Genomic DNA, 55,643 nt, shown 5'->3' with positions numbered 1-55,643 from the left:
ATGGTTCACGAACTGCACGAAACAAATCCAAAAACGTTCATTCCTAATTTAGAAACAGCCCTTAGTTTTTACCGAAATGATTATCAATCAATTGTAAGTGAGATCATATTAAAAAGTATTGAGACGGGCGCCGCGTTTGACTTTGAAGCTGTAATAGTTACCAAAAAAAAGAAAGAACGATGGATTCGGGCTATTGGAAATATTGAAATGATTCACGGGAAATGCCGACGAATATATGGCAGTTTTCAGGATATTCATAGTTCCAAGTTGCTAGCGCTTCAGATGCGCGAGATATTGGAAAGTATATCCGACGCTTTTTATGCAGTGGATAAAAATTGGAAATTTACTTATTTTAATAAAGAAGCTGAGAACCTGCTCTTAAAAAAGGCTGATGATGTTTTGGGCAAAAATATTTGGGAGCTATTCCCAGAAAGTACAGATACCATCATTCGGAAAATTTATCAAAAAGTTGCCCGTTCAAAAAAGAAAGAATCCTTCGAATACTGTTATCCGGGGGATGGAAAATGGTATGAAATAAATGCTTATCCATCGCAGGGTGGCATATCAGCATACTTTAAGAATATAGATGAACGAAAGCAGGTCGCAGAACAACTCGACAAAGCCTATCAGGAAAAAATTAAGGCAATGATATATCAATTTACACTATAATGTTAGATTTACTACCTGAGCAGCTTTAAGAATCACCACTAATTACTATGTAAGATGTATATTCAGGACTCCCAAGGCGAAATGATTGAGCTTAACGGTCTACCCGATGAATGTCCTTTTTGCCATAACAAGATTACGCCTATATCACTGTCAAATCGTAGGCATTTTAGAAAGATTTGGGTTTTTATGCAGTGTCCGTCTGAAAATTGCCATGAAACGTTTATAGCTTATTATGAATATGTTACAGCAAGCGAGTGTTGGCTTTTTACGAGGAAAACCTCAATTGGCAATGTAATTACGAAAAAATTTAATGAGCAGATTAACGGTATATCTCCTTCATTTTCAACTATTTACAATGAGGCTTATTTTGCAGAGCAGCACGATTTGCTAGAAATTTGCGGTGTAGGGTACCGAAAAGCTCTTGAATTCTTGATAAAGGACTATGCTAAAATTAATCATCCGGGAAAAGAGCTAATTATTGAGGGGAAGCTGTTGGCTCAATGTATTGGTGAGTTTGTGGCAGATGAGAAGATCAAGGCAGTAGCAAAGCGAGCCGTATGGCTTGGCAATGATGAAACGCACTATGTCAAGAAATGGCAAGGCAAAAATTTAGAAGATTTGAAAAAGCTTATCGATTTGACTGTCCATTGGATTGAAATGGAAGAATTAACCAAAAGCTTTCAACTTGACATGCCAGATTGATATGCCTTGAAACACTCAATCTTAGCAAAGCCCTCCTGATAGTTCGGGTAGGGCTTTTTGTTAATGAAGTGAATTAAGACAGTCCAGCGCAACGATTACAGAGTGGCTTATCACCAGTACCAGACCGAAGATTTTCTCTTTCAATGTTGTTACCCTCTGTACACCTATCGTTGTTGTGATGCACATACTGCTTAGTGGAATGAAAAGGTGCTACTTTAGCCATGACACGAGAAAGTTTAAGTGAGCCAGAAAAGTGCAAACTTTTGTTCTTATATCACAACTGACTATTAAGCGGTAACGCATGAAAAAAGACCACTGCTAACAACGGTGGTCTTTACTTTTCGGATTTGTCCATATTTATAGAAAACGAATATTGTATATGGATACTTCGAATACTAAAAATGATAGAAAATTGTACTATGAGAACCTTATAGCTCAGATTAAGGAGAACCTTCCATCTTCGATTGAAGAACGGCAACACTTTTTGGATTCATTAAAAACCCTTATTAGTGAGGACGAATCTAAAATATCATTTGAAGATAAAATCGATATACTTCACATATTGTCTATGTATTGTGGAACATATTGGATTACTCTTTTGCCTTGTCACGAAGCTTTTGAACCTTAAGGTCTTGCTCTTTGTAAAAATCCAAAAGTTGTTTTAAAGGATATGTTCTGGTAGCCTTTGATTTGAATTTTCTAAGAACTGCTGTATCGACACTACTTTTAGATGTTCCGATGAATTTATAATGATCATATCCAAATCCATTCCCTCGTTGTAAGCTTATATTTCGGTCGAAATAATTTTCGGCTTCTTTCTCCAAATCAGTTGGTTCTCTTTCCTCCATTAGGTTACCTAGATTGAAATTGGTCAATGAATTTCCTCAAAAATTCTATTTCTTCTTTCTGCTGCTGAATAATCTGCTCATATAGCTTGCGTTCTTGTTCGGATAGGCCATTGTTCACCACATATCCATTCCCGGTCTGATTATGCATGACATTGAAGATCATCTTTTCATTGAAGTTGATGATGTCTTCTACGCTGACTTTCAGCACTTCAGCGATCTTTTCCAGTTTCTGATAGGAAAGATCAGATTCGTTCCTTTCGAGCTTGCCATACCCGGCCTGAGTCATTTCCAGCTTTTGAGCCATGTAGTCCTGAGTGTAATTTTTAAGCTCACGAATCTTTTTGATTTTTTCCCCTATCTCCATTAAATCATTTTTTTTGCCCTAAGTTCTAAATAAATCCGGATAGTTCTAAAATGAAACTTTGATGAGGGTTAAGATTTCTAGCTTTACGGCATCATAAACGCCCTTTATGCAAGTATGAACCGGATATTTTACCTCTTAGCAACCCTTTCCTTTGGTTTACAATTCTCATGTTCCAGTAATTCAAAAACTGCTGGTAATGATTCGATGTTTTCTAGCGTACCTGATACAGTTAGACCAACTTCAAAATCATATGATTACTTTGATGCTGATGGAGTATTCGTTGAAGGTGGGGCGGCAGACTACTTGATCAAAAAGCCTTACAACGATGCAGGTTTTGTATTTGTTAGTGAAGACGTGAGGTGGCATATCAAGGTATCTGAGAAATACCAAGAGCAAATGCATAAGTATCCGTCCCTGGAATCATTTAAGGCTGATGCAAACAACGCTAGAAATTTGTACTTAGCTGTCGATAGCTGTGAAGCGAGTAGAACAAATATTATAAAGCTATGTGACTGTTCACGACTAATTATCAAATAGATGAACATGACTTACACAGCTTTACAAGTCCTTCTGCGGTGGTTTGACCTTCATTAAAGCAATTAATTTTCCGTCAAACTCTGCTCTCAGCATTACTTCTGGTTCAGATTTTTCCTTGCCTATCACTTTTACCTTTCTCTTCTTTACCGTCTCTTTATCAGCTACTTTCATGAAATAAGCTCTTTATAGGTCAAACGACCTGTCATATTACCCAAAGCTACATTAAATCGTTGGGATGTGGTATATTTTCGGGTGTTATATCTGTAAGCAAACTCGTCAACGTATGACTGGAGATGTCCAACACTCACCCAATGGTATATGCCGTCAATACCTCGTTTTAAGTGGCTCCAGAAATTTTCTACCCCGTTCGTATGAGCCATACCGTTTACAAATTGCTTTGTTCCGTGGTTTACCCTTTCGTGGTTGAACTTCTGATTTAGCTTATCATACGCTTTCCATTCATCAGTCATGACAACTGCATTACATTTTACACTGGATTCTATTACCGGCTCAATAGTTGCCTGTTTTGTATCTGGGACTACCTGAGTGATTATGAAACCGCCTCTCTGTAACATACCTAAGACAGGCTTTTTGGTCTTAGTACTTCGACCTTGCGTTCCCTCAACCTTTTTCCATTCGTGTTTATTCTTTTCCTGACCGCCAATATAGGTCTCATCGACCTCAACCGTATCTTCTAATGCTTGCTTAAAATCTGGATGGTCGAAAGCATATCTCAATCGATGCAATAAGAACCAAGCGGTCTTTTGAGTAACGTCTATGTCCTTTGCAAGTTGATGGGACGAAATACCCTTTTTATGGCTAGAAAAGATATATAAAGCCATAAACCACTTGATCAAAGGGATTTTGGTATCTTCAAAAATAGTCCCAACTTTAACGTTGAAGTATTTCCCGGTATTCTTGCATTTATACCGATTGCCAGAACAATTATAAACCTTTGAATTTTCGTCAAACGGAGATACCACTGTTCCGTTCCAACGAAGCCTTTCAAGATGGTTTATACAATCCTGTTCCGTAGGAAAGGCTTTCACCAAATCAAGTATACTTTTGAATTCACCTATCATAATATCAATGAGTTAACTGATATAAAGATAAGAAGAAATTTACACTAAACCTAATCTTCTGAGAAGTATTTTACACTTAATTTTCCTAAATATGAGCCCTTTTTTTGAGACAACAACTGGTAAATTAATAAGATACATCACGTTTATACCAATACACATATTTGCTATGGTCATAATTTTCATGATAAATGCATATCTGTTCAATCTAGCCGGTAACTGGTTTGGTGGATTGATCATTCCCGGAATTACTGGAGCTTCATTTGGATCTGTTATCAGTTCAGAGGTATATCCCGGAAAAAATAAGAAACGACTTATAGCATTCTATTTAGGCTTTTTTATTGTCATGAATCTCATTAGCTTCTATTTGTTCATGAAGTCCGATGAACCAATTTCAAAACAGTTTGAAACGGTAACCGCTACTATCGGCATTTTTGGCGGGTATTTACTTGCTTACAAATTTGTTGGAAGTGTAAATTGATATATCATTGCCAAAATTAATATACTGGAAAGCATTGGAGATGCTTTCTTCACGGTAAACAAAGATTGGGTACTAACCTATTTAAATAAGGAAACCGAAAAGGTTTTACACAGGAAAAGGGACACTCTCATTGGTAAAAACCTTTGGGACGAATATCCTGACGCAATAGAGACTGACTTTTATCGCCAGTATCACAAAGCCGCAAAAACTCAGGAAAATTTGACTTTTGAAGAGTTTTATTCAGCATTGAAGGTATGGCTCGAAGTGACGGTTTACCCTTCAAATGCCGGACTTTCCGTCTATTTTAAGGACATTACACGGAGAAAGGAGTCGGATCTACGCTTGCTTCACTCCAATGAACGCTTTGAAAAAGTCGCCGAGGCAACCCATGATGCGATATGGGATTGGAATATTTTAGAGGATACACTTTATTGGGGAGCTGGTTTCGGTAATCTGTTTGGATACCAGGTTGAAAAGATCACGCCAACATTAAAGTCCTGGACAAATCACATCCATCCTGAGGATCGGAAACAGGTGTTACAAAGTATTTATGGAGCCATTGAGAATCCTAACCAATCCAACTGGATCTCCGAGTACCGTTATCAAAAAAATGACAGCACTATTGCCAATGTAATTGATAGGGGCATTATAATCAGAGATGAAAAAGGAAATCCTATTCGTATGTTAGGAGCTATGAATGATATCTCAGAGCGAAAAAAATTTGAGATAAGCAGACTGGAATATATTCGACAAATTGAAACACAGAATGAAAAACTAAAAAGTATTGCCTGGACTCAGTCACATATTGTACGGGCGCCCCTGGCGAGAATGCTCGCAATTATGAATGCTATTGATGATAACAATAGAGATCTGGATGACACTTTAATGTGGTTAAAACATTTAAGAGATTCCGCTAACGAGTTGGATGAAATTATAAAGGACGTAGTTGAAAACGCGCAACATTTAACTTGAAAAAATGAATATAACTGTTGTTATTGTCGATGACGACCCAATTGTTAGATTGGTCATCCAAAGAATGATACATAACATTGATAGTTCAGTTAGTTGCCGTCAATGCGATAATGGAGAGGTAGGTTTATCGGTGATAGAAAAACTACAAAATGTAGCCGATAATGTTATTGTACTTTTGGACATCAATATGCCCGTTTTAAATGGATGGGAATTTTTAGACAGATTGCAACAAATAAATATTGTTGCAAGTGATAAATTCCAACTATATATGATCACATCCTCCACAGATACAAGCGACAAGATTAAAGCTCGGTCTTATCCGGTGATTAAGAAGCTCTATCCTAAACCGCTTTCAAACCAAGATTTAAAGGAAATTCTATTTTAAAGGAAAGGCTCTAGATGTTGATACCGTTAACCCGATTGGGGAATACGGTATCATTGACCATGTACAGCTGGATGTTTGTTACTTCTGAATTCTATGTATTAATTCCGGAAAACGGATTATGGCAGTGATCCAAACAAAAGTTTCGATAACTGCCGGGAATAAAATGCCCTGCTGGTGTTGTAAATGAGTAGCGATCGCGCCGCCTAGATAGGACGACAAAAGTAGTGTTCCCAATACCCCTGTTCTGGGATTTAGAAACAGTGCTACCGATAATATTTCTACTATGCCCAGCAATGAATAGGTTCCGGTCGAGAGACCGAAAGATGCACCCATTTGTAGCGCATGGCTACTTCCTATTATTTTATCGACCGCAGACGCGCTAAGCATCAATCCAATGATTCCGCTCAAAATCCAAGCCAGAATATTTCTTGTCTTCGTTGTCATTTTCCTGACTGTCAAAACCGGTTCACAATGCCATCCCACCATCAATAAAAAATTCCCCTCCTGTAACAAATGAGGATACACTATCATCTGAAAGGTAGGCGACCATTTTAGCTACATCCTCGGGTACACCCATTTTCCTGAGTGGTACCTGGCCGATGATCTGCGTTTTCATTCCATTTAATGTCGCTTCGTCCATACCGAACTTGCCCTGCATCTCCGTCTCAGTCGGTCCGGGATTTACGGTATTCACCCGGATCTTTCTTGGAGCCAGTTCTTTTGCTGCGATTTTCGCCAAATGACCAACTGCAGATTTACTTGCAGAATAAACAGAACTGTTCTCCATCGCCAACGCAGTATTGCCTGAGGTTAAGAAGATCACAGAAGCGCCGTCAATCAGAATAGGCAAAAATTTTTGAAGCGTAAAAAAGCTGCCTTTGAAGTTCACATCGACCATCGTATCAAATTGATCTTCTGAAGTGAATTGAATTGGCGCAAAAAAGGCTACACCCGCATTTATAAACAAAACATCTACTTTACCGAAGGCATCGCTTATTTCTGCCACCAGCCTGTCAATATGCTGCATATTGGCCTGATCGGTAAGCTTGCCGACTACACCAAGTTCCTTCGAAGCCTTGTCCAAAGCAGCTTCCCTTTTTCCTGTAATAATCACGGTTGCCCCCTGTGCCTTGAATTCTTTGGCAGTGGCATATCCAATCCCGCTATTTCCACCGGTGATAACCACCACTTTACTTTTAAACCTTTCCATTTTTTAAGTTTGATTACGACACAAAGGTTGCTGTTAATACGGTATATTTGTAACCAATTACAGAAAGGTAAGTAGTTACAAATAGAATAGTATGAAGGATGAAATGTCAGATGTGGCTTGTGAAAATGTGCATTCAGCCATTCAGGATACTTTGTATGTAGTCAATGGAAAGTGGAAATTGTTAATCCTGTCTATATTGGTCAATGACGGCACCAAGCGGTTCGGCGAGCTGGCCAGAGCATCAGGAATTTCTCCCAGAATACTATCCAAGGAATTGCAAGAACTTGAAATGAATCAATTGGTCACCAGGAAAGTTTGCAATACAAAACCTGTTACAGTTGAATACTCTTCGACACCATATTCAGAAACACTTAAGGAGGTGATAGATGCAATGATTCGTTGGGGCCAAAATCACAAAAAGAAAATTGTCAGTAGCTGACAAGTGAGTCGGAAGAGCTACTGCTGACCTAGGAATTCAATTTGCTTAGTCTCAGAAAACGCTCCTTTGTGGGACACTCTCCCTGATCATGGCTGCCTGAATCAGTCGCAACGATCAAAACTTATGACACCTTTCCTCCGATAAACAATGATATCACAAAGACAACATGCAAACCTTTGTCAGAAAGTCAGGATGTGAATGAGGATTAGGGCTTAACCTCTGATACAAGTTTTCATAAGTAGCATCTTTAAGCAACCAGGACAGAGTTTTATCCGGCAACAGACCGAGTTTCCTAACAATTTAATAAAGTTATTATAGATCAACATATAGCTGTAACTTACAGGGTACTTTTCAACAATTTCCTATGGATAAATCTAGTGCTTTGATACCGAATCGCAGTAATTTATTCGAACGTTCTGAGATTTTAAAGGCTCGGTTCCAGATTGCTTTTGAAAAACATAAAGTACTTACTGAACAACTGCAAACGTTAATTTTTCGAGCGGACACACTTGCGAGGACTTTCCGGAAACTAAGACGGGAGATGTAGCTCAAGATCACTTTATACATTCACTATACTATTTAAAAAATGACGACGGCCAAGTCACAACCTTCATAGAATTAGCAATTTAATGGCCGAATCAGGCTAAATTGTAGTGTTAGTAGTTATAGAGGCCGTACTTTGGAGAACATCCTTGCAGACCCAAAAAGCATCTATATCGTTGATGATGATGAAGATGACATCTTCCTCATACGACAAGCCATATCCGAATTAAAACTCGATGTAGCGGTTTTCCAGGCTTCGAACGGAAGGGACCTACTCGATATTTTAGATAAGAACAAGCAAAATGCTTTAATCCTGATCGATATGAATATGCCGATTATGAACGGGATCGAAACGCTCAATGCTATCTATGCTGATCCCGATTTTCAACACTTCCGTTCCATTCTCGTCTCTACAAGCGATGCAGAAAAATTAAGGGAGCTTGCTTTGCGTTCAGGAGCGTCAGAATTCCTCTCCAAGCCGGTGTATTACCAGGGATATATTAAGATGGTTGCTGAAATCTTTTTCAAATACTTCTAAACGCAAGCCTCTACAGTCTCTTAAAGAGACTGCTTGTCCGACCATTTTACGAGACCGTCTCAAAATTATTTGGAGCAGCGCACTGTTTCCAATAATCGACGATCAGCCTGATTGTCTTTACATCTTCCATTTTTGACGGTTTTATAAAAAAACCTTGCGCAGAAGTGCTATAAGCATCGATAACAGCCTTTTGATTAATTGCGGTCGTAAAATAGATATAAGGAATGCATTTAAGGCTGAGCGCTGCATCAGTGTGCAATTTTCGCCTTAATTCAAGTCCGTCTAACTTGGGAAGATTGATGTCTGAGAGAATCAGAAAAGGAAGGTCTGTGGTTTTATGTAGATATTCCAATGCTGATAGACCGTCAGGGAAGTATAGCCGACTATTAACGTAACCGAGTTCATTGAAGACTTCTCCTATATAAATTGATCATCATCATCGTCTTCAATGATGATAATAGTGCCATTTTGTTCATAATTTCAATTTTTCTCATTCTGGAAAAGAATTAGGCCAAGAATTGGCTTGAAAGTCATTTGTAGGTATTTGGTGACAAAAGATTTTCTAACACTGATTATACCAGAAAATAAATGGTCATTGTTCGTAAAGGATGGCATGGAATTTTGCAGGAGCGCGTTCCAACAATTTACTCAGCATTGAGACGCTTCATATCCCGAGAAATCTTAATATACTTCTGGTAGATGACAATCTTGATCTGGTATTGATCACTGAGAGATTGTTGGAGCGGCATGGCTTCACAGTCGTCACGCGTCATAACGGTAAAGACTGTGTTGAAGCGGCAGAACAGCTTAGGCCAGATGTTATACTCACGGATGTAAACATGCCAGTGATGGATGGGATTACAGCGTGCAACTTGATTAGGCAGCACTCGTGGGGCCAACAAATCGCAATTATTGCCTTACCGGTAACTTTCAATTCTCCATCGCAAACCGGCTACAAAAATCTTGTTTTGATGCGCTCTTGCAAAAGCCCGCAAAATTTCAAGAAATTATTGAAACGGTTTGGCAGACGGTCAGCATAAAGGGCAATAGTGATCTCATATAACCATCCTTCGTGAGACACTCCCCTCATCATGGCTGCCTGAATCGGTCGCAACAATCAGACCTTTTATTATACCTGTCCTCCAAAACCATACCTTTCGCCATCGTGGTGGATAATCAGCTAAAATTTCTTTATAAAGAATTGCTTCCAACTTTATCTTTCTCCGAAATCGTCTTGTGAACAATATTGAGATTCTATCCCTGTAATGCAATGTTCTATTCTTGTCGAAATGTTCGAAAACACGGTTTCCCTAGTGAGTCATATCGCATGAAAGTTTACCTTCCTAACGTCCTATATCTTTAAAGGCTCATGTCCGAAATTTCTTTCTTTAAGTAATTCGCAACTTCGGTCCTACCGCCTATCAATGACCTCAAGTTCCAGGCACCAATCGTTATTTCCGCATTTGTCGTAGGTATCCATAAACTTCAAACCACAACAATGAGAACCAACGCATTTAATTTCGAAAAAAACCCAGCTCGTCGGTTGGGAGGATGGGCTATGGCTCTATCAATTTGCAGCTCGCTCGTCTCCTGCGGCGGAAGCGGCAAACCCTCAAATGCCGATTCCACTGGCCTACAAAAAGACACAATGGCAGCCGTGAGCAGTATAAAGCCTGATAGTGCTGCACCGAGTTGGGCGCCGGATATCAAAGATGAAATGCTGGCGGTCATCGAAAAACTGGCCAGCTACAAAGATACCCCAATACCCAAACTGACGGCCCAGCAAGCCAGGAAAAACCACACCCCCACCGACGCAGTAATGGATTTGGTTAAGGAAAACAGCATTCCTATGCCTGCGCCAATGGTGGATACTTCCGGACAGGAAATCGCTGTCAAAGGAGGTAAGGTGCACCTTCGGATTTATACGCCTAAGATGGGGGCCGCACCATTTCCTGTTATAGTCTATTATCACGGAGGCGGCTTTGTGATCGCTGACCTGGATGTTTACGATGCATCGGCCAGAGGTCTTTCCGAGCAAACTGGCGCCATTGTCGTTTCGGTGGCATACCGCCTGGCGCCCGAGCATAAGTTCCCGGCCGCCCATGATGATGCTTTTGCTGCTTACCAATGGACCGTACAGAATGCTGCATCTATTAAGGGCGATCCGAAAAAAATTGCTGTGGCCGGTGAAAGTGCTGGTGGTAACCTGGCGGCCAACGTCAGTATCATGGCCCGCGATAAGGGAGTCCAGTTGCCTGTGCACCAGCTTCTGGTTTACCCGGTAGCCGGATCAGACATGAACACTGAGTCCTATAAGAAGAATGCTGCTGCCAAGCCCCTTGACAAACCAATGATGGGCTGGTTTGTAAAAAATTATCTTAGCAATATGGCCCAGGCCGAAGATCCCAGGATCAATTTGGTCGGCGCTAATTTGAAAGGACTTCCAGCTACAACCATTATCACAGCCGAGATTGACCCTTTGATGAGTGATGGCAAACTGCTGGCAGAAAAATTGAAAGCAGCAGACGTGAAGGTTGATTCCAAAAACTATGATGGGGTTACCCATGAATTTTTTGGGATGGCAATCGTTGTCCCGCAGGCGAAAGACGCACAGGCTTATGCATCAAGTGCATTGAAAACGGCATTTAAGAAATAGACATTGTTCTTATAGGACTTAAACAAAATACCTGCTGGATAACGGTAGGTATTTTTGTTTGTACCAGTTGGTCATACCTTGGTATACTTTTAACAGTTTAGCGCTGACACTCTTTAGGAGAATGTTGTTGTCCTTAATCCGCTATAAATGATTATAAACGAAGATTCTACAAATCAAGGTCACATATCAGAAGAACAGTTATTTTCACAAATATCAGCTGCCGCGTTTGCTTCCGATCAGAAAGGGCAATTTCCACATTTTGAGTTTGATTTATTAAGGGCTTCCGGACTTTTAACAACCACTCTTCCCGGGCAAAATTTGTCTTTGGATTTACCTAACACGCCAGGACTTTTACAGCTTTTGAAACGGGTAGGAAGAGCTAGTTTGCCTGTTGGGCGTATTTATGAAGGACATATTAATGCATTGCTGCTGATATCATTATACGCAAACGCCCATCAGGCTCAGCGCTGGTATGAAGACGCGCACACTCATTTGTTTGGTGTCTGGAATACGCAGGATCTGGATGGTTTGGAAATTCAAGATCTGGGTTGTAAGCGTTACCGTTTAAGCGGATCTAAAACATTTTGTTCAGGGGCGAGCTGGATCGGTAGGCCATTAGTCACAGGTAAGCTGATTTCATCTGACAAGTCCGGGTGGCAAATGTGCATTATCCCAACAGAAAAATTAGAACCCATTCTAGCGGATAGCAGTTTTTGGAACCCGCTCGGCATGCAGGCATCAGTAAGTTTCAGGATGAATTTTACAGGAATCGAAATTGATGAAGAGGATTTATTGGGATCACCGGACGATTATTATAGACAGCCCCATTTTGGCGCCGGTGCCTTGCGCTTTGCCGCCGTACAACTGGGTGGCGCAGAAGCGATCCTTGAAGAAACTCATCGCTTTCTGAATGACGCCAAGCGAACCGAAGACCCATTCCAACAATTCAGAGTAGCAGAAATAAGCTGTCTGACCGAGACCGGAAATCTTTGGATCAATCAGGCAGCTAAGCATTATGACCAATGGTTGCATATGCCTGGCGAAACGGAAAAATTACTAGCTTATGCAAATATGGTGCGGACAAAGATTGAGGACATTTGTTTGCGCTCAATGCAGCTGGCGGAGAGGTCGGTTGGATCAAGAGGTCTTATGCGACCGGGTGTTTTGGAGCGCATGCACCGTGACCTGACCACTTACTTACGCCAGCCGGCTACTGATGCCGTGCAAGCGTCTGTTGGGAAATATGTGCTTAACCAGATAAATACGAATGGACTATGGATTTAATTAGCCAAGATGACTTCATAAGGCACAGCCGACTACTTGGTCCGGACCAACTCGGTATGCTAGGTAGGACTCTGATTGTTGCACCCCATCAGGATGACGAATCGCTTGGTTGTGGTGGGACGATTTATTTATTGACCCAGTTAAAAATCCCGATCCATGTAGTCTTCATCAGTGACGGAAGCATGTCTCACCCTAATTCAAAGAAATTTCCATCCGACATGTTAGTTGCGCTCAGAGAAGAGGAGGCAGTAAAGGCATTGAGCATTTTAGGTGTAGAGCAAAAGGACATTACTTTTTTGAGGCTAAAAGACAGTTTGCTACCCTGCACTGAAACTCCTGGTTTTGACACGGCAGTCGTTGCATTTAGCAAGGTACTTTCTGATTTTAATACTGAATCGATCATTTGCCCCTGGCAGCGCGATCCGCACAAGGATCACCGTGCAACCTGGCAGATTGTGGATGAGGCGGTAAAAAAATGTACGCTTTCCATCCGTCAGTTTGAATATTTTGTCTGGCTGTGGGAAAGGGCGAGCCCAGGCGATCTGCCTGCTGCCAACGAGGGAGTAATCTGGAAAGTCAATATTGAAATGGCAAAGGATCAAAAGAAAAAAGCAGTGCAGGCGCATGTATCGCAAACAACATTACTGATAGATGATGACCCTGAGGGGTTTATATTATCTGCGGAAGTACTGGCCCACTTTAATACAGATTACGAAATATTATTGGAAAGAAAATAACACAATGGCTGACCAAAAAGACTCATTACCCGAAGATTATTTTAACAACGTATATCAAAACAGCAATGATCCCTGGAATTTTGAATCCAGTGAATATGAGCTTGGCAAATACAAGGAAACAGTTAAATACCTCAGCAGGGATTTTTTTAAAAATGCATTCGAAATTGGCTGTTCGATTGGTGTGCTGACACATATGTTTGCTGACAGATGCGGTGCTCTGTTATCCGTGGATGCAGCCGAAGCGCCGCTTGTAAAAGCACGGAGTAGGCTGAGAGGGTTCGAGCATGTGCGAATCGAAAAGATGTCCGTACCGCAGCAATTTCCTGAGGAGCAATTTGATCTTATCCTGATGTCCGAAGTAGGCTATTATTTGTCCATGCCTGACCTGCTGAAATTGCAGCAGGAGATGCTTAACCATCTTGAAAAGGGCGGACAGTTACTTTTAGTGCACTGGACGCCCGAAGTTCATGATTATCCCTTAACCGGTGATCAGGTCCATGAGGCATTTTTGGCGATTAGTGGTGAGGGGGGGCCGCTCAAACTCTTACATAGCTCACGGGCTGAAAATTATCGTTTAGATTCCTTTGAGAAGAGATAAAATCTGCGTTTTTTATAAATTTTCTTAATTGTAAAATGGCCTGTTTAATGGGCTGAAATGTTACGGTGCGGTGCAGACTTTTTGCTGTTGTCTCTGAGAATGCATGCCAAAACTGACCGAAATGTTTCGCTTCGACAATTTTGGCTTTTATCAATTCGCAATCCATATCGAACATGATTGCGAATTGTTCTAAATCGTGCGCATCTATTTTTTGATTTTGTTGATACGAAGACCAGGATTTTCGCAAAAAATTCCTGACCCGAAACATATCGAGCAGAACCTGCACATCCTCGACCATTTGTGTTTGATATATTTTTTCCTCATTCTGCCACCGCCTGAGCTGCTCAGAAAATCCAACAGCAACGCGCCCGTCTTTGCGCGAAGATGTATAAACTTTTACACTAAAAGAGTTCCGGATTTTGGCATCATGATCAACAAGCGCTTTGTGGAATGCAACATCTTCGAGAAATGGAACGACCGGTAATCTTCCTGCCTGTTGATACATGTCTGCCGTGACAGCCATGTTTGCACCGAAATACTGGTGATGACATGGATACGGATTATGGATTTGTGGATCAAGGATGCATTCAGCCTGTGCCAGCAAGCAACGGTATGTTACATCTCTCAGGTGGTAAGCTCTGCCATTCCCGCTCTCCCGCCTGGTTAGTATCCTCCCTCCTACCGCATCATTTCCCTTGTCTATCTCAGCTATTATTTGAGAAATCCACTGGCTGTCTACAAGCGTATCGCCATCTGTTGAAGCGATTATTCTTTTTTGGGAGAATGATCTCGTAAGCCTCTTGTATGCCTCGTCCATCAATAAACGTCTGACCGTCCCGATGTGCGCCTGGCTCTCGTCCAGATGTATGTTTGCTACCGAAAGGTTGAAGTCTGGGAAATCGGCCACATATTGACGGGCAATTTGACAGGAATCGTCTGAACTGTTATTGACCAATACAAGCACTTCGTAAATATCCGGTGGCAATGGCATGCAGTTGAGGCCTACTTGCAGTCTGAGCGCATCAAGAGTTTGATATAGATGATTTGCCTCATTGCGGACAGGAACAATCACGCAAACTTCATAAGCATTGGCTGCGCAATCTTTCCTTCCGGAATAAAAACTCAGCGTTACATTTTCAACTTTTGAACTTTGAACTTTTGTTACCAATGTCTCAGATTTCGATAGGCTTTGCCCTACTATTATATAATTATACCTATCAGTTTTTGGCCTTAAATTTCCCCATTAGAAAGATCTTTCCATTCAAGAAATTTGGTAATTAATGCTTCAACATATAATGCCCTGGATACAAGTGTGTGCAAATGCTCCTTATTTTGAAACTACGGATCATGAAAACTGGACTCCGATCGGGCAAAACGATGCGATCACTTGGCCGGACTTTGCACCCCTTTTTCGCAGAAAAGACATGTCCAGGGTGTCGAATCATATGGCATTTCTGGCAGCGCACGGGGTTACCTGCATTCGGATCATGATGGAGTATTGTCAAACAGATAACCGTTATTTCGAAAACCCTGTGGGCCGGTTCCAGACCAACATGATCCAGTTTTGGGACGACCTGTTTTTGCTTTGTGAACAATACAATATCCGCTTGCTTATTACGCCCTTTGATACTTTCTGGATGAAAAAAAGATGGCGGCATCATCCCTATAATCAGTTGAATGGCGGTCCGTGCAAAACAAAACCGCAATGGCTTACGGATAAGGGGATGATCTCTGCGATCAAAGAGCGGTTCACGTTTTTTATTACCCGCTGGGGCGGAAGCGGTGCATTGTTTGCATGGGATTTATGGAACGAAATCGATCCTATCCATTCAAGAAAAGATCTTCGGCAATTAGACAACTTTATTGTTCAGATCAGCGAACATATAAGAGGACTGGAAATGCAATTGTATCAGATGACGCACTTGCAAACTGTTTCTGTTTTTGCGCCATTGCTTAAAAAACATGATTTGTACAATCTGATATTTAGAAATGCACTCCTCGATTTTGCATCGATTCATGTATATGAAAAGCATTCAATTGATTATCCAAAGAACCTGATCGCTCCGGCACTTACAACTAGTCATTTAATAAAAGATGTCCTTGGAAGCAGTGCCCCAAGGCAGGCCTTGCCTAGATAGCGAGCATGGCCCGATCAGTTATTTCAGGAAACACAAAAATGGTTTGAAAGAACCAATGGATGATCTTTATTTCTTGCATATGCAATGGGCCCATCTGGCGTCGGGCGGTGCAGGTGGCGGCATGCGCTGGCCCTATCGGCATCCTCACACGCTTACCCATGGCATGAGAAAAGCACAGCGAAATATGGTGGGATTTCTCAGACTAATTGATTGGCGAAATTTCCAGAGAGAGAATTTAAATGATAAAATTATTATAGAGGGAATAACTGCCCACGTTTTTGCGTGTGGGGACGACGACCAGGCTGTGATCTGGCTACTAAAAACAAATATTTCGAAGCATAGCAAACAGAGTAAATTAGGTTCTGAAAGTTCCATCATCATTCCGGGACTGCGTCCCGGTAATTATAAAGTGGCATTTTGGGATATTGAACGGGGTTTCATGAATGAAAAGCTAATTATGTCAGACGCTAACCTATTGATTAACTTGGAGCTATGCACCACCAACATGGCAATTGCAATTCGAAAAGCATGATAATTTCAAGATTATCTAATCAAGTGCCAATTCCGGTTTGTAATGTTGCCAGGCGATCATTCAAGGAACTGTATGGAATCCTTGACCTTCATTTTCCCCGGTAAATAAACAGAACGAACATTTCCCTGATGCAACAAAAATAGATTCAAGGAAAATAGTAATATCAGATAAATATATGGGAGAAAGATCGTTGTTCGCTGCTTGATTTGTTCAACCAAACTAAAAAGCCAAATAATGGCACGCATCTTAATTATTAACCACTTACTAAGATTTCTTATTGTCTGCATGTCACTTTACGGTGAATACACTTATGCGGAAAATACTACTTTGGATGCAGGTCTTCGCTTTCAAAAAAACCTCGATTTTTATAATGGAAAATGGGGTTACGGTGCAGTTTGCAAGTCCGGGACTTTTAAAAAATCACCTGCAGGTAGGTGCCAATTACCCGAGTACACGGCTTGGTTCAGCTATTTGGGGAAATGCGATCAAACAAGACCATATTTTTCTGAATGGGACCTATGTTTTTCGTCCAAAAAAAATTGTCAGACCCACGGTGACGGTGAATGCTGGGTGGTTCCGGGCAAATTATGAATCGGCGATTTTTGATGATCTTCCTCAATCTTCTTCGACCGTTGCCCTATAGGTAGGAATTTCTGTAAAAACGAATTCTCCTATCAAGTTAGGCGCAGCTTTGGGATACAACATTATTACCGGCGATAGTGGCAACGGATCAGGCACATTGTACCCGGCTTACGGGCAGATCAGCATTACCTGCAACATTTTAAAAAACCGTGTAAAATGAAGATATCAATACTTCTATTTTGTTTCCTGGTTTTAGCAGGTTGCAAAAAAGACCCCGAATTTACGGATGGTATGCTGGGCGGGGAGACGATCTTTGATCCGCCGGTTTACGATCCAGCCAAATACCTTGTTTCCTTTGCCAAGCCAAATCCCACACCTTTGGAGGCAACGGCTCCGGTTGTCATCGCCGTGCATGGTTACAGCGCATCGACATTCGAATGGGATGAATTTCGGAATGACGCGTCAGGTCAGCTGTACATTTCACAAGTCTTAATGGGTGGTCATGGTATTGGCTACCAAGATTTCAAAAAATCCACATGGCAGGATTGGAAGCAGCCGGTGCTTGATGAGTACGAACGACTGGAAGAAGCGGGCTATAAAAATATCATTCTGGCAGGGTCTTCGGCAGGATCAGCCATCATCCTCAATATGCTGGCTAGCGGTTTTTTCGACGAACACATCAAACTCAGAAACGTCTTTTCTGATCGATACCATCGTCGTTCCTGCTGATAAGTCTCTGAGCCTCGTGGGCATTGCTGGACCAATTATCGGGTATACCGAAGTCGACAATACAGCCGAAGAAGACAAGCACTGGTATCACTACCGGCCATACGAAACGCTAAAAGAACTTCGTGAACTAACCAGTCTTGTCAAACACGATCTTCAAAAAGGTTTTCAGCTGCCGGCTGGAACCCAGTTGAAAGTGTATCAATCTAAAAAAGACACCACAGCAGATCCGGTCAGTGCAGTGGTCATTTACAAGGGCCTGAAAACGGCCGATGGAAACGTGGTTGATGTAGAAATGGTTGATTCGGAGCTGCATGTGTTCACCAGGCTTGATCTTCGGGAAAATGTTACGCAAAAAGACCGCGATAACCAGTGCACGGTCTTTGATGATATGCTTGATAAATTGAGATAGCAAGCTTTCCCGGCTCATCCAAATTTGATGATGCAAATTTCAGCTTTAATTCGTCATGGTGTTTTGTTCAAGAGGTGCAATGCACTTTGTTTAAAAGGCGGCTAGGTTATTCAGGCTCTGTGAGATATTCACCATTACCCAGCTGAATCGCCCGCTCCTGTGAACGTCGATTTTTTACCTCACCTGTATGAATCTAGCTTATTCGAAGATTATCAACCGCTTGTACCCATTCACTCTCTCCGCAGCGCTCACATTTTTGCCTATGGGAAAGTTCTTGAACGTTTGCGCAGGTTGTGCATGCGTAATACCCTGACGCTAAAATATTTTTTGATTTGCTATGGTAAGGTTTTGGCAGGATTGGAAGTCCCTTCCTTACCTGGTCATCCGGATAAAAATAGATACTAAGCATTCCGCTAGTTTCTAGAATACCTGTTTTTACCTGTCCGATATGCTCCACGCCTTGGCTCCTTAGCTCAGAGAAAAATTCGTCTTTTGCAAAGTTGTTGTCCCGTTCTTCTTCAAGGGTGAACATTCCATCCTCGATAATATAAAATGGGTCACCTTCCAATATCATTTCAAACTTTTCACTTCTCGCCGCAAATGAAGTCAATAATCTGTAAATGAGTATAATGACCGCAAAAACTATAATCGAAGGCAAAATGGCCGACTCTTTCATCAACATGGGGTCCCCAGCAGCTGTCCCCAACGAGATGATAATCGCAACCTCGAAAAATGTAAGCTCTCGGACGCCCTTTTTTCCAGAAAGTCTCAAAAACAGCAAAACCATCAGGAACATGATGGCTGTCTTGATTGCTATGGTAAATGCCCCTGGCCAGTCCAGGTCACTGATAAAAATCTCTTTGATATCCATTTCTCGCTGTTAATAGTCCCACATGAAACTTGGGTGCCGTTGGACAATCTCTCAAATATCCTGCCAGTGAAAGGCGACAGTTTGAGTCGATAGAACGTTGATTGCTCATAAGCATTACTACGTTGCCAATAATCGAGGCAAAATCCTGTCGTTTTAACAGATGGAACTTCGAATGCTCTGTTTTAACGCTGGGCCGACCATCCCACCTTCGACAATTTTGGCAGGACATGGTGCCGATGTAAAAGAGTTTGCAGCTATTAATATAGCCGTACTAACACGGGCTATTTGCATGACGACCAGCGGGGCGCTTTTTATTATCTACAGTAACATCTTAAGTGGAATTAGAAAGCAAAACACTAATGGTAATTGGCCCTTAGGACCATGGCGGCGGTCAGGTTTTTGCGGCCCACCATCGGGCGCTAAAAACTGGATTCGGTAGCTACCACCAGTGTCAATAAAACAGTCTTTCAGTGGTTTGACCACATACAAAAGGCAGCCCCCTGCCTCTGGCCTTTAAGATAAAGTAAACTTCCAGGAAGCAAAAAAGCGACCGGCGATAAATCGGCGCTTTTCTTAAATGCACATTGTCTCATTCAATAACCCATCAGAGGGTTTGACTTTTAAGTACCTTCTCAATTTCAGCTTTGGAAGCACCACCTTTTTTCTCCCAAACCACCTGATTATTCCGGTATAACTTTAAAGTAGGAAGACCGATCACACCTAATTCTTTTACCAGACTTTTATTTTCATATGCCTCAATTTTAATCACTTTCACATTTGAAGCCTGCTCCGTTTTAATGGAATCGATCGTCGGGTCCAGCTTTTTGCAGCCCGGGCAATAACGCGATCCAAAATCGACCAGTACCAGCTTGTCACTTTTCAGCGAAGCCGTGTATTCATCCAGTGAAAGTCCTTTTCCGGTTGTGGAAATCACAGGTCTGCCCAGCCCGATCCACTTGCTTAATCCGCCCGGAATCTCCGTCACATCTTTAAATCCTGACTCCCGAAGCTGCTGCGCCAGCACACCGCTGCGTCCATTTCCGATCGAATAAATGAAGGTTGGTTTGTCCTTACTCAGCTTTGCGCTGTGTTTTACAAAATCATTCTGATTGGCAATACTAAAACTCACCGCACCTTCCAAATGATTCTGCGCATACTCTTCGGGCAACCGCGCATCCAATATTTGGGCATTCTTCCCCGCCTCTTTCAACTTCGCTTCAAACGCTTCAAATGTCAGCAAATCCCGTTTTTTAGCCTGTTGAGCAAAAACGCCATTTGCGACAAACACCAAAAGCAATAACACGATTAATGGTTTCAGATTTTTCATAGTACGGTACGGCTATGTTAGTTATTTATGTTTAGTCATTGGGTCAATAGGTCATTGGGTCATTAGGGGACTATTTCTTTTTTTGGCCTTACATATTTGCCATTCTCATCCAGCGGGCGAGGATCGGCGAATTCCGGGTTGGTGTACCCTACTGCCTGCTCCTGTTTTGCCAGCTCGTGCTGCAATTGCGTTTTTAGCTTCTCGCCTTCTTTGGTACTGTATAGATTTTTGGATTCGCTGGGGTCGCTGCTCAGATCATACAATTCCGACCAGCCTTCTTCGCCCGGATACAGGATCAGCTTGCTTTTTTCGGTGCGGATCGCTTTGATGGTCGGAGTAGCAAAATTGCGTTCGTAGAAATATTCATAGAGAAACGAAGTCCGCCAATCTTTGGCTTTATCCTCCACCAGCGGCACCCAGCTTTTGCCCTGGAACGATTTCGGGGCAGCTACACCGGCAAGGTCCAATAATGACGGCGCCGCATCCAGGTTCAGCACGAGCTTGTCGATTTTTTTCCCTTTTGGAAAACGCGCAGGATACCGTACCAGAAGCGGAATGCGGATCGATTCTTCATAGGCTGCACGTTTGTCGCCCAGCCCATGTTCGCCGAAGAAAAAGCCGTTGTCACTGGAAAAAATGATTACCGTATTCTTGTCCAGTTTCAACGAATCGAGTGTTTTTAAAACCCGGCCGACATTCTCGTCGACACCTTTTAATGCGCCAAAATAGTTTCTAATTTTCTGGTCATTTTTCTCTGTCCACGTATTTCCGGTTACCGGAACTGCATTTGCATTGTTGTTGTTATTTGGCCGGGCTACGTCAATCTGACCTTTGTATGGAAAGGTTGCGCTCTCATTCACCGGCTCGGTAAGCTTCACTGTCGCATACGTGTCCTGGTGGCGCACCGGCGGCTGGAAAGGTCCGTGCCCCGACTTAAATGCGAGGGTTACCAAAAATGTCTTGTCTTTATTTTCCCGGATATAATTGATTGCATTCGTCGTGGAAACATCATCCACCCATCCCTGGCTTGACTCCGCTTTTCCATTGATTTCAATCGGGCAGTCAAAATATTTACCCTGGCCGACGAAGCTTGCGGAATAATCAAAGCCGGGCCGTTTACCCGTTTCATTGCCCATGTGCCATTTACCGAAAAATGCGGTTTTATATCCTGCTTTTTTCAATTCAGTCGCGTAGGTAACTGTCGTATCCGACAAGCCCGTATGATTATTGGAAATACCATTCAGGTGATTGTACCGGCTATTCAAAAGCGTGGAGCGGCTCGGCGAGCACAGTGAATTAATCACAAATGCATTGCGAAACCGAACGCCTTCGTCGGCCAACCGATCCAGATTCGGAGTCGAAAACCACGGAAAACGGGCCCGCTCGCCCTGCTCTTTCTGTACCACGCTCAATGCGTCGAAACGCTGGTCGTCGGTGTAAATGAAGATGATGTTGGGCTTCGCCGGAGCTTGTGCGCGGGCGGGCAATGTGAGGCCAAAGAGCGCGATGGAAAGAATGGGTTTCAGCATAATATTTTGTATTTATGGTGCGATGGGCAATGGCAAATAATCGCGGTTGAGGATCATCCATTCCTGCAACCGGCTTTTCAATTCGTGTTCGATTTCCTTCACTTCCGGCTTCCCGGTGAGGTTATTGGTTTCGAACGGATCTTTTTCTTCATCGTAGATCTCGAACATTTTGCGACGGTCGGCAAAAAGCAGTTTTTCGTATGGCTCAGCCAATGCGCCTTCCGCGTGTTTTTGTTTCAATTCCAGCCAAAAAGGCTGCGCTGCGAAATCGACGGGATGGTACGGTATCTGCCAGATCGCATTGTAGATCAGCTTGTATTTTTTGTTAAAAATCGTCCGCCCGAGATCGAAGTCGGCACTATTGTTTGGCAATCCCTGACCATGAGCCCCACGGACTGCGAAGATGTGGTCGTGCCCTGCAAATTGTGGATCGGTGAAAGCCGGAGCGAGACTTATGCCTGTGATTTCTTCTGGAACCGTCAGGCCTGCAACGGAAAGAAAAGTCGGCGCAATGTCAATCCCCGACACCAATGCATCGCTGGTTTGTCCGGCTTTAATGAGTCCCGGATGGCGGATGATCAGCGGCACGTGGATGCCCAGATCGTAGAGTGTACCTTTACCACGTAACAATGCGCCGCCATTGTCACCGATAAATACGACCAGTGTATTCTGGTCAAGTCCGCGTTTTTTGAGGTCTTCCAAAACTTTTCCTACATCGCTGTCCAGCCGCTGGATTTCACCGAGATAGGCTGCAAAATCTTCGCGCATCAATTTGGTATCTGGCCAATGTTCAGTAGGAACCGAAATCTTCTGCGGATCAGGTTCAAAGTTTTTTGCATTAAAAACCCGGTGCGGATCGCTATAACCTACCTGTACAAAGAATGGCTTGCCTTTTGGTGCCTGGTCTAAAAACTCGGTGTATTGCTGAAAAATCGTATCCCGGTTCCCCGACACTTTCAGATAATCAACCCTGTTTTTAAAAGTTTCGAGCGCATATTTTTCCAAAACCGTTACCGTTTCAGGCACACGTCGGTTTCCATCAAGATGGAAATTGCGTCCTAAAATCCCGGTGTGATAGCCACCTTTCCGTAGCAACTCGGGATAGGAAGTTACTGACGCGTCGAGGGGCGCAGAAAAGCGCGTCATCTGAATGTCCAGCGTATTTCTGCCCGTCATGATCGCCGCCCGCGACAAAACGCATTGCGGCGCAGTGGTATACGCCCGTTTGAAACGAATGCCTTCGGCCGCAAGCTTGTCGATGTTCGGCGTTTTGATTTCGGGATACCCATAGCTGCCCAGAAACGGCGCACTATGATCATCGGAGACGATCAGGACGATGTTTGGCTGCTGCGGTTTTTTCTTTTGCGCCTGCATTTCGGGCAGGGAAGCCAATAGAAAAGCAAGGATTAAAATTACTCGTATCATTTTCTTAGGAATTTGGATTGGATGCAAAATGATAATGGCGTTACTCACCAGCCCGGATTTTTTTTCATTAAAAAATTCTTTAAGTGAGTAGTAAATTTGTAACGTGGCACCTTATACGCCGAATCTTAAAAAGTAGGCGGACGTCTGTTCGGCCTGGCTGCAGGCGCACCGATCTCCGAGGTGCCGGCCCGATTTGTGGGCTTGATTTTGTCATAATCCACCACGCCAGTCCGTTCAGCCCATTTGGCATAATCTGCTGAAAGTTCGTTGACGATGTCAGTCTTGCTGCCAGCGATGTCCGTCGTTTCCCCCCGATCGGTTTCCAGGTCATAAAGCTCCCATTTGTAAGCCGGATACGTCGACACGATCTTCCATTTCCCTTTCCGTACCGCCCGGTTGCCCGCCCGTTCCCAGAAAATCGGTTCGCCCCGCTCCACTTCTTCCACTTTACCCGTTAGCACCGGCACCAGACTTTTTCCCGGTAATGCATTGGTTTTGACACCATTACTTGTTGCCGGATAATTAGCTTTTGCGAAATCGTAGAAAGTTGGCGCAAGGTCAATGAGGTGGCCGGTACCTTTTACAATCGTTCCGGCTTTGATCTGTTTGGGATACCAGGCGATAAACGGCGCGCTGATCCCACCCTCATGCATATTGTTTTTGTAGCTCGAATGCGGCGTGTTCGAAACATAGGCCCAGGGCTGATCCTGGTATACATACGACCCTGCCGTTCCTGCGGGTCCGGTGTTACGTTGCGGCCTGCGCGGCGATGCTCCGGCGTATCCGCCTTGTGCGCCATTATCCGAAAGAAAGACGATTACAGTGTTATCGTCTTTCTTCAACGCTTTTAATTTCTCCCGCAGCTTGCCGATGTTCTGATCCACGCGATCGACCATCGCCGCGTAGATTTCCATTTTACGTTCCCAAAGTAATTTTTCGTCATAAGGCACATTATCCCAGGGAGTTACTTCGGGATCACGCTCTGCCAAAGCCTGTTTTGGATTCGCAATGCCAATCGCCTTTTGTTTCTGAATGCGTTCTTGCCTCAGCGAGTCCCAGCCAATGCTGTACCGGCCTTTGTACTTGGCAATATCGGCCTCGTGAGCCTGCAACGGCCAGTGCGGTGCGTTGAAAGCCAGGTATAAGAAGAATGGTTTTGGCGTTTTGCTTTGTTCTTCGATAAACGAAATCGCGTGGTCGGTGATTTCGTCGGTCAGGTATTTGTCGGCTGGGAGGTTAATGCGTTTGTTGTCCTCAACAAGCTCAACCTTAGGGCCTTTCCCATATTTACCAAGATCAAAATAATTGCTGGCACCATTGATAAACCCGTAGAAATGATCAAAGCCACGCTGGTTTGGCCAGGCCAGACTGTCGTTCCCAACATGCCATTTTCCACTAAGCAATGTGGTATATCCGGCGCCTTTTAATACCTCGCCGAATGTGAGAGATTCTTTATTCAAATAGCCCTGATATGCCGGCAAACCCAGATTTACATTAAAATAACCGACTCCGGCTTTGTGCGGATACTGACCGGTAATGAGCGACGCCCGGGTCGGGGCGCAGATGGAATTATTGTAGAATTCACGAAAACGAATGCCCTCGCTGGCAAGCTGATCAATATTCGGGGTTATGATTTCGGAACCAAATGCACCGATGTCGGAATAACCGAGGTCGTCGACCATGATGAGGATGATGTTCGGACGTTGCTCGGGAGCCGGTTTTTTCTGGGCAAATGCCTCAGACAAGCCTAAAAAAGCAATGGTAAAGAATGTAGAAATTCTCATTTTTTGGGAAATAGAATAAAAGAAGGTATTAGCAGAATGGTGAGAAACAATCTCTGGGGATCAGCGCGAGATCAACAACAGCAGCGAAGCATTGCCGGTAAAGTGCAAGTCAATTCCACCGACATCTTCGCAATAGTTATCCGTTCTGAATGTGAATTCATAAGGTGATAAATTAATACGCTGAAAAAAATGCTTCTGTCGGTGGTTAACAGAATATCCTATAAATTTGATAGACAAAGTAAGGTTATAATACTTGAAGAAAAAAGAAATTTGTTTGAAAATTCAATTCAAAGGCACAATCTGAGTTAAATCCTATGCGTGACCCATTTTTCAATAAAACACTTTTGGTCAATGCTGGTTTTACTATTAGTTGCGACGGCAATCCGGGTGCAGGCACAAACTAAACAGGATACCATTCCGGCAGTCTTGGTTTACAAGAAGATTGATACATTGAGTTTGAAAATACATGTGTTCAAACCAGCGGGTTTCGATGCTGCGAAGAAATACCCGGCGATCATATTTTTCTTCGGCGGCGGCTGGATCAACGGGAATATCCGGCAATTTCAAAAACAGGCATTGTACCTGGCATCGCGCGGAATGGTCACGATCCTGACAGATTACCGCGTAAAATCGCGTCACCAAACAACCCCTTTCGAAGCCGTGGCCGACGGAAAATCTGCAGTCCGCTACGTTCGCGCCCACGCTGGCGAACTTAATATCGATTCCAATCGCATTGCCGCAGCTGGCGGCTCAGCCGGCGGACACGTCGCTGCCGCCACCGACCTGACCAAACTCGACGAACCTTCCGAAGATGCGAAAATCAGCTCGCGCCCAAATGCATTAATCTTATTCAATCCGGTATTCAACAATGGTCCGGGCGAATACGGCCACGACCGCATAGGCGACCGTTATTCCGATATATCACCGTATCACAACATCACAAAAGGCGCGGCACCGACACTCGTGATGCTGGGCACAAGCGACAAACTCGTCTCCGTAAAAACAGCCGAAGCCTACAAAACCAAAATGACCGAATCCGGCAACCGCTGCGACCTGATCCTCTACCCCAACGAACCCCACGGCTTCTTTAACCGCGGCGAATCATTCACCAAGACATTGCGGGAAACGGATGTTTTTTTGAAGTCGCTAGGCTATGTGGCTGGGGAGCCGACGCTTTGAAATTGGATTGAATATTTCGTCTGAATTACTCCCCTGCCGAAACTTCTAAATAATAAGGCATCGCCACCCCATCTTTCCCGTCAAACCAGCTTTCAATTTGATAATCCCCTTTTTTCAGAAAAATCTTATTAAATGTATGAGTCGAAGTTTCGTCTTTTAAGACATCACTTCGCTGCAATGCCCCGACCCGTAAAAGCTGCCGTGTACCTTTTAAAACCGGTTTGTTATGAATGCTTTTGAAATGGTAGTAACCTTCTTTTGCTACGGTAACTAACCAATAGCCTGCTACCATGTCTGACATCCAGGCATTTACGCCGTTACCGAGCAGATCCTGGCGGGTTAGAATTGAGATTGGCTCGTGCGCCGGGTCGAGAATGATGCGGCGAGGGTACAAATGTGGACTGGCGGAAATGTCGGCGTAAACACTGTCGAGACATTTTCTGAGCTGCCTGGCAATTTGTGGCTGGCTGCAAATCAGGTTATTTTTTTCAAACGGATCTTTTTCCAGATCGAAAAGTCCGAAAGATTGCAGGTTCGCATGTTCCGCGTCTGCGGCGACTAACTTGTAATTTCCACTGTAAAACGCCGCATTGCGGTATGGTTCCGGCCAGCCGCGGTTCCAGGCATTGTAAAATGTGCGCGATGAAGCCGACGCATTGCCCTGTTTGCCCTGAATGTGTTTTAAAGCCGATTTTCCGTCGAGCTTTAACTCTTTCGGAAGTAGAATGCGCGTCGCTTCCAGCAAAGTTGGCAGCAAGTCGATATGCGCGGTAAAGTTGGCGTTTTCTTTGTTTTGAGGAAACAAACCGGCACCCGAAATCAGCAAGGGTACCCGGGTGCCACCTTCGTAAACCGTTGCTTTTAACCCTCGAAAACCGGTATTGAATCGCAATTGCTGGTTTCCATTGTCGGTCATGAAAATGACGATCGTGTTTTCTTCCAGTTTTTGTGCTTTCAATTCCTGCAAAATGCGGCCGATATTGTCGTCGATGTTGGAAATCATTCCATATACTTTACGGGCGTCGGCTTTGTCTTTGTCTGTCATTTTTGCCCAGGGACTTCCCTCCTGTTTATCCAGCGCTGAATCAAATTTCAGGTCTTTGTACATTTCCTCATATTTCGCCGGCAACTGCAATGGCGTGTGGGGCGCATTGTACGACACATACAGGAAAAACGGATCCGTCTTTTGCGATTTCAGAAATGTCAGAGCCTGATCGGTGAAAACGTCAGAACAATAGCCTTTTCGGCTCACTTTTTTATCATTTTCTGCCAATGTAGGATCAAAATAACTACTATCCGGGCGGATGAAATTTTCGTAAAAGTCACCCGGCTGCCCGATGCCGCCACCGCCATGAACGAGGCTATATTTAAATCCCTGATCTGACGGGCGAAACGGATAGTTATCGCCTAAATGCCACTTTCCTACGATTCCGGTTGCATAGCCATTTTTGCCCAAAATTTCCGCCAATGTCACTTCTTCCGTCGCCATGATCGCGCCGCCATTGTAGGTATCATGCACGCCGGTTCGCTGGTGATACCTGCCCGTGAGGAGGCTTGCGCGGGTAGGTGCGCATACCGGCGATACGTGAAAGTTTGTCAGTCTCACAGATTTTGCTGCAAGCTCATCGATGTGCGGTGTTTTTACGTGCGGATTACCCGTGAAACCAAAGTCGCCATAGCCATGATCGTCGGTAATAATCAGCAAGATATTAGGCCGGCGGGCAGTTTGTGCATTTGCCGAAAAGCAGGCTAGTGAACTCAGTAGCAGGGATTGTAAGAAAAAAGTTTTCAAGATAAAGTGGCAGGAATTCGGTTTTTGATCATGCAATATCAAAAATATATTTACTCTATCAATTTGATATGGTAATAAAAAATTTCTTACTTGCACCCAACAACCGCCAGTCAACAATCGTATCCAATTTACCATGAGCCTGAATTACATGGCGCTGGCGGTACCGGTATTTCTTTTTTTCATCGGGCTGGAATATTTAGCCTCCAAAATCACCGGTAGGCAGGTTTTTAAGTTTACCAGCTCAATTACCAACATGAATGTCGGTGTGGCAGAGCGGCTGGCCGACCTGTTTACCACGGCTTCCTTCTATTTTTTCTACGATTATCTGCACCAGCATTACGCCATTTTTGATATCAAACCCGGCATCATTATGTGGATCGGGCTCATTCTTGCGACCGATCTGATCTGGTACTGGTATCACCGGTTTGGCCATGAAATCAATATTTTCTGGGGTTTCCATGTGGTGCACCACACGAGCGAGGAGTTCAATTACACGGCGGGGACGCGCATTACGGTATTTCAGGCGGTTGTGCGTACGGCTTGCTGGTCAGTGTTACCAATCATTGGTTTTCCCGCGCCGATGATCACGACCATGCTTATTATTCATGGGCTTTATCCGTTTTTCACGCATACCCAACTGATCGGAAAGCTCGGGATACTCGAGTATTTTCTGGTTACGCCATCGCATCACCGGGTGCACCATGCCAGTAACGAGGTTTACCTTGATAAGAATTTTGGTGATATGTTCATTATCTGGGACAAGCTTTTCGGCACGTTTGCAAAGGAAGAAGAAACGCCCAAATACGGATTGACGAAGCAACTTGAAAGTCACAGTTTTTTATGGCAGCATTTTCATTACCTCGTAGAACTGGGTTATGCGGTGAAACAGACGCCCGGCTTTTTTGCCAAAATAAAGGTCATTTTCGGGAAGCCGGCTGACTTTGATCCGGCCTTCCGGGAGCTGGCTGAGAAGCGATTTTTGTCGAAACATAAGGTAAAAACGAGATCACAGAAATTCCGGGTTTATGTGGTAGCGCAGTTTTCGGCAATGGTCACGATATTGTTTTTTCTACTACTTTTCGAACATTATCTCACACATTATGTGCAGGTTACAACTGCACTCATCATCCTCGTCACGCTGATCAACTGCGGGGCGATCCTGGAACAACGACGCTGGGTTTTTTACCTTGAATTTGTCCGCGGCTTGCTGATCATTTTCACGACTTACTATTTTTTCCCGCATCCTACCACCATCGTTTTACTGGGCTGCCTCACCTTCCTAAGCCTGGCCTGGTTCACGAGTTTGCAGCGGCATTATTTGCTAAAACTTTACGGAAACACCTTTATATAATATCCTCCACGCTGTTTGAACAAATTATTTGCCAAAATAATGATCCGATTATGCAGTCTGATACTCATCGTTCTAACACTTTTTACCAGCATTTGCGCGCCTCAAAAACGAATAAGACCTACGCACTTTTCATCATGGCCGATGACTTTACGGCCGGCAATAGGATGTTATGGCGATAAACTTAATTACTCTCCAAATATTGATCAGCTTGCTAAAACGGGGACTTTGTTCGAGCGGGCGTATTGTCAGCAGGCGGTTTGCGTGCCTTCTAAGACTTCAATTCTGACTGGTTTGCGGCCTGATAGTTCGAAGATCTGGGCGATCAAAAGCATTTCAGGGGGCTCACACCGCCAAAAACTGTGGTGAATGCACCCAAAACCAGCAAAATCCCGGCGACAGTTTTCTTCATAACATTTGATTTGAAATCATTTTCTTGAATTACTCCGACCATCGGTCCTGATCTTTTCCAGCAATGCAGCCAGCTCTTTCATCAACCCTGGCTGCTTTTCAGCGAGGTTATTCTGTTCTCCCAAATCCGCTTTAAGGTTATACAACTGCGGATTGGGGTCGCGACCATTTTCGTTTCCATTCTTCTGCGTTTTAGGCCCTGCCGAGGGTTCAATGTACTTCCAGCCGTCGCGCACAATTGCGATCCCACCGCCCTGCTCGACGAGCACCTGGCGACCGGTTTGAGATTTTCCAGTCAATGTGGCAAACAAACTTTCACTGTCTGGCGCTTCTTCTGGTCGCAATTTTTGTTTGAAAAACCCGGCAAATGACGCCAGCAAATCAATTTGACAAATGAGCGCATCACTAGTCGTACCTGGCCTGATAACACCCGGCCAGCGGACGATGAATGGAACGCGTGTACCTCCCTCGAATGCGCTCCCTTTCCCGCCCCGCAGTGGGCCGCGCGGGTTATGCCCGTTTAATAATGCAACTGCGCCGTCGTCATAACCGTCGTCGAGTACCGGGCCGTTGTCGCTGCTGAAAATGACAATGGTGTTTTTTTCCAAACCGAATTCTTTGAGTTTGTCGAGTACTTTACCAACAGTCCAGTCGAGTTGCAAAATGGCATCTCCGCGCAGGCCCAGCCCGCTTTTTCCTTTAAATTCCGTGCTCGGCATGCGCGGCACGTGGATATCGTTGAGCGAGAAATAAAGGAAAAATGGTTTTTGCCGGTTGGTTTCAATAAAGGCCAGCGCCTTGTCGGTAAATGCATGCCCGATTTCCTCATCAGCCCAGCGTGCCTGCCTGCCGCCTGTCATGAAACCGATCCGGCCAATTCCATTTACGATCGTATTGTCGTGCCCGTGATCGGGCGATGCTTTCAACTTTAACAGCTCAGGATTCTCTTTTCCGGTCGGTTCGTTTCCGATTTTCTGTTGGTAATTCACCTCAATCGGGTCCGCCGGATCAAGCCCGACAACCAGCTGATTTTCGAGGAAAACAGTCGGAACACGATCACCTGTTGCAGGAAAAATAAAGGAATAATCAAACCCTACGGCGTCGGGGCCTTTTTTTATAGGTTTGTTCCAATCTATCTTTTCACCTTGCTCGCCGAAGCCTAAATGCCATTTCCCAACCACACCGGTAGTATAACCAGCATTTTGGAAAACTTTGGGTAACGTCGCTTTATCAGTTGGAATAATCAGGTTAGCGTCACCCGGCAGTACGCCCGTCCCCTTTTTGCGCCAGGGATATTCGCCCGTGAGCAGGCCATAGCGCGAAGGCGTGCAGGTCCCCGATGTCGTGTGCGCATTGGTGAACCGCAAACCTTCCTTCGCGAGCCGGTCTGTGTTAGGTGTCTTGATTTTGGTCGCTCCGTACACACCCAAGTCACCATAGCCAAGATCGTCGGCATAAATGTAAATCACATTGGGTGTTGACTGGCGGTCAGTCGCCGCACGTGATGAAGTATTTTGTGCAAAAGCTTTTCCGGCAAACACAGAAAACATTGCTAGCAATGCAAAGAAGCTATTATACTGTAATTTCATGGGTTGCTTATTCGAATATCAATCGTTCCAATATTTCTCCTGCGTGTATTTTGGCTGGTTTTTATCCATCGTCCGTTTGAATTTTTCGGGCTCATACTGCATGGGCAAAATCGTTTTTGCCGTGTAAGCAACCGTGTCGCCGGTCTCTTTCTGCCATTGGGCGAGCAGCTTTTTCAGGTTTTCTTCCCTTTGTTTGAATTGCGGTTTTCCGGCCAGGTTTTCCAATTCCAGCGGATCATTTTTTAGGTTAAATAGCTGCGTATAATCGCGGTCAGGGTAGCGGATCAGCTTCCATTCTTTATCCCGCACGGCACGGACCAGATTGCGGTAGGCCGTAAAACTGCTTTCGCGCACACCCGCCGATTTCCCCGAAATCACACCGGCCAGACTTTGACCGTCGACTGCTTCCGGTTTGGGCAAACCTGCGATCTGGGATAAGGTTGGAAAAATGTCAAGTAGATAAACCAGCGCTTCGGACGAGCGCTTTTTTGGAATGCCCGGACCTGTGATAACGAAGGGTACCTTCATACTATGCTCGTACAGGCTTTGCTTGCCGAGCAATCCGTGACTGCCAACTGCAAGACCATTATCGGCAGCGAAGACAATGATTGTGTTTTCGTACAAACCTTTTTCTTTCAAAGACTGAATCAGATCGCCAATCCTTGCGTCCAGATGCGAAATCAACCCGTAATAATCGGATAAAGTCGCCTTGATAACGTCCGGAGTGCGCGGCCAGGGTGCCAAGTTTTCGTCCCTCACCTGGGCTTCGCCAAAATCAAATGGATGCACCGGCTTGTAATTCCCAGGCAACGGAATTTCCTTTTCGGGGTACTTGCCAATATAATCTTCACGCGGCGATCGTGGATCGTGCGGGGCGGTGTAGGCGACGTAGCAAAAGAATGGCTTTGCTTTATCGCCTTTCGCATATTCATCCAGATAAGAAAGCGCTGATTCTGTAAAAATGTCGGTGGAGAAACCTTTGGTAACCGGCTCGCCCAGCTTATGGTTTGCGTCCAGATCGCGCACGGGAACTTTGAAATGGTCGCTCATGCCGCCGAGCATTACTGTTTTTCCTTTTTGAAATGATGCTTCAAAAGTGCCCGCGCCATTGTGCCACTTGCCGGTGCCGAATGTTTCATAGCCATTTTCGGCAAAATGCTGCGGCATGGTATGCACGCCTTCGAGCTCGTCGTACACATGAAAAAGACTTTTCCCGCTCATCAGCATGGCCCGGCTGGGCGCGCAGATCGCGCCGTGGTGGCCGCCCATGACGTAGCAGTTTTTGAAATAAATACCCGACGCAGCAAGCTGGTCGATGTTGGGCGTTTGAATAATCTTGTTTCCAGCATAACCCAACGCATCGGCGCGGAGGTCATCGGCAAAAATGAAGAGTATATTTGGTTTGGCGGGCACTTGCGTTTCCTGCGTTTCTGAAATATGGTAGGCTGAAAAAACCATACAGCAATACCTGCAACAGCGCAATGCCGATTAATATTTGATTCTTAAAAATTTTCATCATTCTGCTAAACATGATATTTTTTCAAAACCTCAGCATTAAATGCGTGTCCCAGACCGGGCGCATCGGGCACATGGATGTATCCCTGATCAAAGTGCTCTACTGGCGACAGCAACTCTGCACGCCAGGGAACCTCTCCAAATGCATATTCCAGAATGGAGAAATTAGGGATCGAGGCGCAGACCTGCACACTGGCGGCTGTGGAAACCGGGCCGCTGGGATTGTGCGGCGCAATGGAAATATTCTCTGTGCTTTCGGCCAGGGCGGCTATAAAACGCAACTCCTGGATGCCGCCGCAGTGTTTTACGTCGGGCATGATGATATCGAACGCGCGGTTGGCAATGAGTTTATCAAAGCCCTTACGGCCAAAAATCGCCTCACCACCCGCCGACTTCTGCGAAATCGCATCAGTGATCGCCTTAGTATCTTCCGGAAATTGCTCCGGATCGACAGCCTCTTCATACCAATATAAATTCACTCCTTCTAATCGCTTCGCAGTCTTGATCGCCAGCTCGCGGTCGAGGTGGCTGTGCAGGTCGATTAGCAGGTCAATGTCTTTTCCGATCGTTGTGCGCACGGCTTCCACGGTCTCGATTGCATAGTGAATATCCGATGCAATCTGCGTTGGATTGGAGGCTTTCAGCGCTTTCATATCATCGAAAGGCGCGAGTTTAACAGCCTTGAAACCAGTCTTTAATGCGTTTTCCGCATTACGCTGAAAATCGGGGATCAACCTTCTTCCATGGGCGTCGCGTGCATTGGTGGCGCGGTTGATGTTGGCATACACTTTGAGCTTGTCGTGCAACTTTCCACCGAGCAAATCATACACAGGCACACCCAGCGCCTTGCCTTTCAAATCCCACAAAGCATGCTCAATCGCGCTGAATGCAGTGATCGAAAGCTTTCCTTTTTCGGCGGCCTGCTTCAATCCACGCTGGCGAAACTGCTCGATATTGAAAGGCGATTCGCCTTTTACCAATTCGAAAATGCGACTGAGATCCGAATGCAGCTGCGCAGGACCCTCTTTGACCGCAAAACCATGGGAAGCTTCGCCCAGTCCGGTCAGACCCTTGTTGGTTTTCAATTCCACAAAATGCCAGTTACCACGCGCATTGACCTTTACTTCGTGGATTTGTAAATCAGTGACGACCAACTTATTGTCGACTTCAAAAGATGGTTTCAATAGTAAAGCCGCAGGAAGGAAGGAAGTCTGAGTAACAAAATTTCTTCTATTCATTATAAATAAAAATAAAAGCTAACAGCTAAAAACTCGCAGCTCAATGATCTCCATATCGCTTTTCACCGGCAGCTACTGCCAGGGTCAACTTATTCTGTTTCGGCGGTAACGGACAGGTAGCGTAAGGAGAAAATGCACAGGGCGGATTTATAGCCTTGTTAAAATCCAGCCAGGCCGAGCCGTCAGCTTCCACTTTCGAATACAGGAACCTGCCTGCGCCGTAAGTCTGCGTTTTATTGGTCTGATCTGCAAAAATGATAAACAGGTTTTCAGGCTTACCCACCGCGTCCAGCTCATATTGTTGGCCGTCGACCGTAAATACCAGTTTACCAGGCGAAACCTGATTTTCTGTCCGGCCGGTGATATCGGTAATGGGAACGGTTTTGCCTGAGGTAGGTTCAAATTTTGCTTTCACACGCCACTTTTCCTGGACAGGAAAGCGCTCGATCCCTACAAATTCCTTCAAATACTGACTTTCCAGGTCACGCAGGCGAATTGCATATTTATCGCCCCGCTTGATCACAAACCAGCGTAGCGAGCCGTGTTTGAGTGTCACTGGCTTTTCGCCGGAAAATATTTCAAGCTCGCTCACCGGCTGGTCCCCATTGAAAATTCCTGCATCAGGCTTTGCTTTCACGGTTACCTTGCCTTTATCAAGCACAAATTCGCCCAAAAAAGGCTTGCTCCTGCCTTCCGGGAAAACCAGGTCGTTCTTCTGATCTCCACCAAAAGTATTGACTCCTTCTTCCAGCCAGAACAATCCGGCCAGGTTTAGCCAGCCCGATTCCTGTTTCAGGCTCTCGATCCGCTTTTCATGCCACTCACGAATTTCGGTTTCATAGGCCGTATCAGTACCTGTGAATGCGGTGAGGCAGGTCGCTACCGCAACAGCAGCTGTCAAAAATTCACGTCGTTCCATATTTTTCAGATTATCTTTTTTTAAAATAACTTTCTCATCGGGAAGCACCCCAATCATCTCTGGCTCTGCTGCGCGGGTTGAAAATCAATAGTTACCTGGTGAATCTTGCCGGTAAATGCAAACGGAACTTTATATGAATCCGCCACGGCCGTCAAATCGTCGAAACCCAAATTCACACCTTCATGCAGATACACATTGCCCGTCGTTTTTTCCAGCTTCGACTCCCCTATCTTGCTATTGTTCGCAAAAAGCGTGATCTGCCCAGTGCCCTGTTCATTGTAATGCACATCAGCACGCAGTTGCACGCGGCCGCCAGGCAGCGTCGCATTTTCGGAAGCGACCACATATTTAGTCCCGTCGCCGACGCCGTATACAAAATTCAATTTCCGATTTTGGACAAAGAAGCTCAGTCCACCCTCAAAACCGCCGCGCGACAGCAACACACCCTCCGTTTCCACGCCCGGCAAATCCACGTCGGCGACAATGCTGAATGATCTTTTATTGGCAAAAGGCCCTGCCACGTCAACAATCGTCGATTGCCCAGGATGCAGCACGATCCGGTTCAGGTCTTTGAATGCAGTCTGCAAAGTGTAGCCCTGTGTGCCGTCTTTTAATGGAAACACATTGTATTTATTTGCCTCACTATCAAACAGCGCGCGGAGCTCTCTGAGCTTGGCAGGCTGCTGTTCGGCAAGGTCGGTGATCTCGTTGAAGTCTGCTTTCAGGTTATATAACTGCCATTTATCCTGATCAAAAGGCTGGCCTTTTACGTGTAATGCTCCTGCTTTCCAGCCATCTTTATAAATCGCCCGCGAGCCGTGGATTTCATAGTATTGCTGGGTATGGCGGTCTTTGGCAGCTGCGTCGTTTAGGCTGTACGCCAGGCTGGTACCTTCAATCGGGTCTTGTTTGTAGCCATTTACGATTTCAGGGGCTTTGGCACCGATTAGTTCAAGCGTTGTTGGTAAAATGTCGATCACGTGGCCATACTGGTTACGGATCCCGCCTTTTTCTTTGATGCCTTTCGGATAAAAAACAATCAGCGGATTATGCGTGCCGCCTTCCGCATTCGCATCCTGTTTCCATTGGCGAAAAGGCACATTCGTCGCAGCGGCCCAGCCCAGCGGATAGTTTACCTTCGAAAATTCGGAGCCAATCAGATCAATATTCTCCATATTCTTCTTCAATCGCTCTTCTTCCGAAATGGCCGTCCCGTAGTTATTCACAGTTCCGACAAATGTCCCCTCCTTGCTCGCGCCATTATCTCCCACCGAAACAAAAACCACCGTATTTTCCAGTTGTCCGGACTCTTTCAAATGCCTGATCACGCGGCCGAGCTCATGGTCTGTATATTCCATAAAACCTGCGTAGGTTTCCATAAACCGCGCATATAGTTTCTTTTCATCCGCAGAAAGTGAAGCCCATTCTTTCACACCCGGATTGCGCGGCGGAAGTTTGGCGTCTTTCGGAATCACACCCAGCTTAATCTGGTTGGCAATCACTTTCTCACGATATTCATCCCAGCCGCCGTCAAATTTGCCTTTGTATTTATCCGACCACTCCCTGGCAACTTGGTGCGGTGCGTGTCCGGCCCCGGTGGCGATGTAGAGGAAAAACGGTTTGTCGCTATCGCCGGCCTTTTGCCCCGATACATATTCAATCGCCCGGTCGGCAATGCGTTCGTTAAAATGCTTGCTGGTCCCATCATCTTTTTGACGGTGAATGCCTTCCCATAGCTCCGGATGCCACTGGTCGATGCTGCCCCGCGATGGAAACCCGTAAAACTGTTCGAACCCGCGACCCGTCGGCCAGCGGTTGAATGGTCCGGCTGGGGTCAGGTCAGCCAGGGGAGTAATGTGCCATTTACCCAAGGCAAAAGTATTATAGCCGTTTTCTTTCAGGATTTCCGCGGCAGTCGCTTTCTCAAATGGCATTTGGGAATCGTAACCCGGCGTGCCGATCGCAGTTTCAGGAAACAATCCCATGTGCGCCGAATGCGAGTTCCGGCCCGTCAGCAGCGCGGCGCGGGTCGGGGCGCAGATGGCGGTGGTGTGAAAGTTGGTGTAGCGCAAACCATTATTGGCCAGGCTATCGAGTGTAGGTGTATTGATCAACCCGCCGAATGTGCTGATCGCGCCGTAGCCCACATCATCTAGTAAAATCCAAACCACATTTGGCGCGCCCGCAGGTGCCTTTTTCCTCTCTGCCCAGGATTGACTTGTTTCTGCTAATGTCTTGCCGATCTTGCCTTTGTAAGGCTGAATGGGCGTGTGTTGTGCAGATGCAGGCGCGGCGAGCAGTGCAGAAAACAATAGTCCTGCAAAAGATTTTCGGTGAAAGTTAGATTTCATATGAGATTGATTTATAATGAAAACCGGTCGATTTTCCCATTGAATGTATTCTTGTAATAGCCGTTTCCCGGCCAGAGCGGTTTCACCAGGCCTTTTTCCCATTCCGCCAGGCCATTTCGCAACTCAGCTACTTTCTGAGGGTTGGCGGCAGCAAGGTTTCTCTGCTCGATCTTGTCTGTTTTTAAATCAAAAAGCTCGGTAACGCCGTCGGTCAGGTTGACGACCAGCTTCCAGTCGCCTTTCCGGATCGCCTTATTACCGCCCGAGCGCCAGTAAAGTGCCGGGTGCGGCGCTATGGTTGACGGATTTCTGAGATAGTAAATCAGATCTACTCCATCGTATTTCGTCTTTTCCGGCAGTTCGGCATCGGCCGCAGCAGCCGCAGTTGCGAAAATATCCAGCGAGCTTATCGGCGTACTCACCACGGTCTGCGGTTTTATCTTTCCTTTCCATTTAATCAAAAATGGAACATTGATACCGCCTTCAAACAAGGACATTTTGCCACCCCGCAGCGGCGCATTGTCGGTGGCGTGGGTGTAAGTTGCGCCACCGTTGTCGCTCAGGAAGAAAATAAGCGTATTCTCTTCCAGATTCAACTGTTTGATCTTCTCATTAATTTGGCCCACCGCATTATCCAGACCGGTGATCAGCGAATAGTAAACTGCCTTGTTAATGTCGGTTACGCCCTTCGCTTTGTACGCGTCCATATCTTTTTGCGATGCCTGAAAAGGCGTGTGTGGCGCATTGAAGGGTACATACAGGAAAAAAGGCTCCTCTTTGTGCTGCTCGATAAACTGCACTGCCTCTTTAGCGAGCGCATCAGTATAAAATTCTTTCACCTCGATCACTTGATCATTCCGCCTTTTCAGCGCCGGGCCTGCATTCCCCTGCTGCCAGATATGAGAATCCATCACGCCCGCATGGTGCACATTGACGGTACTGTTGGTATCCGCAAAAAGTGAAAAGGCCTCATAAAACCCGTAGTGATAGTCAAAGCCGCGTTTCAGGGGCAGGAACTGCGGACTGAAACCCTGGTGCCATTTACCGATGATGCCGGTTTTGTAATGGTTTTTCCGAAGCAGGTCGGCGATTGTGATTTCTTCCAAAGGCAACCCCTGCTGTGAAATGGCCTCGGCGTCGGGCACTTCGTTCTGGTTGATGAATTCCAGTTCTTGTAAATCCATTGTGCGCGGGACTATCCACTGTAAAAAACGCGTGTTGAGATAGCGGTTGACCGGCTGCAACTCATACCCGAAACGCTGCTGATAGCGCCCGGTGAGCAGCCCGGCGCGCGATGGCGAGCAGATTGGCGCAGTAACATAAGCTTCGTTGAACAATGCGCCTTCCTGGGCCAATGCTATAATATTAGGCGCCTGCACGATCGGGTTACCGTAGATTGGCAGATCCGTCTTACCAAGATCATCGGCTACCAGCACAATAATATTGGGCTTTTTATCAGAAGTCTGCGGCACGGTTTCGGCCAGGAAAGCATTTTTGGCGGCAATTTTCTCGCGGTTCTCGGTAATCCGGAAACGGTCGCTGCTCAGCGGCCAGAATGCCCAGGCAGCAAAGCCAGCTAATATTACTACCAGTAAAATAGCCAATCGGCGAAAACGTCTTTTTCGTAACATATCGGGGAAGGTTTATTTGATTAAATCGCAGTCCACTACGCCCACTTGTTTGGCCCACTCGAGGTATTGCTTTTCGAGGGCTTTCACTTTGTCGGGATATCTTGCGGCGAGGTTGTTGGTTTCGGTGCGGTCGGATTTTAAATCGTATAATGCCCAGGGTTGGTGGCTCTCGGCGACGAGTTTCCAGTTACCGCTGCGCAAGGCCCGGCTTCCTTCGTGTTCCCAGAAAAGGGTCCGGTCTGTTGTCTGGGAATTTGATGTTAATGTGGGTTTCAGGCTTTTCCCAGGCAGGGGCATGAGCTTTTTAGCATTCAATTCCTTCGGATAAGTCAGGCCCGCCCAGTCCAGGCAAGTCGGCAGCAAATCGATCAGATGTCCTACTTGACTATTCAAACTTCCAGCCTGAATTTGCCCTGGAAACCATGCGATAAATGGCGACGCAATGCCGCCTTCATGGGTATTTTTTTTGAATAAACTAAAAGGCGTATTGCTGGCATTGCCCCACTCTGGATAGTAGCTGTCGATAGACGCCACCGAGCCGGGCGCGCCGTTTTTCTGCGTCACATAATCCCAGTCCTTCACGGTATCGCCACTCCCTCCATTATCCGAAACGAAAATGACAAGCGTGTTTTTATCTTGCTGAATGTCTTTGAGTTTGGTTAGAATGCTGCCGATTCCTTGATCCATTCTGTCGATCATCGCGGCGTAAATCGCCATGCGGGTATCCCAATGCTCGCGCTCTGTCGCAGAAAGATTCTCCCAGTCTTTCGCGCCTTCGAATCTTGCCGACAATGCCCAATTTTTGTCAATGATACCTAGCTGCTTCTGACGGGCAAAACGCTCTTTCCGCAATGCATCCCAACCTTTGAGATACTTACCTTTGTACTTTGCAATGTCTTCCGGCAATGCCTGGATCGGCCAGTGCGGGGCAGTGTAAGTCACATATAGAAAAAAAGGATTTTCACTGTTTTTGATTTCATCCAGCGATTTTACAGCAAAATCGGTAATCGCTTGCGTCAGGTAGCGCGCGGTATCCTGCCGCTCTATTTTTTCACCGTCTAATAAAAAAGTAACCTTGCGGCCATCATTATAAATTGGCTCCGAATTGAAATAGCTGCTACCGTTATTGAGCATCGTAAAAGATTTATCAAACCCACGATTATGCGCCAGAGCCGATGGCACCAATCCGACGTGCCACTTGCCCGAGACGATTGTAGTGTAATTTTTGGCCTTCAAAAGCTGCGCGATCGTGGCGCTGTTTTTGCTCAAAAAACCTTGGTAAGCCGGCGAACCTTTGTCCTGCACCATATCACCAATGCCCGCCTGGTGCGGGTACAGGCCGGTGAGTAGCGCAGCCCGCGACGGGCAGCAGCGACCGCTATTGTAAAAAGAAGTCAGCCGGAGCCCCTCCCCTGCCAACCGGTCCAAATTGGGCGTTTTGATCTCAGAACCGAAGCAACCCAGGTCGGAAAAACCCAGGTCGTCGGCGAGAATGATGATGATATTTGGAGCACGTTTTTCAGACTGTGCACGTGCTGGCGTGAGGATAGCCAGCAATAATAGAATTTGTAAAAAACTGAACCTTAAATCTTTATACATAATCATTTTAGCTTGCCGACAACTGACGTACACTCTGCGCAGTGACGCGCAGACCTTTGAGATACTTAATTCTTTTGCCAATGTCTGCGCTAATGCGCCGTCCCGTCACTTCGATCTTCACTTCCCGGTTCACGGCCAGCTTTAAGGTTTGTATGTATTTCATGCTGTTGATTTCTTTTATTATTTGGTAAAAAATGGCTGCTATTTCCTGGCGGCTGCGGTGGAAGCCGGGTCTGCCGGAAAGCCCTGTTCTTTGAGTTTTTCAAACCCGCCAATGTTGTAGTACTCCTTGAAGCCCAGCGTCTTCAACGTGTCGGTCGATTTGCCGCTCCGGTTCCCGCTACGACAATAGAGATACACCGGCTTTTTCTTATTCAGCTTCGCCAGCCTGGCGCTGAACCTGGGCGCGTTATAATCAATGTTGGTGGCATGTTGCAGGTGCCCTGTGCTGAATTCATCCGGTGTACGCACGTCTACCAGGTACGCCTTGCCCGCTTTAATTTTGGCCAGAGCCTGTGCATCCGGCGCGACAATCGCCTGCTTCGATTCCTGCTGTGCACTGACAGTCAGCGCAGTAAAGACAAATAGTAAAATGAGTGAATGTACTTTCTTCATGTGTTCTGATGCCTTTCGGCGGTTAATTGGATGTCTCGGTTAGTACTGTTTCAATAAGGCGTTTGATCGCATTCGCCATTTCTTCGAGCAGCTCCGGGGATGTGGTGGAGGCATTGTCGTATTGGGTGTGAAATAATGGAAATGAAGCAGCTTGTGGCTTGGCGAACACCGGCGTTGCAAAGCACAAAGCGAGCAAGCCGGTCATGCCTATACGCCCCGTACAGGTGTAAACTTGAATCATGAGAAAATCAGCACAAAGTGTATTCGAAAAGCGGTTGCTTCTCGGGTGGTGGTGGTTGTGGAGCAAATATAAATAAACTGTTATATAATCCATAGAGTTTATAGATTATATTACCACTTAACAATGCGATCAAGGGCTGATAGAAATGAGCGGCTGCGTTGCTTATAGGCGCGATTGATTTCCGATATAGTTTTTATCTTTGAACTCGAACGCTCGGCAATTTACCAATCGATACCCACACTACATGAAAACCTCCCTCTCTCATCTCCCCGAGGAAAAGCAGCAAGAGCTTAAAAACATTACCGAAATTATTCTGTCGAAGGTTAAAGCAGAAATGATCATTCTTTTCGGCAGCCACGCGCGAGGCGATTGGGTGGAGGATATTCAGGAAACTTATGAATATGTGAGCGACTTTGATATTTTGGTTATTACCAAAGACAGAAGGGCTGCGAAAGGACAAAAGAAATGGCAAGATCTGGATAAGGAACTAGCTGCCAATCAGGATCTCACGAAAACCAACATTATCCAACATAGTGTTTGGTTTGTGAATGATAAGATCGAAGGGAATTATTACTTCTTTGTTGATATTTTCAAGGAAGGAATTGTGCTTTATGATTCCGGAAAATTTAGCTTATCCGAGCCCAAAGATTTAAGCCCGGAGGAAAAACAGAAAAAAGCGAACGATGCATTTACGCATTGGTTTAGTACTGCAAATGAATTTTTAGACATCGAAAAAGATTTAGAGAAAGAACATTTTAAGAAAGCGGCTTTTTTATTACATCAGGCGACCGAGAAGTATTATGCCACCACTCTTCTCGTTTTTACAGATTACAAACCCAGAACACACGACATTGAGGAACTAGGCAAACAAGTTGAAAAGCTCCATCCTGATTTTTCAACTGTTTTTCCAAAAAATACAGCAGAAGAAGCGCGGTTGTTCAAGCTTCTCAAAAAAGCATACATCGACGCGCGGTATGAAATGAATTACAAAATTGAAAAGGCAGAACTGGAATATCTGTTCGAACGTGTAAAGCTTCTGAAAGAATTGACAGAACTCATTTGCAAAGAAAGAATCGCTCAGTTTACAGCAGAGTGACTTATACCACATCCTCCTTCTGCACAATCCTCAGCTGGTGCGTGTTGAAAACCTGTGAGTTGGGCTCAACGCTTTTTGTTAAAAAGACACTACCGCCGATAATGCTGTTTTTGCCAATCACCGTGTCGCCGCCCAAAATCGTGGTGCGGGCGTAAATGATCACATTGTCTTCGACGGTCGGGTGGCGCTTGGTTTGTGCCAGACTTTTCGCAACCTGCAACGCTCCCAAAGTAACCCCCTGGTAAATGCTTACGTTTTTCCCGATCACCGTAGTCGCGCCGATCACGATGCCCGTACCATGATCGATCATAAACGGGACGCCGATTTCCGCACTTGGGTGAATATCGACACCCGTTTTGCCGTGCGCATATTCACAGAGGATTCTCGGTAAAACCGGGATTCCAAGTTTTACCAATCGATTGGCAAGTCTGTAAACAGCAATGGCGTAGAAACCTGGGTAAGAAACGATTACCTCATTAATGCTGTGTGAAGCTGGATCGTATTCATTGATTTTTGCCGCATCCAGCCGCAGGCTTTGATAGATTTCTTCCAGGGCACTGTAAAAACTGTAAACCACCTCGTCAATATCGATCCCTGACGGTTCGAGATAACTCAGCAGGATATTTTCCAGGTCAATCTGATTTTTCTTCAAAATTCCCTCATATGCGCTGCTTTTGGGCAAATGGTTGCTTGGAAAGAGGAACTGTAATAGCCCGTCAAGCCACGCGATCGCATCTACTGACGAAGGCGTGGCTTCCCATTCGGCATTATGGGTTTCCTTTAAAAGGCTGATCAGAGAACGGGTATTCAGGTTTTTCATCGTTTCGGCTATAACTATTGCGGTGCGCTGCACCTTTTCTGACAGGCTATATCGATTAATATTTTGCTTTTCTCAACCGATACAACGTCTCAACCAAAACATCAATCTCCGAAGTGGTATTGTAGAAAGCCAGCGATGGCCGCACGGTTGTTTCCACGCCAAAACGCCGCAAAATCGGCTGGGCGCAGTGGTGGCCGGATCGGACTGCGATGCCTTCCTTGTTGAGCGCATCGCCTACTTCTTCGGTTTTATAGCCTTCAAAAACAAAGGACAAAACTGATGCCTTGTCGTCAGCCGTGCCGATCTGGCGCAGGCCGGGAATGTTTTTCAACAAGCCAGTTGCGTATTGCACTAGATAATGTTCGTACTGATAAATGGCGTCAATGCCGATTTTGTTGACGTAATCAATCGCCGCGCCTAGCCCGACTGCGTCTGCAATGTTGCCCGTTCCAGCTTCGAAACGGTTGGGCGATTTGTGAAAACGGGTGTGTTCAAAAGTCACGTCTTCGATCATATTGCCCCCGCCCTGCCATGGTTGGGTATCGTTCAGTAGTTCTTCTTTTCCATACAAAACACCAATGCCCGTCGGACCAAAAACCTTATGCCCCGAAAATACAAACCAATCCGCGTTCAAAGCCTGCACATCGGTGCGCAAATGGGAAACCGACTGCGCACCATCGACCAGCACTCTGGCCCCGGCGGCATGCGCCATTTCCACAATCTGTTTGGCCGGCGTAACCGTTCCCAATGCATTGGAAACCTGCGTAAACGATACCAGCCTCGTCCTGGCATTGAGCAGCTTTGCATATTCATGCAGCAAAATCTGCCCGCTGTCGTCTACCGGGATCACGCGGATTTTCAGGTTTTTTCGCCAGGCGAGCTGCTGCCAGGGGACAATGTTGGCGTGATGTTCGAGATTGCTGAGGATGATTTCGTCGCCTGCATGCAGGTTTTCATCACCCCAGGTTTTGGCAACCAGGTTAATGGCCTCCGTCGCGCCGCGTACGAAGATTACCTCATTCACGGAGCGTGCATTCAGGAACGCGCGTGTCTTCTCCCGGGCACTTTCGTAGGCATCGGTTGCGCGGGCGGCCAGCTCGTGGGCGGCGCGGTGAATATTGGAATTTTCGTGCTGGTAAAAATAGGCCACGCGATCAATCACCGACTGCGGTTTCTGCGTCGTGGCCGCATTATCAAACCAGATCAGCGGTTTGCCATTGACTTTTTCCTGCAAAATCGGGAAGTCTTTCCGGACCTGATTTACATCGAAAAAAGACTTCGATTTACCGCCCAAATGTGGGAACGAGGCACCATTCAGCTGCGAACTTTTGACGGGATTATAGCCAAACGGATCATTCCCCTGAAAACCCGCGCCCTGCAAAAAGTAGTAGCCCGCACCTTCCAGCCCGCCCGTTGAAGGCAGTTGGGGTGTACTTTTAAAAGTCGTCAATGTCGACCACAGCTTGTCCACACTAGGTTCGTAAGCAGTGTCGCGCGACTGCGGAAATGCCTTGGCATAACTGGGTCCGTGACGCTCCACTGACGGCGAAACGCCGCTGCCAGCTTCCGATTGCGGGACATGCCCGAGCCCCGTTTCAAAACCATGCAAATGCGAGCTCTCGATACCGGTCTTGCTCAGGTCAAGATGGTTCTCGCCCGTTGACGGTCGACTGATGCCCGGCGCGGCAGATGTAATGCCCGACTGTGACCTGGTGCCATAAACACCATTCGGCACCGAGGCCTGGGCTGCAGCCGGACTCACCTGACTGTCCTTTTGGACGCCCGAAGGCGACGCACCCAGACCCGAAACCCGGCTGCTCCCGCCCGTAAAATGCGGATCTGGGAAACTGGTCGGCGGGTTAGCCGCATCGAAGCTTTGACCGAAACCTGTGTCTTGACTTTTATTAAAAAGTGACGGCAGACGCTCATGGACGAGGTTCAGCGACTTTTGCAGCCGCGGATGATCGTCCAGATCGGGTGAAAAATTGGCTGCGGGAACTTCGTTGGGCAACAATTTAAAAAGTTCGTTCGCCAGATTTTCAATCTCATGCACATCCGGCAAACCGGAAATTCCATCGCCGGGCTGAGGTACATTAATATTTGTACTCATGGTAATTATTGATATCTACATCTTCCAGGACCGCAATCGCATCTTCAACCAGCACCGCGAGCGAGCAATAAAGCGATACCAGATATGAAGCAATGGCTTTATCATTAATTCCCATAAATCGCACTGAAAGTCCCGGCGACTGCTCACCTGGCAAGCCCGGCTGATACAATCCCACCACGCCCTGACGGCTCTCCCCTGTCCGGATCAAAAGGATCTTCGTTTTGCCATTTTCGATAGGCACTTTGTCGGATGGGAACAGCGGGATACCTCTCCACGTAATAAATTGCGAGCCGAAAAACGAAGCCGTCGGTGGTGGCACACCTTTGCGCGTACACTCACGACCAAACGCGGCGATGGCCTTGGGATGTAATAAAAAGAAACCAGGTTCCTTCCAGACTTTTGTGATCAGTTCGTCCAGATCGTCCGGCGTAGGCGGGCCGAGCCGGGTAGAAATGCGCTGCGAATCGGCGATGCTGCTCAATAATCCGTACTCTCCATTATTGATCAACTCACTTTCCTGGCGCTCCTTGATGCTCTCAATGGTCAGGCGGAGCTGCTCGCTGATCTGGTTGTAAGGTTTGCTGTACAAATCCGAAACGCGCGTATGCACATCCAGCACCGTATTCACGGCCGTGAGGTTGTATTCGCGCGGATTTTCAACATAATCAATAAAAGTATGCGGCAGCTCCCGCTCATCACGGCCCGAACAATCCACTTCCGCCACACTCCCATCTTTTACCTTGTTAAGCCTGTACACACCCGATTCGACGGGTATCCATTGCAGTAAATGCGTAAGCCATCGCGGCGTGATCGCTACCATCTGCGGAACGGTGCGTGTCGCAATGGCCAGCTGCCGGGCGGCTACATCACCCAGCGCGGTTTGTTGTGTGTTCTGTTTTGCCATTTTTATGTTTATAAAAATAAGTACGTTACCGCATCTCATGCGATGCGGTTTTTAACACGCAACTTAGTTCAATTACGTTTGCCGTTATTTGAAAATCGGGTAGCGTACCACCGGGCTTTCTATTTGCCCGTACCTAATTTTTTTGAAACAGAACATTTTACTAAACCGGCGACAATTCACATAAAATTCTTCTGCGAAGATCAGATAGAAGAACGAACCAACCAATCTATCTTTGGTCACTACCACTATATAAATGGTAGGATTTATAGAATTTGCAATTTGCTTTCATACCAACTAAAAAAAATATAATATACTAATCCGATAGAGTTTATATTTTTACAAAAAACATGTTTTGACGCCCAGTTGAATTATCCGTTATGTCAGTTCAGGATGCTTTGAAAATTTACCGTAATGAGAACCTCGCCATCGAGGCTTTCAAAAAATATCGGTTACAGAAGGGAATTACGTGCAAAAAATGTGGTCACACAGATCATTACTGGCTTGCATCGAAACACCAATTTCAATGTAAAATGTGCCGGTTCCGTACAACCTTGCAAAGCGGCACACTACTGGAAGGAAGCAAACTGCCAATATGGTATTTTTTTACCGCTTTGCACCTGTTGAAAGATCAGACCAACCTTTCGATTTCCGAATTTCAGCGCCATACCGAGCACAAATACAGCGAACCGCTATACGATTTTCTCCGGAGAATCCGCGTGCATTTATCCCTATCAGAGCGGAATGCTCTCCTGATCACTTTCCTGGAAATAGCAAGCATGGCTGGACACAAACGAGTTGATGTTCACGACAATTTTTAATTTAATTCTCTATTGGGACGTCCAGAGGATACGTTCAGGGCGTCATTGAACTCCTGCTAATCCACTAGGATCTTCGCTCAAAATCTTCGCCCTGCGCGTCAAGATAATGGGTAAAAGTTCTCGAATTTCGGCCTTCTTATATGATCGGCTTGGTCTCGCGGATCTTATGTTCTGCACTTTGACGATCTTCACAGCATACCAACATTGCAAACACGTTCGATGAAATGGATTACTCGGGAACGCCCGAAAATAGACCATGTTTTTCGGATCAAAGCCATTTCAACTGCATTTTTAACCAACACACAAGACAAAATCCGTCGGCATTTAGGAAATCTTTGACCAAAAAGTAATCTCCGTACAAACGAGTTATTTCTGTTCTATTTTCTAAATAATGGGTTTGATAGTATTGCAACGTCAACCACATTATTATAGAATGGAAAAGCAAACACTTATCTCGAGAAGAGCATGGCTCGGAGCAACATCGATGGCGGCGACAGCTGGACTAACCGGCTTGTACGTTACATCGGCTAATGGAGCCCCCATGAAAACACCTCCGTTATCTGCGGAGGAGATCGCTGCTATTGAGAGTGCGATCGGCAAAAAAGGCACTTACAATGAAGCCCAGGCGGTGCATACGATCGCCCTTCCAAGAAACGACCTTAAAATCGCAATCAAATCCGAAAGCGTTCCGATTTCCTTCGGATTTGGCGGCTGGGTTTCGATCAAAAAAACCGTTGACGGGAAGGCAGCGGTACTAATGAGCGACACTGTGCTGCTCCAAGAGGAAGTTAATCCGCTGATTTCGGCCGCACAGGCGGCTGGTCTGGAAGTCGGGGCAATTCATAACCACTTTTTTTATGAGGAGCCGCGCATATTTTATATGCATTTCCATGGCATGGGAACTCCTGCCGAACTTGCCAGAAAGTTTGCACTAGCTATCAAGGATGCCAAAATTGCACCAGCTAACCAGCCGGCTCCATCAGCCCCAGCGTCCCAAACAGCCAAAGACATCTTTGACATAGCCGCACTGGACGCAATCGTTAAAAATACCGGCGTCGTGAACGGACCAACTTACAAGTACACAGTGGGCCGGCAGGATCTGACTATTATGTCGATGGGCGCTGAAATGACAGCTGCGATTGGTTTGAATTCGTGGGCCAGTTTCGCAGGCACAAAGACAAACGCTCATATTGCTGGCGATATCGCTATGCTTGGACACGAAGTCAATTCGGTTATCAAAGTTTTGCGTGAGCATAAGCTCGAAGTAGTAGCGGTGCATAATCATATGCTCGACGAAGAGCCGCGAATGATATTTCTTCATTACTATGGAAAAGGTGCTGCGGAAGAGCTTGCTAACGGCTTTCGTGCTGCTTTGGATGTCCTCGGAAAAAACCCCGATAGATCACATTCCAACCACTGACGATAAAATGGATGCGGCACAGTATAGCTTAACTGATTTAACTAAGTATTTTCTCCGTCTTGGCACACTGGGTTTTGGTGGACCGGTAGCATTGATCGGCTACATGCACCGGGATCTGGTGGAAGATCGTAAGTGGATTTCCGAGGACGAGTACCGCGAGGGTTTGGCGCTGGCGCAGCTGGCCCCCGGCCCCCTGGCTGCGCAGCTAGGCATTTATCTTGGATACGTCCATTACGGGATTTTGGGAGCGACCCTTACCGGCCTTGCTTTCGTGCTTCCATCTTTTGTGATGGTGGTACTGCTGGGAATGGCGTATAAGCTGTACGGTGGACTGGCCTGGATGCAGTCTGTATTTTATGGCGTCGGCTCAGCGGTAATTGGTATCATTACCCTAAGCTGCTACAAGCTCACTATCAAATCGGTGAGCAAATTGGAATTCGCGGCGATCAAAAGTCGGTGGCTGCTGTGGCTATTTTTTATTGTAATGGCAGTGATCACTGCAATAACCCAGCGGGAAGAAGTTTGGCTTTTTATTATTCTTGGGCTGGTTTACATGATCATTAAAGCGCCGCCAAAATGGATTAAAAAGCCGTCTACCTCTTTATCTATTGTGTTATTGATCACAACAGGTTTCTGGGAGTTTGATGGTGACAAGCTTTGGAAGCTCGCGGTATTCTTTACCGAGGCTGGTGCATTTGTTTTTGGCAGCGGCCTGGCCATTATTCCCTTTTTACAAGCCGGAGTCGTCGGTGAAATGGGCTGGCTTAACGAGCAGCAGTTTTTGGATTCAGTCGCAGTAGCAATGATCACGCCCGGCCCCGTGGTCATCACTGTCGGATTCATTGGCTTTCTTGTTTCCGGTTTCGCAGGTGCGATTGTGGCGGCGCTGGGAGTGTTCCTGCCTTGCTTTGTATTTACTGTATTGCCCGCTCCATATTTCAAGAAAATATCAAAAAATGAAAGCATTAAGGCTTTTGTTGATGGCATTACCGCAGCCGTGGTGGGCGCATTGGTAGGATCGGTCGTTGTTATTGCTACGCGCTCGATTGTTGACATCACATCCGCTCTTATTGCTTTGGCATCGATTCTTGGTTTAATTTATATCAAGAAGCTGCAAGAGCCTCACATCATCCTGGCAGCGGCCATAGTGGGCTATTGCCTGAAAACCTATTTATAAAAGTTTATCTCAATGATTAGAAAATATTTACTAGAACTCATTCTACTTTTTTCGATCCCCGCGGCTGCTCAAAAGCAGGTTAACAAACATAGTGGCGTCTGGTTTGGGTATTTCAATCAGACCAGGCTGACCGACAAATTGGGCGTATGGCTCGACCTGCACGCAAGGCGCACCGACTTTCTTGACAGGTGGGCGACTCAAATTATCCGTCCAGGTATTACCTATTATGCCAATGATCACCTTCGTTTTACGGTAGGTTATGCGTACGCAAGAAGTTTCCCCGCAGCAGGTCTTCAAACCGTACGTCCTGAAAACCGATTATGGCAACAGGTTCTTTGGACAAGCAGACAAAAACGATTGCAAACGCAACAATGGATAAGAGTTGAAGAACGGTTTAACCGAAAAATTGCCAACGACCGGCTTCAAGAGGGATATAACTTTAATTTCCGTTTCCGCTACCTTCTAAATCTGATGGTGCCGTTAAATCGCGACTTTATTGAGCCTAACACGCTTTTCTTTGCCTTCAATGATGAAGTTCATATCAATGCCGGCAAAGAAATTACTTACAATGTTTTCGATCAGAACCGGTTGTTCTTCGGGCTCGGCTACCAATTTACCACGGGTCTCAATATTCAGGTTGGCTACATGAACCAGTTTCAACAGTTACCCGCAGGCAACCGTTTCAACAGCAATAATGTATTACGAATTTTTGCTTTTCATAACCTGGACTGTCGCCCAAAAACCAAGTAAATCCAATCAGCACGTAGAGGGTATACTTGCAGCATCGAAATCGTCCGATACTCTTGAAACGGATAGATACAAACGTCTCACAGAAGTTGTGCTAAACCCTATTATTAAGAAGGCGAAAGTATTTAAAGCAGTGATGGATTCTTTAAAGAATGCACGACAGACCTACCTGATTTAAGGCTGTGAACTGTCTGCCTCTAATCAAATTCGAATTACAACAACCAAAATCTTAAACCACATGATGGGCGCAGAAGTAAAACTGAATATTACGCCGTTCCTGGTTGTGTCCAATGCTTTGAGCGCGGCGACATTTTATGAAGTGGCATTTGGCGGAGTAGTATTAGAAAATTACACCAATAATGGCAGAACAAATGCGCGAATCGGAATTGGCAATGCAGACTTTTGGATTGGGGATGAAGAACCGGAATTCAATAATCTTAGTCCCACATCAATTGGAGGCTCCCCGGTCCGCATGGTTTTGACTACTTCTGAACCTGACAGAATATTTGACCAGGCCCTGCAGGCCGGAGCTACCCAAATATGTCCGGTCACCGTGGAAGAAGACTGGAAGATCGGAAAGCTTAAAGATCCGTTTGGTCACATTTGGGAAATTGGATGTCCGTTACCGGATGAGAATTGAGAAGTTACTATCGTGGGTTACGCCGCTAATAAAAGTTTGAATTCGCGGCTAACATTCTTTCCAGACACTTCGGTCGAGTTTGTAAACCGCGCAGAAATCTTCATCAAACGTTCGATTTTCGACAAAAGTAAAGCCAAACCTTTCATAAAATTTCCTCGCTCTGACATTTGAGGCAAGCGGATCAATAATGATTGCGGTCACTTCTGGCGATGAAAAACAACGGTCGATCGCCAACCGCATCATCGCGGTGCCATAGCCTTTACCAAGGTCATCTGCTTCACCGATCCAAATATCGATCGCACGGAGGTTCGCTGGCACTTCGCCCCAGTAGTGGCTGTCTTCCAGCAGGGGATCAATGATTTGAACAAAGCCAATCGGGCGACCATCCAGTTCGGCAATGAGTTGCTCGCGCCATTCGGGCGACCGCAACAATTCTGTTTCCCATCCCCAATCATCGTTCGGGTCTGACGCAACTGTGTGGGGCTGTTCATCCCAATACTGCAGAAGTGCCAGATCTTTAATTGTAGCTGCTCGGAAATCTATCATTTCGGTTTCAATTTTACCACTATTATCTCGCGGATAGCATTTACTAAGATACTTCCTTCTGGCAAAGTATTTGAAATGAAGTGTGTATGAAAATAATATTCGGAATAATGGTTGCCACACTGATCGCAGCTGAGTCTCCGCGACAGGTCCTGCTTTTCTATACAAACAGCGGTTTAACAAAGCAGAAATCGCAAATGGCGATCTTTGATGCACATCAAAAAGACATGATTGAGCGTGATATTAACGTGCAACGTTTTCCTTTTTCCGGGAAGAATTTGTCTGCTTGGAAAAAGTGGGACATTGATAGCACCGCTTCTTTCACTTTTATATTAGTTGGCCGCGATGGTAGTGAAAAGTTGAGATCCAGCGAGGTGGTTAGTGCTGAAAAGTTGTTTGGCCTGATTGACGCTATGCCGATGCGAAAAAATGAGATCAAGCGCAGCCGAGGTAATAATCCAAAGTAGCAACAAATGGGTCAGCGTCAATCAAAGGAAACGCCATCTTATTTAAATTTTGACGACGGCGCCTATCCCTGGAAGTCGGACATTGACTACAAAAAACATCCGGAGTTGTACTGCGTGGGTAAAGGCGAGCAGGGCGTCTTGATTTGTGAGCCTTATAAATCGGAGATCGGGCAGTTTTGGCAATCCAAAGTGGCGGAAGGCAGAACCTTGGCCCATAACTCAGACTGACGAGTTCAACCTCTTCTTATCCACTTGATTTGAGAATTTCCCCAGCAAAATCTTCAACTTAGGATCAATGAACGTCTTGCAGAAAGGCTTGTAAGGATTTTTGGAATAATAGTCCAGATACTTTTCATTATTCAGTTTAAACTTTCCAAACGGGATTACCTCGGTAATAATCCTCTGATCAAAGTCGGCCTGCAACTCCTTAATCGCCTGGTTTGCGCAGCAAAACTGTTTGTCGTCGAATGTATAAATTGCTGATCGATACTTGAATCGCATGGAATGGTCGGACGTACAGCTGTGCGTATGAAGATGAATTTCGATCAATGTTTGCAACGAAATTTCGGCCGCATCAAATTCAAACACGACAGCCTCAGAATACCGCGTTGGATTGTCATCAGCCGCGATCCACCCCTGGCTGACATGGAGCACGCCTTTCAATGATTGAAATATGGCCTCGGTGCACCAGTGGCAGCTCCCGCCCAATCCGATTTTGTTTGTCGATGACATTCGTTGTGCTTTCTGAGGCGCGGATTTTGTACCTCTTTACTAAACTTAACCTATTCCAAAAAAACTCCAAATGCAAGCAACTCCATTGACGAAAATCGATATTAACGAACTTACCCAGTCAATAACAGATAAATACGCAAATTTTACCGTAGCTGAGTTAAATGACCATGTTGTCAGGGTGAGTGTAATGACAGAACCTTACCACTGGCATTATCATCCCAATTCGGACGAGACGTTTATGACCGTGGAAGGTGTCTTATTGATTGATCTTGAAACGGAAACCATCGAATTACTTCCTGGTCAACTTTTTACAATTCCTAAAAACACCGCCCACCGGACCCGGCCGAAGGGAGAGCGTTCTGTGAATATAACAATTGAACATTCTCAGTTAGAAACGGTCATTACGGATAGCGAACTTGACTAAATAGTGGTTCTAGAATACTTCGATTAGCCTCACCCCACCTGGCTGTCGATTCAATGACAGGGATCAGGCTTTCGCCTAACTGGGTCAGTTTGTATTCGACCTTCAACAGTTTTTGATCAAAGCTGGTTTTAGATAATATACCATGCTCCACCAACTGTGTCAACTGCGTATCCAGCAATCTGCGCGATGCTTTTGGGATTTTACGACGTAGCTCGCCCGGGCGGTTTATGCCGCAATGGATACGCCATATGAGTTTGATCTTCCATTTCCCGCTCAATACTTCCATGAAAAGATGAAGTCCGCATTCTGTTTCGACTGGTAATTTTCGCTCGTACATCCTGCAAAGATAAAATTTTTTGGTACGGCTGAATTTAGCCATACTTGACTCAGAATTGGCCAGGGTTGTCCTTTGTATTGATGAAACAGAAATTATTCGGAACACAAACAGGATTGCCCGCCAGCGAGTTGATCATGGGCGGCTCACAACTGGGCCAGCGCCGCGGAAATGGGACTTCTGCGGAAGAAGCCATACAAATTTTGTCGGCTTATGCCGATGCAGGTGGCAACTTCATTGATTTGTCGGACCGCTATCAATTTGGCGAAGCGGAGGAAATCGTCGGCCAGTTTACCACGAGCAATCGCCACAATTTTATTTTTTGCACCAAGTACACGGCGGGCGGGGAGCCCAATCCTTCGGTCGTTAATTTGGGGAACCATCGCAAAGCCATGCGGCAGGCCGTCGAGGGAAGTTTGAAAAGGCTGAAAACGGATTATATCGACATCTATATCCCCCACTACGACGACGGCATTACACCACTAGACGAAATCGCCCGCGGCTTGGAAGATCTTGTTGATGCTGGTAAAGTTTTGTACACAGGCCTCGCAAACTTCCCGGCCTGGAAAGCAGCTTCGATTGCCACGTCCATTCCGTTGCACGCTATTCAATTTGAATATAACCTTGTCCAAAGGGCTGCGGAGCGTGAACTGAAACCCATGGCAACGCATTTCGGACTGGGCATGATGTGCTATTCTCCCCTAGCCGGAGGATTACTTACTGCAAAATACAGGCATGGCTCGTCTGGCCGGCTGACAAAATCTGATAGTAACTATCAGGAAGACCCGCAAACAAAATCAATCATCGATGAACTGGAACTGATAGCCGAAGAACTTGATGTAACGCCCGGTCAGGTAGCAACGGCCTGGATAATGACCAAAGGTGTTTTCCCAATCATCGGGGCAAGTACCCTATCGCATCTTGAAACAAGTCTGAAAGTTTCAGATATTAAGCTGGATACCGAACAAGTGACCCGGCTCGATAATGTCAGCGCCGTCCCGATGGGGTATCCTCATGAACTACTTTCGACCGTGCAGAGACAGTATCAAGCATCATAATCCGTCGATTTCGTAAGCGCTTCCCATTCCTTGTAAGAGGAAGACAGCAGGTCCAACTTGGCGAATGCGCGGGCATAAGCGTCGCTACCCAAAAGTAAATACAAAGGTGGCTGTGCCATTTCGGTCACTTTAATCATGCCCTTTGCAGCTTTTGCCGGATCGCCCATCTGCGTGCCACTTTTGGCCGCAAACTTTTCCTGCAGAGACTGTACTTCCGAATAAGCATCTATTTTGCGTTGCGACAATACCAGCGAATCCGGATTGTTGAAGTTGGTGCGAAAAGCGCCGGGAGCCACCAGCGTCAATTTGATACCCAGGTGACGGACATCGTCAGCCAGCACTTCGGTCAGGCCGATCACAGCGTGCTTAGCAGCGCCGTAAATGGACCAGCCTTGCGCTCGGGGCAATACCAGCAGTCGAAGAAATGTTGATAATATGACCTGATCCCTGCCTGCGCATCACAGGCAAAACGTGACGGATGACATGGATCGTACCAAATACATTAATGTCAAAACTATCGCGGACTTCCTTGTCCGTCAGCTCTTCCATGCTCCCGC

General features: G+C 45.7%; 64 protein-coding genes (2 of these 64 cut by a window edge). 31 read left to right on the top strand and 33 right to left on the bottom strand.

The features are described from left to right. Both FEN17_RS23785 and FEN17_RS23780 read left to right on the top strand, forming a co-directional pair. Positions 1-669, top strand: partial view of a PAS domain S-box protein gene (locus tag FEN17_RS23785; RefSeq protein WP_138367864.1) — the 3' portion only. Its footprint begins 114 nt before the window's first position; 669 of the gene's 783 nt are visible here — the last part of the coding sequence; the start codon falls outside the window, past its left edge; it ends in the stop codon at positions 667-669. 54 nt (positions 670-723) lie between these two features. Beyond that, the gene (locus FEN17_RS23780) at positions 724-1,371 is read left to right on the top strand and encodes a DUF4145 domain-containing protein (RefSeq protein WP_138367863.1); all 648 of its coding nucleotides are present in this window, start codon (positions 724-726) and stop codon (positions 1,369-1,371) included. 590 nt (positions 1,372-1,961) lie between these two features. Here FEN17_RS23780 and FEN17_RS23775 read toward each other — a convergent pair. After that, positions 1,962-2,219, bottom strand: coding sequence for a hypothetical protein (locus tag FEN17_RS23775; protein ID WP_138367862.1), 258 nt, complete (start codon positions 2,217-2,219; stop codon positions 1,962-1,964). Between the two features lie 4 nt (positions 2,220-2,223). Further along, a complete protein-coding gene (locus tag FEN17_RS23770; protein ID WP_138367861.1) occupies positions 2,224-2,583 on the bottom strand; it encodes a helix-turn-helix domain-containing protein in 360 nt (119 codons plus the stop codon). A 114-nt stretch (positions 2,584-2,697) separates the two neighbouring features. Between FEN17_RS23770 and FEN17_RS23765 the strand changes: the two genes are divergently transcribed. Beyond that, on the top strand, positions 2,698-3,120 hold the full coding sequence (locus FEN17_RS23765; protein WP_138367860.1) for a hypothetical protein: 423 nt from the start codon (positions 2,698-2,700) through the stop codon (positions 3,118-3,120). 21 nt (positions 3,121-3,141) lie between these two features. Here FEN17_RS23765 and FEN17_RS27355 read toward each other — a convergent pair whose 3' ends face one another. Both FEN17_RS27355 and FEN17_RS23760 read right to left on the bottom strand, forming a co-directional pair. Next, positions 3,142-3,291 (bottom strand): hypothetical protein, encoded by a 150-nt coding sequence (locus FEN17_RS27355; RefSeq protein ID WP_171037989.1) that lies wholly within the window; start codon positions 3,289-3,291, stop codon positions 3,142-3,144. Beyond that, a complete protein-coding gene (locus FEN17_RS23760; RefSeq protein WP_138367859.1) occupies positions 3,288-4,202 on the bottom strand; it encodes an IS1595 family transposase in 915 nt (304 codons plus the stop codon). Before FEN17_RS23760 ends, FEN17_RS27355 begins: the two co-directional genes overlap by 4 nt. A 91-nt stretch (positions 4,203-4,293) precedes the next feature. On the opposite strand from FEN17_RS23760, the gene FEN17_RS23755 reads away from it, so the two are divergent. The 3 genes from FEN17_RS23755 to FEN17_RS23745 are packed head-to-tail and all read left to right on the top strand — an operon-like array spanning position 4,294 to position 6,037. Next, complete coding sequence (locus FEN17_RS23755) at positions 4,294-4,680, top strand: hypothetical protein (RefSeq protein WP_138367858.1); 387 nt, start codon at positions 4,294-4,296, stop codon at positions 4,678-4,680. Between the two features lie 3 nt (positions 4,681-4,683). Next, positions 4,684-5,652, top strand: coding sequence for a PAS domain-containing protein (locus FEN17_RS23750; RefSeq protein WP_310589784.1), 969 nt, complete (start codon positions 4,684-4,686; stop codon positions 5,650-5,652). Positions 5,653-5,656: 4 nt separating this feature from the next. Beyond that, positions 5,657-6,037, top strand: coding sequence for a response regulator (locus tag FEN17_RS23745; RefSeq protein ID WP_138367856.1), 381 nt, complete (start codon positions 5,657-5,659; stop codon positions 6,035-6,037). Between the two features lie 78 nt (positions 6,038-6,115). On the opposite strand, the gene FEN17_RS23740 is transcribed toward FEN17_RS23745, so the two are convergent. Both FEN17_RS23740 and FEN17_RS23735 read right to left on the bottom strand, forming a co-directional pair. Continuing rightward, a complete protein-coding gene (locus FEN17_RS23740) occupies positions 6,116-6,481 on the bottom strand; it encodes a DoxX family protein (protein ID WP_138367855.1) in 366 nt (121 codons plus the stop codon). A gap of 22 nt (positions 6,482-6,503) precedes the next feature. Then, entirely contained in the window at positions 6,504-7,247 is a 744-nt protein-coding gene (locus tag FEN17_RS23735) for an SDR family oxidoreductase (RefSeq protein ID WP_138367854.1), read from the bottom strand. Between the two features lie 91 nt (positions 7,248-7,338). Between FEN17_RS23735 and FEN17_RS23730 the strand changes: the two genes are divergently transcribed. Both FEN17_RS23730 and FEN17_RS23725 read left to right on the top strand, forming a co-directional pair. Then, positions 7,339-7,686 (top strand): winged helix-turn-helix transcriptional regulator, encoded by a 348-nt coding sequence (locus FEN17_RS23730; protein WP_138367853.1) that lies wholly within the window; start codon positions 7,339-7,341, stop codon positions 7,684-7,686. Positions 7,687-8,365: 679 nt separating this feature from the next. Continuing rightward, positions 8,366-8,767: a response regulator gene (locus tag FEN17_RS23725; RefSeq protein ID WP_171037988.1), complete on the top strand. Its 402-nt coding sequence runs from the start codon at positions 8,366-8,368 to the stop codon at positions 8,765-8,767. 46 nt (positions 8,768-8,813) lie between these two features. Here FEN17_RS23725 and FEN17_RS23720 read toward each other — a convergent pair whose 3' ends face one another. Together FEN17_RS23720 and FEN17_RS27790 are read right to left on the bottom strand one after the other, a co-directional pair. After that, complete coding sequence (locus tag FEN17_RS23720) at positions 8,814-9,188, bottom strand: response regulator (RefSeq protein WP_229208971.1); 375 nt, start codon at positions 9,186-9,188, stop codon at positions 8,814-8,816. Positions 9,189-9,411: 223 nt separating this feature from the next. After that, complete coding sequence (locus FEN17_RS27790) at positions 9,412-9,540, bottom strand: hypothetical protein (protein ID WP_262711601.1); 129 nt, start codon at positions 9,538-9,540, stop codon at positions 9,412-9,414. Here FEN17_RS27790 and FEN17_RS28000 point away from each other — a divergent pair. The 5 genes from FEN17_RS28000 (at position 9,487) to FEN17_RS23695 (ending at position 14,042) form a co-directional block, all read left to right on the top strand. Then, on the top strand, positions 9,487-9,807 hold the full coding sequence (locus FEN17_RS28000) for a response regulator (protein ID WP_374756677.1): 321 nt from the start codon (positions 9,487-9,489) through the stop codon (positions 9,805-9,807). The genes FEN17_RS27790 and FEN17_RS28000 overlap by 54 nt on opposite strands. Before the next feature lie 458 nt (positions 9,808-10,265). Beyond that, on the top strand, positions 10,266-11,423 hold the full coding sequence (locus FEN17_RS23710) for an alpha/beta hydrolase (RefSeq protein WP_229208964.1): 1,158 nt from the start codon (positions 10,266-10,268) through the stop codon (positions 11,421-11,423). A 147-nt stretch (positions 11,424-11,570) separates the two neighbouring features. Beyond that, positions 11,571-12,707 carry an acyl-CoA dehydrogenase family protein gene (locus tag FEN17_RS23705; RefSeq protein ID WP_138367850.1) on the top strand — a complete coding sequence of 379 codons (1,137 nt, stop codon included), beginning with the start codon at positions 11,571-11,573 and terminating at the stop codon, positions 12,705-12,707. Beyond that, positions 12,698-13,444: a PIG-L deacetylase family protein gene (locus FEN17_RS23700; RefSeq protein ID WP_138367849.1), complete on the top strand. Its 747-nt coding sequence runs from the start codon at positions 12,698-12,700 to the stop codon at positions 13,442-13,444. The genes FEN17_RS23705 and FEN17_RS23700 overlap by 10 nt, the downstream gene beginning before the upstream one ends. A 4-nt stretch (positions 13,445-13,448) precedes the next feature. Further along, positions 13,449-14,042: a class I SAM-dependent DNA methyltransferase gene (locus tag FEN17_RS23695; RefSeq protein WP_138367848.1), complete on the top strand. Its 594-nt coding sequence runs from the start codon at positions 13,449-13,451 to the stop codon at positions 14,040-14,042. Here the strand turns inward: FEN17_RS23695 and FEN17_RS23690 are convergent. Further along, a complete protein-coding gene (locus FEN17_RS23690) occupies positions 13,981-15,210 on the bottom strand; it encodes a glycosyltransferase family 2 protein (protein WP_171037987.1) in 1,230 nt (409 codons plus the stop codon). The two genes, FEN17_RS23695 and FEN17_RS23690, sit on opposite strands and share 62 nt — an antisense overlap. A gap of 127 nt (positions 15,211-15,337) precedes the next feature. Here FEN17_RS23690 and FEN17_RS23685 point away from each other — a divergent pair, with 127 nt between their 5' ends. The 5 genes from FEN17_RS23685 to FEN17_RS23665 all read left to right on the top strand — a co-directional run bounded on the left by FEN17_RS23685 (position 15,338) and on the right by FEN17_RS23665 (position 18,432). Further along, positions 15,338-16,180 carry a glycoside hydrolase 5 family protein gene (locus FEN17_RS23685; protein ID WP_138367846.1) on the top strand — a complete coding sequence of 281 codons (843 nt, stop codon included), beginning with the start codon at positions 15,338-15,340 and terminating at the stop codon, positions 16,178-16,180. Beyond that, a complete protein-coding gene (locus FEN17_RS23680; RefSeq protein ID WP_138367845.1) occupies positions 16,143-16,712 on the top strand; it encodes a hypothetical protein in 570 nt (189 codons plus the stop codon). Before FEN17_RS23685 ends, FEN17_RS23680 begins: the two co-directional genes overlap by 38 nt. Positions 16,713-17,082: 370 nt before the next feature. Continuing rightward, the gene (locus tag FEN17_RS23675) at positions 17,083-17,355 is read left to right on the top strand and encodes a hypothetical protein (RefSeq protein ID WP_138367844.1); all 273 of its coding nucleotides are present in this window, start codon (positions 17,083-17,085) and stop codon (positions 17,353-17,355) included. A gap of 155 nt (positions 17,356-17,510) precedes the next feature. Continuing rightward, a complete protein-coding gene (locus tag FEN17_RS23670) occupies positions 17,511-18,023 on the top strand; it encodes an alpha/beta hydrolase (RefSeq protein WP_138367843.1) in 513 nt (170 codons plus the stop codon). Positions 18,024-18,039: 16 nt separating this feature from the next. Next, positions 18,040-18,432 (top strand): hypothetical protein, encoded by a 393-nt coding sequence (locus FEN17_RS23665; RefSeq protein ID WP_138367842.1) that lies wholly within the window; start codon positions 18,040-18,042, stop codon positions 18,430-18,432. A 193-nt stretch (positions 18,433-18,625) separates the two neighbouring features. Here the strand turns inward: FEN17_RS23665 and FEN17_RS23660 are convergent, their stop codons facing one another. The 5 genes from FEN17_RS23660 to FEN17_RS23640 all read right to left on the bottom strand — a co-directional run bounded on the left by FEN17_RS23660 (position 18,626) and on the right by FEN17_RS23640 (position 25,368). Continuing rightward, complete coding sequence (locus tag FEN17_RS23660; RefSeq protein WP_138367841.1) at positions 18,626-19,303, bottom strand: DUF421 domain-containing protein; 678 nt, start codon at positions 19,301-19,303, stop codon at positions 18,626-18,628. Positions 19,304-19,907: 604 nt separating this feature from the next. After that, the gene (locus FEN17_RS23655) at positions 19,908-20,630 is read right to left on the bottom strand and encodes a thioredoxin domain-containing protein (protein ID WP_138367840.1); all 723 of its coding nucleotides are present in this window, start codon (positions 20,628-20,630) and stop codon (positions 19,908-19,910) included. A gap of 62 nt (positions 20,631-20,692) precedes the next feature. Then, a complete protein-coding gene (locus FEN17_RS23650) occupies positions 20,693-22,159 on the bottom strand; it encodes a sulfatase family protein (RefSeq protein WP_138367839.1) in 1,467 nt (488 codons plus the stop codon). A 12-nt stretch (positions 22,160-22,171) separates the two neighbouring features. Beyond that, positions 22,172-23,584: a sulfatase family protein gene (locus FEN17_RS23645; RefSeq protein WP_138367838.1), complete on the bottom strand. Its 1,413-nt coding sequence runs from the start codon at positions 23,582-23,584 to the stop codon at positions 22,172-22,174. Positions 23,585-23,709: 125 nt separating this feature from the next. Further along, a complete protein-coding gene (locus FEN17_RS23640) occupies positions 23,710-25,368 on the bottom strand; it encodes an arylsulfatase (protein ID WP_138367837.1) in 1,659 nt (552 codons plus the stop codon). Between the two features lie 351 nt (positions 25,369-25,719). Between FEN17_RS23640 and FEN17_RS23635 the strand changes: the two genes are divergently transcribed. Then, a complete protein-coding gene (locus FEN17_RS23635) occupies positions 25,720-26,547 on the top strand; it encodes an alpha/beta hydrolase (RefSeq protein WP_138367836.1) in 828 nt (275 codons plus the stop codon). Between the two features lie 25 nt (positions 26,548-26,572). Here the strand turns inward: FEN17_RS23635 and FEN17_RS23630 are convergent, their stop codons facing one another. Beyond that, the gene (locus FEN17_RS23630) at positions 26,573-28,339 is read right to left on the bottom strand and encodes an arylsulfatase (protein ID WP_171037986.1); all 1,767 of its coding nucleotides are present in this window, start codon (positions 28,337-28,339) and stop codon (positions 26,573-26,575) included. Positions 28,340-28,472: 133 nt separating this feature from the next. Between FEN17_RS23630 and FEN17_RS23625 the strand changes: the two genes are divergently transcribed. Together FEN17_RS23625 and FEN17_RS27995 are read left to right on the top strand one after the other, a co-directional pair. After that, positions 28,473-29,690: a sterol desaturase family protein gene (locus tag FEN17_RS23625; protein WP_138367834.1), complete on the top strand. Its 1,218-nt coding sequence runs from the start codon at positions 28,473-28,475 to the stop codon at positions 29,688-29,690. Positions 29,691-29,729: 39 nt separating this feature from the next. Then, complete coding sequence (locus tag FEN17_RS27995; protein ID WP_374756676.1) at positions 29,730-30,056, top strand: sulfatase-like hydrolase/transferase; 327 nt, start codon at positions 29,730-29,732, stop codon at positions 30,054-30,056. Positions 30,057-30,115: 59 nt separating this feature from the next. Here FEN17_RS27995 and FEN17_RS23615 read toward each other — a convergent pair whose 3' ends face one another. From FEN17_RS23615 to FEN17_RS23575, 10 genes are all read right to left on the bottom strand, one after another. After that, on the bottom strand, positions 30,116-31,687 hold the full coding sequence (locus FEN17_RS23615) for a sulfatase family protein (protein WP_138367832.1): 1,572 nt from the start codon (positions 31,685-31,687) through the stop codon (positions 30,116-30,118). 18 nt (positions 31,688-31,705) lie between these two features. Then, positions 31,706-33,145, bottom strand: coding sequence for a sulfatase family protein (locus tag FEN17_RS23610; protein ID WP_138367831.1), 1,440 nt, complete (start codon positions 33,143-33,145; stop codon positions 31,706-31,708). A gap of 65 nt (positions 33,146-33,210) precedes the next feature. Beyond that, positions 33,211-34,440: a mandelate racemase/muconate lactonizing enzyme family protein gene (locus FEN17_RS23605; protein ID WP_138367830.1), complete on the bottom strand. Its 1,230-nt coding sequence runs from the start codon at positions 34,438-34,440 to the stop codon at positions 33,211-33,213. 40 nt (positions 34,441-34,480) lie between these two features. Next, positions 34,481-35,359, bottom strand: coding sequence for a DUF1684 domain-containing protein (locus FEN17_RS23600; protein WP_138367829.1), 879 nt, complete (start codon positions 35,357-35,359; stop codon positions 34,481-34,483). A 53-nt stretch (positions 35,360-35,412) separates the two neighbouring features. Next, complete coding sequence (locus FEN17_RS23595; RefSeq protein WP_138367828.1) at positions 35,413-37,710, bottom strand: arylsulfatase; 2,298 nt, start codon at positions 37,708-37,710, stop codon at positions 35,413-35,415. 11 nt (positions 37,711-37,721) lie between these two features. Further along, complete coding sequence (locus tag FEN17_RS23590) at positions 37,722-39,341, bottom strand: sulfatase-like hydrolase/transferase (protein ID WP_138367827.1); 1,620 nt, start codon at positions 39,339-39,341, stop codon at positions 37,722-37,724. 12 nt (positions 39,342-39,353) lie between these two features. Next, complete coding sequence (locus FEN17_RS23585; RefSeq protein WP_138367826.1) at positions 39,354-40,940, bottom strand: arylsulfatase; 1,587 nt, start codon at positions 40,938-40,940, stop codon at positions 39,354-39,356. Positions 40,941-40,947: 7 nt separating this feature from the next. Then, positions 40,948-41,103, bottom strand: coding sequence for a hypothetical protein (locus FEN17_RS27350; RefSeq protein ID WP_171037985.1), 156 nt, complete (start codon positions 41,101-41,103; stop codon positions 40,948-40,950). Positions 41,104-41,141: 38 nt separating this feature from the next. Beyond that, positions 41,142-41,555, bottom strand: a complete 414-nt coding sequence (locus FEN17_RS23580; protein WP_138367825.1) for a rhodanese-like domain-containing protein — start codon at positions 41,553-41,555, stop codon at positions 41,142-41,144. A gap of 22 nt (positions 41,556-41,577) precedes the next feature. After that, positions 41,578-41,889, bottom strand: coding sequence for a hypothetical protein (locus tag FEN17_RS23575; protein WP_138367824.1), 312 nt, complete (start codon positions 41,887-41,889; stop codon positions 41,578-41,580). A 151-nt stretch (positions 41,890-42,040) separates the two neighbouring features. On the opposite strand from FEN17_RS23575, the gene FEN17_RS23570 reads away from it, so the two are divergent. Beyond that, the gene (locus FEN17_RS23570; RefSeq protein ID WP_138367823.1) at positions 42,041-42,892 is read left to right on the top strand and encodes a HEPN domain-containing protein; all 852 of its coding nucleotides are present in this window, start codon (positions 42,041-42,043) and stop codon (positions 42,890-42,892) included. A 1-nt stretch (position 42,893) separates the two neighbouring features. Here the strand turns inward: FEN17_RS23570 and FEN17_RS23565 are convergent, their stop codons facing one another. The 3 genes from FEN17_RS23565 to FEN17_RS23555 are packed head-to-tail and all read right to left on the bottom strand — an operon-like array spanning position 42,894 to position 46,726. Continuing rightward, a complete protein-coding gene (locus FEN17_RS23565) occupies positions 42,894-43,712 on the bottom strand; it encodes a serine O-acetyltransferase (RefSeq protein WP_138367822.1) in 819 nt (272 codons plus the stop codon). 55 nt (positions 43,713-43,767) lie between these two features. Further along, positions 43,768-45,822, bottom strand: a complete 2,055-nt coding sequence (locus FEN17_RS23560; RefSeq protein WP_138367821.1) for a family 2A encapsulin nanocompartment cargo protein cysteine desulfurase — start codon at positions 45,820-45,822, stop codon at positions 43,768-43,770. Beyond that, entirely contained in the window at positions 45,806-46,726 is a 921-nt protein-coding gene (locus FEN17_RS23555) for a family 2A encapsulin nanocompartment shell protein (protein WP_138367820.1), read from the bottom strand. The genes FEN17_RS23560 and FEN17_RS23555 overlap by 17 nt, the downstream gene beginning before the upstream one ends. Positions 46,727-47,103: 377 nt before the next feature. Here FEN17_RS23555 and FEN17_RS28060 point away from each other — a divergent pair, with 377 nt between their 5' ends. From FEN17_RS28060 to FEN17_RS23530, 5 genes are all read left to right on the top strand, one after another. Continuing rightward, on the top strand, positions 47,104-47,544 hold the full coding sequence (locus tag FEN17_RS28060; RefSeq protein ID WP_138367819.1) for a transposase: 441 nt from the start codon (positions 47,104-47,106) through the stop codon (positions 47,542-47,544). Positions 47,545-48,085: 541 nt separating this feature from the next. Next, positions 48,086-48,964 carry a DUF1259 domain-containing protein gene (locus FEN17_RS23545; protein ID WP_229208963.1) on the top strand — a complete coding sequence of 293 codons (879 nt, stop codon included), beginning with the start codon at positions 48,086-48,088 and terminating at the stop codon, positions 48,962-48,964. Positions 48,965-48,971: 7 nt separating this feature from the next. Then, complete coding sequence (locus FEN17_RS23540; RefSeq protein ID WP_138367818.1) at positions 48,972-50,141, top strand: chromate transporter; 1,170 nt, start codon at positions 48,972-48,974, stop codon at positions 50,139-50,141. Positions 50,142-50,153: 12 nt separating this feature from the next. Then, positions 50,154-50,891, top strand: coding sequence for a DUF2490 domain-containing protein (locus FEN17_RS23535; protein WP_138367817.1), 738 nt, complete (start codon positions 50,154-50,156; stop codon positions 50,889-50,891). Between the two features lie 235 nt (positions 50,892-51,126). Continuing rightward, complete coding sequence (locus tag FEN17_RS23530) at positions 51,127-51,528, top strand: VOC family protein (protein WP_138367816.1); 402 nt, start codon at positions 51,127-51,129, stop codon at positions 51,526-51,528. Positions 51,529-51,576: 48 nt separating this feature from the next. Here the strand turns inward: FEN17_RS23530 and FEN17_RS23525 are convergent, their stop codons facing one another. Continuing rightward, positions 51,577-52,074, bottom strand: coding sequence for a GNAT family N-acetyltransferase (locus FEN17_RS23525; RefSeq protein ID WP_138367815.1), 498 nt, complete (start codon positions 52,072-52,074; stop codon positions 51,577-51,579). An 86-nt stretch (positions 52,075-52,160) separates the two neighbouring features. On the opposite strand from FEN17_RS23525, the gene FEN17_RS23520 reads away from it, so the two are divergent. Then, a complete protein-coding gene (locus FEN17_RS23520; protein ID WP_138367814.1) occupies positions 52,161-52,538 on the top strand; it encodes a DUF4174 domain-containing protein in 378 nt (125 codons plus the stop codon). Positions 52,539-52,544: 6 nt separating this feature from the next. Beyond that, positions 52,545-52,766, top strand: coding sequence for a DUF4385 family protein (locus FEN17_RS23515; RefSeq protein ID WP_138367813.1), 222 nt, complete (start codon positions 52,545-52,547; stop codon positions 52,764-52,766). Here FEN17_RS23515 and FEN17_RS23510 read toward each other — a convergent pair. Beyond that, entirely contained in the window at positions 52,758-53,270 is a 513-nt protein-coding gene (locus FEN17_RS23510) for a peptide-methionine (S)-S-oxide reductase (RefSeq protein ID WP_138367812.1), read from the bottom strand. The two genes, FEN17_RS23515 and FEN17_RS23510, sit on opposite strands and share 9 nt — an antisense overlap. Positions 53,271-53,340: 70 nt before the next feature. On the opposite strand from FEN17_RS23510, the gene FEN17_RS23505 reads away from it, so the two are divergent. Beyond that, positions 53,341-53,694, top strand: coding sequence for a cupin domain-containing protein (locus FEN17_RS23505; RefSeq protein WP_138367811.1), 354 nt, complete (start codon positions 53,341-53,343; stop codon positions 53,692-53,694). Here FEN17_RS23505 and FEN17_RS23500 read toward each other — a convergent pair. Further along, a complete protein-coding gene (locus FEN17_RS23500) occupies positions 53,672-54,073 on the bottom strand; it encodes a winged helix-turn-helix transcriptional regulator (protein ID WP_229208962.1) in 402 nt (133 codons plus the stop codon). The two genes, FEN17_RS23505 and FEN17_RS23500, sit on opposite strands and share 23 nt — an antisense overlap. A gap of 38 nt (positions 54,074-54,111) precedes the next feature. Here FEN17_RS23500 and FEN17_RS23495 point away from each other — a divergent pair, with 38 nt between their 5' ends. Continuing rightward, positions 54,112-55,086 carry an aldo/keto reductase gene (locus tag FEN17_RS23495; RefSeq protein ID WP_138367810.1) on the top strand — a complete coding sequence of 325 codons (975 nt, stop codon included), beginning with the start codon at positions 54,112-54,114 and terminating at the stop codon, positions 55,084-55,086. Here FEN17_RS23495 and FEN17_RS27875 read toward each other — a convergent pair. Together FEN17_RS27875 and FEN17_RS27870 are read right to left on the bottom strand one after the other, a co-directional pair. Further along, on the bottom strand, positions 55,074-55,493 hold the full coding sequence (locus FEN17_RS27875; RefSeq protein WP_310589782.1) for an SDR family NAD(P)-dependent oxidoreductase: 420 nt from the start codon (positions 55,491-55,493) through the stop codon (positions 55,074-55,076). The genes FEN17_RS23495 and FEN17_RS27875 overlap by 13 nt on opposite strands. Beyond that, a protein-coding gene (locus FEN17_RS27870; RefSeq protein WP_310589781.1) for an SDR family NAD(P)-dependent oxidoreductase crosses the window boundary here: on the bottom strand, positions 55,453-55,643 show its end. It continues 271 nt past the right edge of the window; the window shows 191 of its 462 coding nt (coding positions 272-462); the start codon falls outside the window, past its right edge; its stop codon occupies positions 55,453-55,455. The genes FEN17_RS27875 and FEN17_RS27870 overlap by 41 nt, the downstream gene beginning before the upstream one ends.

Origin of the sequence: Dyadobacter luticola (genome assembly GCF_005860805.1) — a bacterium.
Classification (GTDB): domain Bacteria; phylum Bacteroidota; class Bacteroidia; order Cytophagales; family Spirosomataceae; genus Dyadobacter; species Dyadobacter luticola.
The sequence above is the reverse complement of the archived record's forward strand: the minus strand, read 5'-3'. Positions and strand labels throughout refer to the sequence as shown.

Excerpts from the sequence above, each read along its gene's own strand:
- FEN17_RS23660 (WP_138367841.1), bottom strand. The coding sequence starts at position 19,303 with ATGGATATCAAAGAGATTTTTATCAGTGACCTGGACTGGCCAGGGGCA.
- FEN17_RS23525 (WP_138367815.1), bottom strand. The coding sequence starts at position 52,074 with ATGATAGATTTCCGAGCAGCTACAATTAAAGATCTGGCACTTCTGCAG.
- FEN17_RS23670 (WP_138367843.1), top strand. The coding sequence starts at position 17,511 with ATGAAGATATCAATACTTCTATTTTGTTTCCTGGTTTTAGCAGGTTGC.
- FEN17_RS23615 (WP_138367832.1), bottom strand. The coding sequence starts at position 31,687 with ATGAAATTACAGTATAATAGCTTCTTTGCATTGCTAGCAATGTTTTCT.
- FEN17_RS23520 (WP_138367814.1), top strand. The coding sequence starts at position 52,161 with ATGAAAATAATATTCGGAATAATGGTTGCCACACTGATCGCAGCTGAG.
- FEN17_RS23530 (WP_138367816.1), top strand. The coding sequence starts at position 51,127 with ATGATGGGCGCAGAAGTAAAACTGAATATTACGCCGTTCCTGGTTGTG.
- FEN17_RS23590 (WP_138367827.1), bottom strand. The coding sequence starts at position 39,341 with ATGTTACGAAAAAGACGTTTTCGCCGATTGGCTATTTTACTGGTAGTA.
- FEN17_RS23775 (WP_138367862.1), bottom strand. The coding sequence starts at position 2,219 with ATGGAGGAAAGAGAACCAACTGATTTGGAGAAAGAAGCCGAAAATTAT.
- FEN17_RS23570 (WP_138367823.1), top strand. The coding sequence starts at position 42,041 with ATGAAAACCTCCCTCTCTCATCTCCCCGAGGAAAAGCAGCAAGAGCTT.
- FEN17_RS23735 (WP_138367854.1), bottom strand. The coding sequence starts at position 7,247 with ATGGAAAGGTTTAAAAGTAAAGTGGTGGTTATCACCGGTGGAAATAGC.
- FEN17_RS28060 (WP_138367819.1), top strand. The coding sequence starts at position 47,104 with ATGTCAGTTCAGGATGCTTTGAAAATTTACCGTAATGAGAACCTCGCC.
- FEN17_RS23655 (WP_138367840.1), bottom strand. The coding sequence starts at position 20,630 with ATGAAAAATCTGAAACCATTAATCGTGTTATTGCTTTTGGTGTTTGTC.
- FEN17_RS23745 (WP_138367856.1), top strand. The coding sequence starts at position 5,657 with ATGAATATAACTGTTGTTATTGTCGATGACGACCCAATTGTTAGATTG.
- FEN17_RS23575 (WP_138367824.1), bottom strand. The coding sequence starts at position 41,889 with ATGGATTATATAACAGTTTATTTATATTTGCTCCACAACCACCACCAC.
- FEN17_RS23770 (WP_138367861.1), bottom strand. The coding sequence starts at position 2,583 with ATGGAGATAGGGGAAAAAATCAAAAAGATTCGTGAGCTTAAAAATTAC.
- FEN17_RS23500 (WP_229208962.1), bottom strand. The coding sequence starts at position 54,073 with ATGGCTAAATTCAGCCGTACCAAAAAATTTTATCTTTGCAGGATGTAC.
- FEN17_RS23585 (WP_138367826.1), bottom strand. The coding sequence starts at position 40,940 with ATGTATAAAGATTTAAGGTTCAGTTTTTTACAAATTCTATTATTGCTG.
- FEN17_RS23650 (WP_138367839.1), bottom strand. The coding sequence starts at position 22,159 with ATGCTGAAACCCATTCTTTCCATCGCGCTCTTTGGCCTCACATTGCCC.
- FEN17_RS23740 (WP_138367855.1), bottom strand. The coding sequence starts at position 6,481 with ATGACAACGAAGACAAGAAATATTCTGGCTTGGATTTTGAGCGGAATC.
- FEN17_RS23510 (WP_138367812.1), bottom strand. The coding sequence starts at position 53,270 with ATGTCATCGACAAACAAAATCGGATTGGGCGGGAGCTGCCACTGGTGC.
- FEN17_RS23710 (WP_229208964.1), top strand. The coding sequence starts at position 10,266 with ATGAGAACCAACGCATTTAATTTCGAAAAAAACCCAGCTCGTCGGTTG.
- FEN17_RS27355 (WP_171037989.1), bottom strand. The coding sequence starts at position 3,291 with ATGAAAGTAGCTGATAAAGAGACGGTAAAGAAGAGAAAGGTAAAAGTG.
- FEN17_RS23675 (WP_138367844.1), top strand. The coding sequence starts at position 17,083 with ATGGAAAATGGGGTTACGGTGCAGTTTGCAAGTCCGGGACTTTTAAAA.
- FEN17_RS23605 (WP_138367830.1), bottom strand. The coding sequence starts at position 34,440 with ATGAATAGAAGAAATTTTGTTACTCAGACTTCCTTCCTTCCTGCGGCT.
- FEN17_RS23640 (WP_138367837.1), bottom strand. The coding sequence starts at position 25,368 with ATGAGAATTTCTACATTCTTTACCATTGCTTTTTTAGGCTTGTCTGAG.
- FEN17_RS23495 (WP_138367810.1), top strand. The coding sequence starts at position 54,112 with ATGAAACAGAAATTATTCGGAACACAAACAGGATTGCCCGCCAGCGAG.
- FEN17_RS23705 (WP_138367850.1), top strand. The coding sequence starts at position 11,571 with ATGATTATAAACGAAGATTCTACAAATCAAGGTCACATATCAGAAGAA.
- FEN17_RS23700 (WP_138367849.1), top strand. The coding sequence starts at position 12,698 with ATGGATTTAATTAGCCAAGATGACTTCATAAGGCACAGCCGACTACTT.
- FEN17_RS23625 (WP_138367834.1), top strand. The coding sequence starts at position 28,473 with ATGAGCCTGAATTACATGGCGCTGGCGGTACCGGTATTTCTTTTTTTC.
- FEN17_RS23765 (WP_138367860.1), top strand. The coding sequence starts at position 2,698 with ATGAACCGGATATTTTACCTCTTAGCAACCCTTTCCTTTGGTTTACAA.
- FEN17_RS23595 (WP_138367828.1), bottom strand. The coding sequence starts at position 37,710 with ATGAAATCTAACTTTCACCGAAAATCTTTTGCAGGACTATTGTTTTCT.
- FEN17_RS23635 (WP_138367836.1), top strand. The coding sequence starts at position 25,720 with ATGCTGGTTTTACTATTAGTTGCGACGGCAATCCGGGTGCAGGCACAA.
- FEN17_RS23555 (WP_138367820.1), bottom strand. The coding sequence starts at position 46,726 with ATGGCAAAACAGAACACACAACAAACCGCGCTGGGTGATGTAGCCGCC.
- FEN17_RS23505 (WP_138367811.1), top strand. The coding sequence starts at position 53,341 with ATGCAAGCAACTCCATTGACGAAAATCGATATTAACGAACTTACCCAG.
- FEN17_RS23610 (WP_138367831.1), bottom strand. The coding sequence starts at position 33,145 with ATGGTTTTTTCAGCCTACCATATTTCAGAAACGCAGGAAACGCAAGTG.
- FEN17_RS23760 (WP_138367859.1), bottom strand. The coding sequence starts at position 4,202 with ATGATAGGTGAATTCAAAAGTATACTTGATTTGGTGAAAGCCTTTCCT.
- FEN17_RS23695 (WP_138367848.1), top strand. The coding sequence starts at position 13,449 with ATGGCTGACCAAAAAGACTCATTACCCGAAGATTATTTTAACAACGTA.
- FEN17_RS23645 (WP_138367838.1), bottom strand. The coding sequence starts at position 23,584 with ATGATACGAGTAATTTTAATCCTTGCTTTTCTATTGGCTTCCCTGCCC.
- FEN17_RS23730 (WP_138367853.1), top strand. The coding sequence starts at position 7,339 with ATGAAGGATGAAATGTCAGATGTGGCTTGTGAAAATGTGCATTCAGCC.
- FEN17_RS27995 (WP_374756676.1), top strand. The coding sequence starts at position 29,730 with ATGATCCGATTATGCAGTCTGATACTCATCGTTCTAACACTTTTTACC.
- FEN17_RS23535 (WP_138367817.1), top strand. The coding sequence starts at position 50,154 with ATGATTAGAAAATATTTACTAGAACTCATTCTACTTTTTTCGATCCCC.
- FEN17_RS23545 (WP_229208963.1), top strand. The coding sequence starts at position 48,086 with ATGAAAACACCTCCGTTATCTGCGGAGGAGATCGCTGCTATTGAGAGT.
- FEN17_RS23515 (WP_138367813.1), top strand. The coding sequence starts at position 52,545 with ATGGGTCAGCGTCAATCAAAGGAAACGCCATCTTATTTAAATTTTGAC.
- FEN17_RS23600 (WP_138367829.1), bottom strand. The coding sequence starts at position 35,359 with ATGGAACGACGTGAATTTTTGACAGCTGCTGTTGCGGTAGCGACCTGC.
- FEN17_RS23685 (WP_138367846.1), top strand. The coding sequence starts at position 15,338 with ATGCCCTGGATACAAGTGTGTGCAAATGCTCCTTATTTTGAAACTACG.
- FEN17_RS23580 (WP_138367825.1), bottom strand. The coding sequence starts at position 41,555 with ATGAAGAAAGTACATTCACTCATTTTACTATTTGTCTTTACTGCGCTG.
- FEN17_RS27350 (WP_171037985.1), bottom strand. The coding sequence starts at position 41,103 with ATGAAATACATACAAACCTTAAAGCTGGCCGTGAACCGGGAAGTGAAG.
- FEN17_RS23565 (WP_138367822.1), bottom strand. The coding sequence starts at position 43,712 with ATGAAAAACCTGAATACCCGTTCTCTGATCAGCCTTTTAAAGGAAACC.
- FEN17_RS27790 (WP_262711601.1), bottom strand. The coding sequence starts at position 9,540 with ATGACGCGTGACGACTGTGAAGCCATGCCGCTCCAACAATCTCTCAGT.
- FEN17_RS23540 (WP_138367818.1), top strand. The coding sequence starts at position 48,972 with ATGGATGCGGCACAGTATAGCTTAACTGATTTAACTAAGTATTTTCTC.
- FEN17_RS23780 (WP_138367863.1), top strand. The coding sequence starts at position 724 with ATGTATATTCAGGACTCCCAAGGCGAAATGATTGAGCTTAACGGTCTA.
- FEN17_RS23560 (WP_138367821.1), bottom strand. The coding sequence starts at position 45,822 with ATGAGTACAAATATTAATGTACCTCAGCCCGGCGATGGAATTTCCGGT.
- FEN17_RS23755 (WP_138367858.1), top strand. The coding sequence starts at position 4,294 with ATGAGCCCTTTTTTTGAGACAACAACTGGTAAATTAATAAGATACATC.